Origin of the sequence: Streptomyces sp. NPDC006711, assembly GCF_042869775.1 — a bacterium.
In the GTDB taxonomy this organism is placed as follows: Bacteria; Actinomycetota; Actinomycetes; order Streptomycetales; family Streptomycetaceae; genus Streptomyces.
The window spans coordinates 109,724-150,981 of the sequence record NZ_JBIAGO010000013.1 but is presented as its reverse complement, the minus strand read 5'-3'; the positions used below and the strand labels follow the sequence as shown (position 1 = coordinate 150,981).

The following is a 41,258-nucleotide window of genomic DNA, read 5'->3' as shown; positions in this document are numbered from 1 at the left end:
GGCCCCCGCCGCAGGCGGGGGGTGGTCTTTCGGCGGCGCCCCCCCCCCGGGGGGGGGGGCGCCCCCCCCCCCGGCCCCCCCCGCCACCGGCATCGCCCTTACGTTCTTCCCGCTGCGAGTCGCCGTTGCCAACGGTGGCCGCCCACAAGGGAGATCGGGGGTGCGCACATGCGGATCGGACTGCTGACCGACGGCGGACATCCGTACCCGACCGGCGAGACCGGGCGGTGGTGCGACCGGCTCGTGCGCGGGCTCGCGCGGCACGAGTTCGACATATACGCGCTGGGCGGTGGCGCGAGCACCGAAGGGCAGGGCCTGCCCGCCCTGCCCCCGCAGGTGCGCCGGGTGCTCACCGCGACGCCCCAGGCCCCCGCCGGACGCCGCCCCCCGCGCCGGGAGCGCGGCGAGGGGCGCGGCTACGGACGGCGGGAACGCCAGGCGTTCGCCGCGCACTTCGGACGCCTGGCCGCCGCGATCTGCGCCGACGACCCGGCCGCCCCGGCCGCCCTCGGCGGCGAGTACTTCGCCGACGGCCTCTACGGACTCGCCGCCCTCGCCCGCGACCATGGCGGGCTCGCCGGTGAACTGCGCTCCGAGACGGCCGTCCGCATCCTGGAGGGCGCCTGCCGCGCGCCCGGCGCGAACCGCGCCGTGCGCGCCGCCCGGGTCCCCGACCACCTCGCCTTCGCGAGCGAGCTCGAACGCGCCCTGCGCCCGCTCTCCCTCGACTGGTACGGCGACGACACCCTCGGCTCCGTCGACCTCAGCCACGCCGCGTCCGGCGGCCGCGCGGCGCTGCCCGGGCTCCTGGCCAAACGCTTCTGCGGGGTGCCGCTCCTGGTCACCGAGTACGGCGTCCAGCTGCGCGCCCACTACCTCGCCGACGCCCGACTCGGCGCCCCCGCACGGGCGTTGCGGTACGGCTTCGAGCGTCGCCTCGCCGCCGAGGTGTACACCCAGGCCGAGCTGATCACCCCCGGCAACGCCCACACCAGGCGCTGGCAGGAGCGCTGCGGCGCCGACCGCGCCAAGCTGCGCACCGTCCACCCCGGCCTGCCGGCCGACCGGTTCCACGCGGTGGGGGAGGGCGCGTACTACGCGGACCCCGGCGCCCTGGTGTGGGTCGGCAGGGCCGAGCCCGCCAAGGACCTCATCGCCCTGCTGCACGCCTTCGCCGAGGTCCGCAAGGCCGAACCCGGCGCGCGCCTGCGGCTGTTCGCGGCGCCCGCGCGGGACGCGGAGAGCGCCGGCTACCTCGCCCACTGCCGCGCGCTCGCCGCCCACCTCTTCCCCGACGAGGCGGCGGGCGCCCACGCGGTCGGCGACAACCCCGTCTCGTTCGAGGAGATCGGCGGCCCCGAGGCACCCGGGCTCGCCGACGCGTACGCCACCGCGAGCGTTGTCGTCCTGTCCAGCGTCGTCGAGGGCTTCCCGCTCAGCCTCGTCGAAGCGATGTTCTGCGGCCGGGCCACCGTCTCCACCGACACCGGCGCGGTCGTCGAGGTCATCGGCGGCACGGGCCTCGTGGTGCCACCGCGCAACCCCCGCGCGCTCGCCGACGCCTGCCTCGCCCTGCTGCGCGACCCCGAACGGCGCGCGCGCCTGGGCGCCGCCGCCCGGGCCCGCGCGCTCGAACTGTTCACCGTCGAGCAGAATCTCGCGGCATTTCGCGGCATTTACCTGGAGCTCATGTCGCACAACCCGGTCCGTCGCGAGAGCGCCGACGGCACGACCGCGCCCCAGCCCTTCGCGCACCCCGCCGAAGCGCATGTGCCGGGCCGCTGGGCGGCGCCCGCCGCGACCCGGGGCCCGGTGGTCCGCGCCCGCCCGGCCGCCCTCCTGACGAGGGAGCGGCCCGCCGCGCGGGAAGCAGCAAAAGGGGCGGCGCATGAGTGACCTCACCTCCGCCGGGCCGGACGGCGCCCGGCCGGTCAAGAGCGCCGAGGCGCCGCGGCGCGGCGGCCCCGCCGACCCCGTCAAGGCGCTGCTGCACCGCCACCGTGAACTGTGCGAGCGGGCCGTCGACCCGCTGGAGATCGCGGCGGGCCTCGAAGCGCACGGCGTCACCGACCGCACCGCCGCGCGCTTTCGGCACCGCGACGTCTTCTCGCTCGCCGAAGAGCTCTACGCCCGCGTACCCCGCGAGACCACACAGGACGGACCCGAACAGGCCGCCCCCGCCCGGAAGTTGACGGCATCCATCGCCGGGTGGGCGCCGTGGGCGCCGCTGCCGGGCGTCGTCTGCGTCCTCACCGCCGTCGGCGCGCGGGCCGCGACCGGCGCGCTCCGCCCGGCGCTCGTCCTCATCGGGGCCTTGGCCTTCGTCGCGGCCCTCACCCTGGCGCTGCGGCGCGGCCCCCTGCGGGCGGCCCCGCGCGCCGGCCTGGCCGTCAGGCTCTGCGGCGGCTGGCTCATGGCGTACGCGATCGGCGGCGACGCGCTGCTCGCCGAGGCCGTGCGCGGCGGGCCCGACGGGGGCTGGCCACTCGACCCGGCGGCGGCCACCGGTCTGGCGTTCGCCGTCGTGCCCGGCCTGTGGTGCGCCCACCTCTTCTCCGTGCGGGCCCGCCGGGAGCTCGTGTCGAGCCGGGGACTCGCCGAGTTCTCCGGACGGTCCAGACCCCTCCTCCTGGCGACGGCGGCCCTGTTCGCCGCCGGTCTCGCGGCGAGTCTGACGCTCAGTCAACTCGCTTATGGCGGCGAATCGTTCGCCAAGTGCTTGGCGCTCGGCATGCTGCTCTGGCTCGCCCGGCTGCTCGCGGCGCACGGCTTCGCCCGCGCCGCGGCCAAGGTGCTGGCCGCGGCCGCGGGCGCCGAACTCCTCGCGCTGTGCGCCGTGTTCGCCGGGCGCCTGCCCGGCCTCTCCCTCGTCGGCCGTCCCGTCGAGACCGCCGTCCAGAACTGGGGCGCAGGGGCCCTGCCCGCCGCCGTGTGCGGCGCCGCCGCCCTCGCCCTGCTCGCCCGGGCCGCCGCGGTACTCGCCCGCGCCACGGCCCACCGTGACCAGTGAGGCGCCCGACGACCGACGCGCCCACCCCACCGAAGCGCCGGACCCGCCCGACCACGCCACACGGCGGGCGGCAAGGCATTGAAGGAGAACGACACATGACCGCCGCCCTGCCCCCGGCCTCCCGCCGCCCGCACGGAAGGACCGTGCGATGAGGGTGCTGCTGCTCGGAGCCAACGGATACCTCGGCCGGTTCGTCGCCGACCGCCTGCTCGCCGACCCCGCCGTCCAGCTCACCGCACTCGGGCGCGGTGACGACGCCGACGTACGGTTCGACCTCGCCACCGGCAGCCCGGGAGCCCTCACCCGCTTCCTCGACGCCGTGCATCCCGGGGTCGTCGTCAACTGCGCCGGCGCGATCCGTGGCGGCGCGCGCGAACTGACCCGGCACAACACCGTCGCCGTCGCCACCGTCTGCGAGGCCCTGCGCCGCAGCGGCTGCGGCGCCCGCCTCGTACAGATCGGCTGCGCGTCGGAGTACGGGCCGTCGCAGCCCGGCTCGTCGACCGCCGAGGACGCGGTGCCGCGCCCCGGGGGACCGTACGGCGTCTCCAAGCTCGCCGCGACCGAACTCGTCCTCGGCTCCGGGCTCGACGCGATCGTGCTGCGCGTCTTCTCACCCGTCGGTCCCGGCACCCCGGCCGGCTCCCCGCTCGGCCGGCTCGCCGAGGCGATGCGCCGCGCCATGCAGTCCGGCGACGGCGAGCTGAAGCTCGGCGGGCTCGGGGTGCAGCGGGACTTCGTGGACGTACGCGATGTGGCGCGGGCCGTGCACGCCGCCTCGCTCTCGGCCGCCCAGGGCGTGGTCAACATCGGCACCGGCCGCTCGGTGAAGCTGCGCGACGCGGCCGCCGTGCTCGCCCGGGTCGCCGGATACGCGGGCGCCCTGCACGAACTGGACGGCCCGCCCGGCATGCGGCCCGGACACATCGGCGCCCCGCGCTCCGGCGAGGCCGCGCTCGACCACCTGGCCACGCCCTCGCCCTACCCCGACGGCTGCGGCAGCTGGCAGCAGGCCGACGTGCGCACCGCGCGCGACCGGCTCGGCTGGCGGCCCCGGATCAATCTGGAGGAGTCGCTGGCCGACATCTGGATGGAGGCGGCATGCCGCATCTGACCAGGACCGCGCGGCAGCGCGCGGCGACCGGCGCCGGCCGGCTCGGCCTCGGGGTCCCCGGCTACGCCCACCCGCTCGTGGCCCCCGTCGAATGGGCCGAACTGACGCGCCCGGGAACACCGTTGCACTGGGCCGTGCTCAATGTGTCCGGCGGCGGCGCGGGCGGCCCGGGCACACGGCCCGACCCGCACTGCCTGGAAGCGGCCGGAAAACTGCGCAACGCCGGGATCCGGGTGCTCGGCCACCTCGACACGGAGTACGGGCACCGCCCCTTCGGCGAGCAGATCGCCGAGGCGCACCGCTACCTCGACTGGTACCGGGTCGACGGCTTCCTCCTGGACCGCTGTCCCACAGGGCGAGACGAGCTTCCCGCCATGCGGCGCACGACGGAGACCCTGCGGGCGCTGCGCGAGGGCGCCCACCTGGTCCTCGGGCACGGCACCCACCCGTGTCCCGGATACGTCGAGATCGCCGACCAGCTGATCACCTACACCGGCCCCTGGCACGACTACCGGTGGTCGCAGGTGGCCGAATGGACCGCCGAGTACCCGCCGGAGCGCTTCTGCCACCTGGTGCACGGGGTGCCGAGGAGTCATCTGGAGGAGGCGCTGCGGATCGCCCGCTGGCAGGGCGCGGGCACGGTCTACTTCACGGACCGCGCCGACCGGGCCCCCCGGGGAAGGGGCGCCGCGGACCCCTTCGAGACGCTGCCCGGGTACTGGGACGAAATTGTCTCGCGGATCGGACCTGGTATCTCGGAATGAGAGGGGGCGTGGCAGTGTTGCGGAGAGAACAACCGTACTGACATACCGACCGACTGCGTAAATTGAGGTTCACGTGTCGCTGCCACCCCTGGTCGAGCCAGCAGCTGAGCTCACCGTAGACGAGGTCCGCAGGTACTCGCGCCACCTGATCATTCCCGACGTCGGGATGGACGGCCAGAAGCGCCTGAAGAACGCGAAGGTGCTCGCGGTGGGCGCCGGCGGTCTCGGCTCGCCGGCCCTGATGTACCTGGCCGCCGCCGGTGTCGGCACGCTCGGCATCGTGGAGTTCGACGAGGTCGACGAGTCGAACCTCCAGCGCCAGATCATCCACAGCCAGGCCGACATCGGCCGCTCCAAGGCGCAGTCCGCGCGGGACTCCGTCCTAGGCATCAACCCGTACGTGAACGTGGTCCTGCACGAAGAACGGCTCGAGGCCGAGAACGTGATGGACATCTTCAGCCAGTACGACCTGATCGTCGACGGCACGGACAACTTCGCGACCCGCTACCTGGTCAACGACGCGTGCGTGCTGCTCAACAAGCCGTACGTGTGGGGTTCGATCTACCGCTTCGACGGCCAGGCCTCGGTCTTCTGGTCCGAGCACGGTCCCTGCTACCGCTGCCTCTACCCCGAGCCCCCGCCGCCGGGCATGGTGCCCAGCTGCGCCGAGGGCGGCGTGCTCGGCGTGCTGTGCGCGTCCATCGGTTCCATCCAGGTCAACGAGGCCATCAAGCTCCTCGCGGGCATCGGCGAGCCGCTGGTCGGCCGCCTGATGATCTACGACGCCCTGGAGATGCAGTACCGCCAGGTGAAGGTCCGCAAGGACCCCGACTGCGCGGTCTGCGGCGAGAACCCGACCGTCACCGAGCTCATCGACTACGAGGCCTTCTGCGGCGTCGTGTCCGAGGAGGCCCAGGAAGCGGCGATGGGTTCGACGATCACTCCCCGGCAGCTCAAGGAGTGGATCGACGCGGACGAGAAGATCGAGATCATCGACGTCCGCGAGCCGAACGAGTACGAGATCGTCTCCATCCCGGGCGCGAAGCTGATCCCGAAGAACGAGTTCCTGATGGGCTCGGCCCTGGAATCGCTTCCTCAGGACAAGCGCATCGTCCTGCACTGCAAGACGGGCGTCCGCTCGGCGGAGGTCCTCGCGGTCCTCAAGTCCGCCGGGTTCTCCGACGCGGTCCACGTGGGCGGCGGCGTGATCGGCTGGGTCAACCAGATCGAACCGGAGAAGCCGATCTATTAGGCGCGGGTTTCGATCCGCCGGCCGTCTGTGGCCGGCCGCGCAGTTCCCCGCGCCCCTGATCGGGGGCGCGGGGAACTGCCATGTGTGCGGCTCCGCCGCGTGGGCGCGAACGGCCCCCACCGGCCCGCAGGTGAAGAGCGACCCGTTACTGGCACACCGCCCCGGCGGCCGGCACCTTCCCGTCAAGCAAATACGCGTTCACCGCGCCCTGCACGCACTTGTCACCGCTGTCGTACGCCCCGTGTCCCTGCCCCTTGTACGTCAGCTCCACGCCGACACCCGGGCCCAGCTTGTCCACCATGTTCTTGGCGCCCTGGTAGGGCGTGGCCGGGTCGCCGGTGTTGCCGACGACCACGATCGGCGGCGCGCCCGGCGCGCTCACATCGGGCGTGGTCCACTGCCCGGCGACCGGCCACTCGGAGCAGCCGAGCAGGCCCCAGGCCATGAAGTCGCCGAAGACGGGCGACGCCTTACGGAACGCGGGCACCTTGGCTTTGGCCTGGCCGACGGTGTAACGCTGTTTGAAATCGGCGCAGTTGACGGCCGCGTTGGCCGCCTGGATGTTGCTGTACGTGCCGTCCTTGTTCCGCCCGTTCATGGAGTCCGACAGGACCAGGAGCAGGGCCCCGTCGCCGCCCTCCGCGTCGTCCACCCCCTGTTCGAGCAGCTGCCAGTACTCCTTGGAGTACAGGGCCTGCGCGATGCCGTTGGTGGCCTGGGTCCGGCCGAGGGTGCGCCCGCTGTTGCCGGCCGGGATGGGCTTGGTGGCGAGCTGGGCGAGCAGCTTGACGATGACGTCCTCGACCTCCTTGACGTTCGCGCCGCGCAGCAGGCACTTGTCGCCTCGGTTCACACAGTCCTGGGCGAAGTTGTCCAGGGCGAGCTGGAAGCCCTTGGCCTGGGCGAGCGCGCCCTGTTCGACGTCGTTGGTGGGGTCGACCACTCCGTCGAAGACGGCCCGCCCGACGTTCTTGGGGAACAGATGGGCGTAGACGCCGCCGAGCTCGGTCCCGTACGAGATCCCCATGTAGTTCAGCTTCTGATCGCCGAGCACCTGGCGCAGCAGGTCCATGTCGCGGGCCGCGCTGGTGGTGCCGACGTGGGGCAGGACCTTGCCGGAGTTGTCCTGGCAGGCGGTGGCGAAGGACTTCAGGCTTTCGAGGTACGTCTTCTCCTGCGCCGCGTTGTCCGGGGTGGCGTTCTGCGCGAAGTAGGCGTCGAGCTGGGTGTCGTTCTCGCAGCGCACGGGCGCGCTGGCACCCACGCCGCGCGGGTCGAAGCTGACCAGGTCGTAGCGGGCGCGCAGGGCCTTGTAGTCGCCGGCGGCGGCGGGCAGGGTGGTGATGCCGGAGCCGCCGGGGCCGCCGAAGTTGAAGACGAGCGAGCCGACGCGGTGGGCCCGGTCGGTGGCCTCGGTGCGGATGAGGGCGAGGTCCAGGGTGCCGGCCTTGGCGTCGGCGTAGTCGAGCGGCACCTTCATGGTGGCGCACTTCCATGCGCCCCCGCCGGGCGGCGCCGAGGGCGCGGAGCCCGTGCCCTGCGCCGGGGTGGGCGCCGCGCACGGCTTCCAGCTGAGCTTCTGCGAGGCGAGCTTGGCCGGGTCGGCGCTGGTGGGGGTGAGCCCGTTGTCGTCCTTGCCCCCGCTGGAACAGCCGACGACGGTGAGCAGGAGGGCGGCGGCGGCGAACGCGGTGGCCCGGGTCCGCTTGCGTGGGGCACGGTGGTGTTCCATCTCCCCATCCTGCGGCGCGGGCACGGGGGGTGCGCGAGCGGGGCGGCCCATGCGGGTGGCGCCGTCGCGGGCCGGACCGGCCGCGCCGGCGCGCGGGGGCGGGCCCGGCCCGGGTGGTCTCTGGCCGCCTGGATCTACAACTGACCTTTGCGCGTGAGGTAGTTGAAGCACAGCCAGCCCGGCAGCACCGGCAGCCAGAAGGTCAGCAGCCGGTACAGGAGCACCGCCGACGTCGCGGTCTCGGCGGTCATGCCCGCGATCGTCAGCGCCGTGGACAGCGCGAGCTCGACCGCGCCCACACCGCCCGGAGTGGGCGCCGCCGATCCCAGCGCGTTGGCGGTCAGGAAGACCACGGCGACGCTCGCGTAACTCAGAGTGTGGTCGCTGCCGGTGCCGAACGCGCGGATCGAGGCGTCGAGACACATCACGAAAACGCCGGTCAGCAGCAGCATGCCGCCGATCCCGGTGACCAGTTTCTGCGGCCGTTGCAGCACGTCGAGCATGCGCGGCACCACACCCGCGAACAGCGAGCGGACCCGGCTGACCACGAACTTGCGCAGGAACGGGACCGCCGTGACGACCAGGATCAGCACGGCCGCCGTGAGCAGGCCCGCGATCACCGTGCGGGACGGCGAGAGCTCCGAGGTCTGCTCGGTGCCGGTCACATAACCGAAGACCAGCAGCAGCGAGATGTGCGAGGCGAGCCCGAACAGCTGGGAGGCGCCCACGCTCGCCACCGCGAGGCCCGGACGCACCCCGGCGCGCTGGAGGAAGCGGGTGTTGAGGGCGACGCCGCCCACCGCGGCGGGGGCCACCAGCTTCACGAACGAGCCCGCGACCTGGGCCACGACCGCCCGCCAGAACGGCACCCGCTCGGGTACGAAGCCGAGCAGGCTGGCCGCCGCCGCCGGGTAGGACAGCGCCGAGAACAGCGCGGCCGCCGCGACCCAGCCCCACTGCGCGTTGGCGATCAGGTCGCCGAACTTGATGTTGGTGAGCTGCACGAGCAGGAAGTAGGCGGCGAAGGCTCCCGCCACGAAGCTGATCAGCGTCTTGACCTTGATGCGCTCCAGGCGCACCGGCTCGACCGGGGCCAGCGGGCGGATCAGCAGCACCTGACGGCGGATCTGGGTGAGCAGGTCGTCCTCGTGTGCCTGCTCAAGGGCCTCGTCGATGGCCAGCTTCTCGGCCTTCTTCTCCGCCTTCACCGCCTTGCGGTCGTCCGGCGCGGCCGCCGCATCGGGGCGGGCCGCCGCTTCCTTGGCCGCCGCCGCCTCGGCGGCCTTCGCCTCCCGCGCCGCGTCCGACGCCTCAAGGACCGCCTCGCGCTCGCGCTGGGCCTGCTCGCGGCCGAGCCTGCGCAGCGTCGCGCGGGTGGACCGGCTCAGGGCGATGGGCTGGAGCAGCGGAAGGCTGTCGGCGACCGCGTCGGGGCCGAGCACGTCGAGCGCGGCGGCCACCGAACGCTCGGCGCCGACGCGCAGTCCGAACGTGGTGAGCAACTGGGCGACGTCCATCCTGAGCACGATGTCGCCCGCCGCGATCTCGCCGCCGCGCAGATCGGTCACGATGACTTTGCCGAAACGATCCACCAGGATCGCGTCCCCCGCGAGCCTGCGGTGCGCGATCCGCCGCGACTGCAACGCCCGCACCTGCCGCCACGTCTCGCGCATCAGCTCGTCGGTGATCTCCTTGTCCTCCAGGGAGTCGAGGGTGCGGCCGCCGGTGTGCTCGTACACCAGCATCACGGCGTCCGGGCCGAGCTCGGAGGTGGCGATCAGCTTGGGCGCGTTCGCCCCCGCCGCGATCGCCGCGTACGCGAGCAGCGCCTCCTGCTCAAGGGCCTGCCTGAGCGACTGGATCGAGCGGCGGGTGGTGATGGAACGCAGCGTCAGGCGGCGCCACACCCGGTAGAAGAAGCCCTGCGCCTGCTGTTCGCGGTCCACGACGGTGACGTCGAGCGGCGGGCCGTCCTCCAGGGTGACCAGATAGCGCCGGCCCCGTTCGCCCTGCTCGAGCGAGTCCGGCACGTCCTCGGCGCGCAGCGCCGTCACCGGGTTGAAGCCGACGTGGCGCAGGCCCGCGAGCAGGGTCTGCCCGGTGGGGCGCACATTGGGCGAGCCGACCGCGTAGAGGGCGCCGTACGCGACGGTCCAGCCGATCAGGATCGTCACGATGATCGAGAACGGTGTGGTCTGGCCGCCGACGAGCACCGCGAAGGAGTTGAGCAGCAGGACCGCCCACAGGGCCACCCGCCAGCGCGGTCTGCGGGCCATCCCCACCGCCGTCATATAGGCGATGACGGGGGCGAGATAGCCGTGTACGGGGTCGGTGAGGGCGCCGGACGCGGACTGCTGGGTCAGCGCCTCGGTGATCGAACCGGGCGCCGACTTCGACACCCACAGGTCGGTGGCGAGCGCCACGCCGTGCGCGAGCACGGCGGCGAGCACGCCGTCCGCGATCCGCAGGCCGTCGCGTTTGATCAGCCGCTCGATGGCGAAGGCGACGGGCAGCACGAGGACGGCGATGCTGGAGGCGAGGCCGGCGAGGCGGATCAGGACGTCGGGGGTGCCGGTCGTGCCCTTGGTGATGTCGTCTTCCAGGCCCGAGGTGGTGCCGTGCGCGAACGCGGCGACGGCCAGCACGACGGCGATCGCCAGCACGCCGGTGAGCAGCCGGAGCAGATCGGACGGGCGGTGCACGCGGGCGGGCAGCAGCGGCTCGTCCACGGAGACCCGCTCAATGGACCCGGAGTCCTCACACACGCCGCGGGAGCCGTTGGGTTTGGCGGCGTCGGGGGTTGCGGGGTGGCCGGGGGTGTCGGGGCCGTCGGGGGACGCGGGGTGGCCGGGGGCCTTGGGGGCGTCGGCGTCCCCGGCGTCGGCGGGTCCGGGGCGGACGGGTCCGGGGTCGGATGAGTCCGAACCGGTGGTGTCCGGGCCGGTCGTCGTGGGTCCGGTGGTGTCCCGGCCGGTCGTGGTGGGTCCGGTGGTGTCCGGGGCGGTGGTGCAGGGTCCGTTCGTGTCCGGGCCGGTGGTGCAGGGTCCGTTCGTGTCCGGGCTGGTCGTGTCGGGTCCGCTCGTGTTCGACCCGGTCGAGCTCGGGCCGGTCGTGTCTGAGCCGGCGGCGTCCGGGCCGGTCGCGCCGAGGCCGGTGTTGTCGCCCGGATGGGCCGGGTTTTGGGGTGCGGCGGGCCGGCGCCGCGCGTCGGGGCTGCCGCTTGCCGCCGCCTCGGGTGGCTGCACGCCCCGCTCCTTCGCCGACTTGTCCGTCTTGTCGCTGTCTCGTATCACCGCTCACCGCCCGCACGATGGTGGCATGTCCCGAGATCCCGGAGGGGCAGCAGGGTGCGTTGCCGGGGCGTACGCGGTGTGAGTTGCGCCCCTTTGCCGCTCCGCGCACCGGCTGCGACCGGAAATGACCGGGACCGGCGCGACTGTCGGTGGCGTACGGCAGGATGGAGCGGATGAGCGAGCAGCGCAGCGACCGGGCGGGCGAGGCACCCCGGGAATCCGGGGCGCCCGAGGCGCCGGCGTACCCGGAGTACGCGGAACGGGTGCTCGACCTCGCCGAGCGCATCCCGCCCGGCCGGGTGATGACGTACGGGGACGTCGCGGAATGGCTCGGCGAGGGCGGCCCCCGCCAGGTCGGCCGGGTCATGTCGCTCTACGGCGCCGCGGTGCCGTGGTGGCGCGTGGTCCGCTCGGACGGCGTGCTGCTGCCGGGCCACGAACTGCGCGCGCTCGGCCACTACCGTGACGAGAGCACACCGCTGCGCGGGGCGAGCCGGTCCGCCGACGACCACACGCCGAGGCTCGACATGAAGCGGGCGCGCTGGGACGGCTCCGGCGGCGAGGCGGCACATACCTGACAGCTTGTGCCATCCGGCGTCCGTCCGGGCGGCGTGAGGACCGTAAGGATGACTCGCTGCGTCGCGGGCACGGTTCGGCGTACCGTCGAGGGTCCGCGCCGTGCGCGCGGGCCCCGTAAGCACCATCACGACCAGCACACCCACCAGGACCGGCGATCCACGTGAGCTCCTCCTCCTCCACCGGGCGTACCGCGTACCAGCAGGTACGCCGGGCGGCCCCCGGCGCGTACCGGCTGGTGCGCACACCGCCGGATCCGGTGGAGCCCCCTCTCCTTGACGCACCCCAGCGCAGGGTGGTTGACCACCGCTCGGGTCCGCTTCTGGTGCTCGCGGGGCCCGGCACCGGCAAGACCACCACGCTGGTCGAGGCGGTCGCGGCCAGGGTCGCGGAGGGCGCCGACCCCGAGCGGATCCTGGTCCTCACCTTCAGCCGCAAGGCCGCCGTCGAACTGCGCGACCGCATGGCGCTGCGGCTCGGCGCGGGCGCCAAGAGCCCGCAGGCCACCACGTTCCACTCCTACTGCTACGCCCTGGTGCGCGCGCACCGGGCCCCCAGGGACACGGAGCCGTTCGGCGAGCCCCCGCGCCTGCTGTCCGGTCCCGAGCAGGACGTGGCCGTACGCGACCTCCTGGCCGGCCAGATCGACCTCCAGCGCGGCGGCCTCGCGCACGTGAGCTGGCCCGACGAACTGCGGGCCTGCCTGACCACGCGGGGCTTCGCCGACGAGGTCCGCGCGGTGCTCGCCCGCAGCCGCGAACTGGGACTCGGGCCCGACGAGCTGGCCCGCTTCGCCGCGCGGGCCGGCCGCCCCGACTGGAAGGCCGCCTCCGCCTTCCTCGCCGAATACCTCGACGTCCTCGACCTCCAGGGCGTCCTCGACTACGCGGAACTGGTGCACCGCGCGGTGCTGCTCGCCGAACGCACCCCGCCGCCGTCCTACGACGCGGTGTTCGTCGACGAGTACCAGGACACCGACCCCGCGCAGGTCAGGCTGCTGAAGGCGCTCGCGGGCGGGGGGCGCACGCTGGTCGCGTTCGGCGACCCGGACCAGTCGATCTACACCTTCCGCGGCGCCGACATCAACGGCATCCTCGGCTTCCCCGACGCCTTCGCGCGCGCCGACGGCACCCCGGCACCCGTGGAAGTCCTCACCACCTCGCGCCGCTCGGGCACCGCGCTCCTTGCGGCGACCCGGCTCCTCACCCGCCGCATGCCGCTGCCGCGGCTGCCCGCCGAGCAGGTCCGCGCCCACCGCGACCTGCGCCCCACCCGCACCGGCGGCCGCGTGGAGACGTACACCTATCCCACGGCCTCCACCGAGCTGGACAACATCGCCGACCTGCTGCGCCGCGCCCACCTCGAAGAGGGCGTCCCCTGGCAGGAGATGGCGGTCCTGGTCCGCGCCGGCACCCGCGCCATCCCCGCGCTGCGCCGCGCCCTCACCTCGGCCGGCGTCCCCGTGGACACCTCGGGTGCCGACATCGCGCTGCGCGACGAGCCGGCGGTCGCGCCGCTCCTCACGGCGCTCGGGGTGGTGGCGCGGGCCGCCGTCGGGCGCGCCGCCGCGCCCCCCGGGCCTCCGCCGGTCAGCCTCGTCCACCCCCGCCGCACCCCTCCGGTCCCGGCCGAGGCGCCGGCCGGGCTCGACACCGAGACCGCGCACACCCTGCTCACCTCGCCGCTCGGCGGCATGGACACCGCCGACCTGCGCCGCCTCGGCCGGGCCCTGCGCGACGAGGAGCGGGCCGGGGGAGTGCGCGTCCCGGCCCCCTCGGACGTGCTGCTCGCCCGCGCCCTCGCCGAACCCGAACGGCTGGTCGCGCACGACCCCGCCTACGCCAGGGGCGCCCAGCGCCTCGCCACCCTCCTGCGCAAGGCCCGCGAGCTCCTTGAGGGCGGTGGCACGGCCGCAGAGGCGCTGTGGGAGCTGTGGAACGGCACCCCCTGGCCCCAGCGCCTGGAACGCGCGGCGCTGCGCGGCGGCGCGGGCGGCCGGGCGGCCGACCGCGACCTCGACGCCGTCTGCGCGCTGTTCGACACGGCGGCCCGCGCCGAGGAGCGCACCGGCGGCCGGGGCGCGCTCAACTTCATCGAAGAGGTCGACGCGCAGGACATAGCGGCCGACACCCTCACCCGCAGGGCCGCCCGTCCCGACGCGGTACGCCTGATGACCGCCCACCGCTCCAAGGGCCTCGAATGGAGCCTGGTCGTGGTCTCCGGGGTCCAGGAAGGGCTCTGGCCCGACCTGCGCAGGCGCGGCTCGCTCCTGGAGGCCGACCGGATCGGACGCGACGGCCTGGCCGAACCGCTCACCCCGGGCGCGCTGCTCGCCGAGGAACGACGCCTCTTCTATGTCGCCGCCACCCGCGCGCGCGAGCGCCTGATCGTGACCGCCGTGAAGGCGCCGGCCGACGACGGCGACCAGCCCTCCCGCTTCCTCACCGAGCTCGGCGTCGAGCCCCGCGACACCACGGGCCGCCCGCGCCGCCCCCTCGCGGTCGCGGCCCTCGTCGCCGAGCTGCGCGCCACCACGGTCGATCCGGCGGCGTCCGACGCGCTGCGCGAGGCCGCCGCCGAACGCCTGGGCCGGCTCGCCGCGCTCACCGACGACGAGGGCCAGCCGCTGGTCCCCGCCGCGCACCCGCACCGCTGGTGGGGCCTGTACGAACCGACCCGCTCCGAGGTCCCGCTGCGCGACCGCGCGCTGCCGCTCGCCCTGTCCGGCAGCGCGCTCGACCAGCTCGCCAACACCTGCTCGCTGCAATGGTTCCTGGGCCGCGAGGTGAAGGCGGACGCGCCCGCGACGGCCGCCCAGGGCTTCGGCAACGTGGTGCACGTACTGGCCGACGAGGTGGCGTCGGGCCGTACGCCCGCCGATCTCGCGGTCCTGATGGAACGCCTCGACTCGGTCTGGGACGCGCTGGCCTTCGACGCGCCCTGGAAATCGCTCCAAGAGAAGCAGAACGCGCGCGCCGCCCTGGAACGCTTCCTGCGCTGGCACACCCTGGACCGCGCCGGACGCACCCCCGTGGCCACGGAGCACGGCTTCGACGTGACCCTGGAGGCGGGGGAGTACGAGGTGCGCATCCGGGGCTCCATGGACCGGGTGGAGAAGGACGTCGAAGGCCGGGCCTACGTGGTCGACTTCAAGACCGGCAAACAGGCGCCCACCGCCGCCGAGGTGGCCGCCCATCCCCAGCTGGCCGTCTACCAGCTCGCGGTCCGCGAGGGCGCCCTGGACGAGGCCTTCGAGGGCCGCCGGCCCGACGCCGGGGGGGCCGAACTGGTCCACCTGCGCCAGGCCGCGCCCCAGCGCGAGGGCGGCGAGGCGTTCCCCAAGGTGCAGGCGCAGGAGCCGCTGGCGGGGGAGTGGGTGTCGGACCTGCTGGCCACGGCGGCGGGCAAGGTCCTGGACGAACGCTTTGCTCCGACGCCGGGGACGCACTGTGCGCACTGCGCGTTCAGAGCGTCGTGCACGGCCCAGCCGGAGGGCCGCCAGGTCGTGGAGTGACCGGCCCCGCGCAGTTCCCCGCGCCCCTTGGGGGGTGCGTCTTCGGCTGCGGGCCGTCGTGGGCCGTTCGCGCAGTTCCCCGCGCCCCTTAAGAGGTGCGTCTTCGGCTGCGGGTTGTCGTGGGCCGTTCGCGCAGTTCCCCGCGCCCCTTGAGGGGTGCGGGTTGTCGTGGGGCGTTCGCGCGGTTTCTCGCGTCCCTTGGGCGGGGTCGAGGGGCGCAGCCCCCGTGGGGGCCCGGGGGCGGAGCCCCCGGAGAACCCCCCTTCCCCTCTGCCCCCGGCGGGTTTCGGGGAGGGGCGGGGTGGGGGAACACCCGCCGCAGGCGCCCCCACCTGCACAAAACCCCCATTGTCGGCACCCCCCACTACCCTTCCTGACGTGCCCACCCACCTCACCCACCCCGACCAGCTCATAGAGCTGCTAGGCATCCCCTTCACCCCGGAGCAGACGGCCTGCATCACCGCCCCGCCCGCCCCGCAGGTCATCGTGGCCGGAGCCGGCTCGGGCAAGACGACCGTCATGGCCGCCAGGGTCGTCTGGCTGGTGGGCACCGGCCAGGTCGCGCCCGAGCAGGTCCTGGGCCTGACCTTCACCAACAAGGCGGCCGGCGAGCTCGCCGAACGCGTACGCACCGCCCTGACCAGGGCCGGCATCACCGACCCCGACGCACTCGACCCGGAGCGGGGCGAGCCCGGCATCTCCACCTACCACGCCTTCGCGGGCCGCCTCCTCACCGACCACGGCCTGCGCATGGGCCTGGAGCCCACCTCGCGCCTCCTCGCCGACGCCACCCGCTTCCAGCTCGCCGCCCGGGTGCTGCGCGAGGCCCCCGGCCCCTACCCCGCGCTGACCAAGTCGTTCGCGACCCTGGTCAGCGACCTGCTGGCGCTGGACGCGGAGCTCGCGGAACACCTCGTACGCCCGGAGCGTCTGGCCGCGTACGACCAGGACCTGCTGCGTACCCTCGCGGACGCCAAGCTCAGCAACGCGGAGCTGCGCAAGGTGCCGGAGGCGGCCACCGCCCGCCTCGAACTGCTCGACCTCGCCGTGCGCTACCGGGCCGCCAAGAAGAGCCGGGACCTGCTGGACTTCGGCGACCAGATGGCGCTGTCCGCCGAGCTCGCCCTCACCCACCCCGAGGTCGGCCGGCTGCTGCGCGAGGAGTTCAAGGTGGTGCTCCTGGACGAGTACCAGGACACCTCGGTGGCCCAGCGCCGGCTGCTGGCCGCGCTCTTCGGCGGCGGCACCGGCCACGCCGTGACCGCCGTCGGCGACCCCTGTCAGGCCATCTACGGCTGGCGCGGCGCGTCGGTCGCCAACCTCGACGACTTCCCGCGCCACTTCCCGTACGCCGACGGCCGCCCCGCCACCCGCCAGGCGCTCTCCGAGAACCGCCGCAGCGGCGGCCGCCTCCTGGGCCTCGCCAACTCCCTTGCCGCGCCGCTGCGTTCGATGCACGCGGGAGTGGAGGCGCTGCGCCCGGCACCGGGCGCCGAGCGGGACGGAAGCGTGCGGATCGCCCTGCTCGACACCCACGAGCAGGAGATCGACTGGCTCGCCGACTCGATCGCCCACCTGGTGCGCACCGGCAAGGCGCCCGGCGAGATCGCCGTCCTGTGCCGCACCGCTGGTGACTTCCCGGCGATCCAGGGCGCGCTGGTGGCCCGAGACATCCCCGTCGAGGTCGTCGGGCTCTCCGGGCTGCTTCACCTGCCCGAGGTCGCCGACCTGGTCGCGGTCTGCGAAGTCCTCCAGGACCCCGGCGCCAACGCCTCCCTGGTACGGATCCTGACCGGCCCGCGCTGGCGTGTCGGCCCCCGAGACCTCGCCCTGCTCGGCCGCCGCGCGCGCGATCTCGTCCGGCGCGTCACGGGCGAGCCCGGCGACCCCGACCAGCGCCTCGCCGACGCCGTCGAGGGGGTCGACCCGGCCGAGGTGATCTCGCTCGCCGACGCCCTCGACACCTTCCTCGAAGGCGCCGAGGACGACGGGCTGCCCTTCTCCGCCGAGGCCCGCGTCCGCTTCGCGCGCCTCGCCGCCGAACTGCGCGACCTGCGCCGCTCGCTCGCCGATCCGCTCATGGACGTCCTGCACCGCGTCCTGAGCGTCACCGGCCTCGAAGTCGAACTGTCGGCGTCCCCGCACGCCCTGGCCGCCCGCCGCCGCGAGACGCTGTCCGGCTTCCTCGACACGGCGGCGGGTTTCGCCGCGCTCGACGGCGAGGCGTCCCTGCTCGCCTTCCTCGGCTTCCTGCGGACCGCGGCCCAGTACGAGAAGGGCCTGGACAACGCGCTGCCCGGCGGCGAGAACACGGTCAAGGTGCTCACCGCGCACAAGTCCAAGGGCCTGGAGTGGGACGTGGTGGCCGTGCCCGGCCTGGTCACCGGCGCGTTCCCGTCCACGAGGGCGAGGGAGGCGTGGACGTCCCAGGCGAAGGTCCTGCCGCACGCGCTGCGCGGCGACGCCCCGACGCTGCCGGCCGTCGAGACGTGGGACGCGAAGGGGCTCAAGTCCTTCAAGGAGGCGATGAAGGACCACCAGCACACCGAGGAACTGCGCCTGGGATACGTCACGTTCACCCGTCCCCGCACCCTGTTGCTCGGCTCGGGCCACTGGTGGGGCCCGAACCAGAAGAAGCCCCGGGGCCCCTCCGCCTTCCTGCACGCGCTGTACGAGCACTGCGCGGCCGGCCACGGCGAGATCGAGGCGTGGGCCGACGAGCCGGCCGACGACGCGGAGAACCCCGCGCTGCGGGAGTCCGCGACGGGCCACGCCTGGCCGCTGCCGCTCGACCCGGAATCCCTGGCCCGCCGCCGCGCCGCGGCGCAGCGGGTCCTGGCCCACATCGAGGCGGCGCCGACGCGCGAGGACGGGACGCCCTCCTCCTACGAGGACGAGGCGGAGCTGGCGGCGCCCTTCGACGACGGGGCCGAGCCGTACGGGGCCGAGCCCTACGGGGATGAGCTCTACCAGGGCGGGCCTTACGTGCCTGAGGAGTTCGGCGTCCCCGGGGGCGAGGACGAGGGCGAGAGCCTGCCCCTCGACGACTGGGACCTGCTCACCACGGAGCGCCCGACCCAGTCCGCGCCCCTCACCGGCGCGGACGCCACCCCCGCCGAGCCGACCGACCCCGCCGCACCCGCCGAGCACACTCGCACCCCGGCCCCCACCGACTCCGGCGCCCGCGACCACACCCGCGACGGGTCCCCCCGCGATGGGACCCCCCGCGATGGGACCCCCCGCGATGGGACCCCCCGCGATGGGACCCCCCGCGATGGGACCCCCCGCGATGGGACCCCCCGCACCGGGCCCCCCCTCGCCATCCCCGCCCCCCGCCTCACCCCCGAGGACCGCCGCGTCCTGCACTCCTGGGACCGCGACCTCGAAGCGCTCACCACCGAGCTGCGCAGGGCCCGCGCCACCACCCGTGAGGTCGCCGTGCCGGCCTCGCTCACCGCGTCCGAGCTGCTGCGCCTCGCCGCCGACCCGGACGGCTTCGCCCGGGAGCTGGCCCGGCCCATGCCGAGCCGCCCCCAGCCCGCCGCGCGGCGCGGCACCCGCTTCCACGCCTGGGTGGAGTCCCGCTTCGAGGAGCTTCCGCTGCCCATGCTCGGGCCCGATGAGCTGCCCGGCATGGACGACACCGATGCCGACATCGCGGACGAGCGCGACCTGGCCGCGCTCAAGGAGGCCTTCGAGCGCACCCCGTACGCGACCCGTACCCCCTTCCGTACCGAGGCCCCCATCCAGCTGACGCTGGCGGGCCGGGTGATCAGGGGCCGGATCGACGCCGTCTACAAGGAGGGCGAGGGCACGCGGGCCGCGTACGAAATCGTCGACTGGAAGACCGGACGGCAGGCCACCGCCGACCCCCTCCAGCTGGCGGTCTACCGGGTCGCCTGGGCCGAGGAGACGGGCGTGCCGCTGGAGTCGGTCACGGCCGCGTTCGTGTACGTACGCACAGGTGAGACGGTACGGCCGAGCCGGCTGCCGGGCCGCGCCGAGCTGGAGGCGATCCTGCTCGGTGACCGTCCGCAGGGCGCACCGCCCGGCCCGCGTCCGCAGGGCGGACCGGGGGACGGGCCACCGCCCCCGGCCGGATAGGCTCAAGGGCATGAGCGAGACCCCGGACAGCGCCGTCCAGCCCGCCGCCGCGGCGGTGCGCGCGTACATCGAGCAGCACCGCGCCGCCTTCCTCGACGACCTCGCGCAGTGGCTGCGCATCCCGTCCATGTCGGCCCAGCCCGACCACGCCGCGGACGTACGGCGCAGCGCCGACTGGCTCGCCGCCAAACTGCGCGAGACCGGCTTCCCGACCGTCGAGATCCTGGACACCCCGGGCGCCCCCGCTGTCTGCGCCGAGTGGCCCTCGGGCGATCCGGGCGCGCCCACCGTCCTGGTCTACGGCCACCACGACGTGCAGCCCGCGGCCCGCGAGGACGGCTGGCACACCGACCCCTTCGAGCCGGTGATCGCGGACGGCCGGATGTACGGGCGCGGCGCCGCCGACGACAAGGGGCAGGTGTTCTTCCACACCCTGGGCGTGCGCGCGCACCTCGCCACCACCGGGCGCACCGCCCCCGCCGTCAACCTGAAGCTTTTGATCGAGGGTGAGGAGGAGTCCGGTTCGCCGCACTTCCGCGCCCTGGTGGAGCGGCACGCCGAGCGCCTGGCGGCGGACGCCGTGATCGTCTCGGACACCGGCATGTGGTCCGAGGACACCCCCACCGTGTGCACGGGCATGCGGGGCCTGGCCGAGTGCGAGATCCGGCTGTACGGGCCCGCCCAGGACATCCACTCCGGCTCCTTCGGCGGCGCCGTCCCCAACCCGGCGACGGCCGCGGCCCGCCTGGTCGCGGCCCTGCACGACGCGGAAGGACACGTCACCGTGCCCGGCTTCTACGACGGCGTCGCCGAGCTGAGCGACGCCGAGCGCGAGCTCTTCGCCGAGCTGCCCTTCGACGAGGCCGAGTGGCTGACCACCGCCAAGTCGCGGGCGGCGGCGGGCGAGGCCGGTTTCTCCACCCTGGAACGCGTATGGGCCCGCCCGACCGCCGAGGTCAACGGCATCGGCGGCGGCTACCAGGGCCCCGGCGGCAAGACGGTCATTCCGGCGTCGGCGATGGTCAAGCTGTCCTTCCGGCTGGTCGCGGGGCAGGATCCCGAGCGGATCGAGAAGCTGGTCACCGCGTGGGCCGGCAGCCGCGTTCCCGACGGGATCCGGCACGAGATCAGCTGGAGCGCGGGCACCCGCCCCTGCCTGACCCCGCTGGACCACCCGGCGCTCCAGGCCGTCGTGCGGGCGATGGGCACGGCCTTCGGCACGAAGGTCCGCTTCACCCGGGAGGGCGGCTCCGGGCCCGCCGCCGACCTCCAGGACGTCCTGGGAGCGCCCGTCCTGTTCCTCGGGATCTCCGTCCCCTCGGACGGCTGGCACGCGCCGAACGAGAAGGTCGAGCTCGACCTCCTGTTCAAGGGCGTCGAGACGGCGGCCCACCTGTGGAGCGACCTCGCCGCCACCACCGCATGATCCACCAGCCCGCGGCTGCGCCGGCCCGCGTCACCGGCTGACAGATATCGCTGAACACACCGTCCATCAGGGGGAGTTGGAAGCACCTGTGAGCACCACCAGCAGTGAAGTCCGCACGGACCGGCCGCTCGGCCCGTCCACGCCCATCAGCCTGACCGAGCCGGGCGGCATCGACCGTGCCGCCCACCACCGCCTCGACGAGGCGTGGCTCGCGGCCGCCTGGAGCCACCCCACGACCCGGGTCTTCGTGGTCTCCGGCGGCCAGGTCCTCATCGACGAGACCGTCGCCGGGGCGGCCGGCGCGGACGGCGAGCCGGTGCGCACCGAGATCGTCATGACGCCCGCCTTCGAGGCGCCGGTCACCGAGACCCACCGCTACTTCCTCGGCACCGACGAGGAGGGTGTGAGCTACTTCGCCCTGCAAAAGGACGCCCTGCCCGGCCGCATGGACCAGTCGGCCAGGCCGGCCGGACTGCGCGAGGCGGGCCTGCTGCTGTCACCGCGCGACGCGAGCCTGATGGCCCACGCGGTGGCCCTGGAGAACTGGCAGCGTCTGCACCGCTTCTGCTCGCGCTGCGGCGAGCGTACGGTCATCGCCGCGGCCGGCCACATCCGCCGCTGCCAGGCGTGCGGCGCCGAGCACTACCCGCGCACCGACCCCGCCGTGATCATGCTGGTCACCGACGGGCAGGACCGGGCGCTGCTCGGCCGCCAGGTGCACTGGCCCGAGGGCCGTTTCTCGACCCTGGCGGGGTTCGTGGAACCGGGCGAGTCCATCGAGCAGTCGGTGCGCCGCGAGGTGTTCGAGGAGGCGGGTGTCACGGTCGGCCCGGTCGAGTACGTGGCGAGTCAGCCCTGGCCCTTCCCGTCGAGCCTGATGCTCGGCTTCATGGCCAAGGCCACGTCGTCCGAGATCAACGTGGACGGCGAGGAGATCCACGAGGCCCGCTGGTTCTCCCGTGAGGACCTGGCCGCCGCCTTCGCGTCCGGCGAGGTGCTGCCCCCGTACGGCATCTCGATCGCGGCCCGGCTCATCGAGCTCTGGTACGGTCGCCCGCTGCCGAAGGCGACGCACTGACCCGAGCGGGCGTACCGGGCGGTGATCCGGGCGTACCGGGCGGGGGCCCGTGCGGGCCGGGCGGGTGCGGGCCGGGCCCGTGCGGGCCGGGCGCGTGCGGGCCGGGCGCGTGCGGGCCGGGCGCGTGCGCGCACGCGAAAGGCCCCCGCCCAGGACTCCAGGGGTCCGGGCGGGGGCCTTTCGTACGAGGGCCGGGGCCCCGGTGGCGCAGAAGCGGTGGGCGTCAGACGCCGATCTTCTGCTTGACCTGCGCGAGCGAGGGGTTGGTGAGCGTCGAGCCGTCGTCGAACAGGACGGTCGGCACCGTCTGGTTGCCACCGTTGGCCTTCTCCACGAACGTGGCCGACTCCGGGTCGTGCTCGATGTTGACCTCGGTGTACGCGATGCCTTCGCGGTCCATCTGCTTCTTCAGCCGCGTGCAGTAGCCGCACCACGTGGTGCTGTACATCGTCACAGTGCCCGGCATGTCTCTCGCGCTCCTCTTGATGGCTGACTGGCGTGCGCGCCCCGCCGAATGCGGTTCCGCAGGGAGTGGAACGTACCGGAACCGGCCACCATTCCCGCGCCACCCCCGTATGTGACCCAATCGCCATGACGGGCCCTTCGGCCGGGTTCGGCACGGGCGGGAAGCGCCGGAGCCGGTGCCGCGGCGGGCGACGGGCGCGCGGTCTGCGTGCCAGGCACGAAGCCTAGGCCCCGGATTAGTACGACCGCGGCCGCCTCCTGTGGACAACGCGGCGCAACCGTCCCGGACGACCTGGCAGCATGGCGGGGTGACAGCAGCAACGCACTCCACTCCCTTCCCGCAGGTCCCCGAGACGGCCGACGCGGTGCTCGACGGGCTCGACCCCGAGCAGCGCGAGGCCGCGACGGCCCTGAACGGTCCGGTGTGCGTGCTGGCCGGCGCGGGCACGGGCAAGACCCGCGCGATCACCCACCGGATCGCCTACGGGGTGCGGGCCGGCATCCTCCAGCCCTCCAGCGTGCTGGCCGTCACCTTCACCAACCGGGCGGCCGGCGAGATGCGGGGCCGGCTGCGCCAGCTCGGCGCGGGCGGCGTCCAGGCCCGCACCTTCCACTCGGCGGCGCTGCGCCAGCTCCAGTACTTCTGGCCCAAGGCCGTCGGCGGCCAGCTGCCCCGCCTTGTCGAGCGCAAGGTCCAGCTGGTCGCCGAGGCGGCGGCCCGCTGCCGGCTCCGGCTCGACCGCAACGAGCTGCGCGACGTCACGGGCGAGATCGAGTGGGCCAAGGTCACCCAGACCGTCCCCGGCGACTATCCGGCGGCGGTCGCCAAGTCCCACCGCGACGCCCCGCGCGACCCGGCCGAGATCGCCCAGGTCTACCGGATGTACGAGCAGCTGAAGCAGGACCGAGGCGTGATCGACTTCGAGGACGTGCTGCTCCTCACGGTCGGCGTCCTCCAGGACCGGCACGACATCGCCGACCAGGTCCGCCGCCAGTACCAGCACTTCGTGGTCGACGAGTACCAGGACGTCAGCCCCCTCCAGCAGCGCCTGCTCGACCTGTGGCTCGGCGACCGCGACAGCCTGTGCGTGGTCGGCGACGCCAGCCAGACCATCTACTCCTTCACCGGCGCCACCCCCGAGCATCTGCTGAACTTCCGCACCCGCCATCCGAACGCGACGGTGGTCAAGCTGGTCCGTGACTACCGCTCGACGCCGCAGGTCGTGCACCTGGCCAACGGGCTGCTCGCCCAGGCCACCGGCCGCGCCGCCGAGCACCGCCTGGAGCTGGTCTCCCAGCGCCAGGCGGGCCCCGAGCCCGTCTACACCGAGTACGGGGACGAGCCGGCCGAGGCCGAGGGCGTCGCCCGGCGCATCCGCGACCTGATCGCCTCGGGCGTATCGGCCGGCGAGATCGCCGTGCTCTACCGCATCAACGCCCAGTCCGAGATCTATGAGCAGGCCCTGGCCGACGCGGGCGTGCCCTATCTGCTGCGCGGCGCCGAGCGGTTCTTCGAGCGCCCCGAGGTCCGCGAGGCGGTCGTGGCCCTCGGCGGCGCCGCCCGGGCCGGCGGCAACGACTCGCTGCTCGACGACGCGGTGGACCTGCCGTCCCAGGTGCGCGCCGTGCTCGGCACCAAGGGCTGGACGGCGCAGCCCCCGGCGGGCTCCGGCGCGGTCCGCGACCGCTGGGAGTCGCTGGCCGCCCTGGTCAGGCTCGGCGAGGACTTCGAGCGGGCGAAGCCCGGCGCGACGCTGTCCGACCTGGTGACCGAGTTGCGCGAACGCGAGGCCGCCCAGCACGCGCCGACCGTCGAGGGCGTCACCCTGGCCTCGCTGCACGCGGCCAAGGGCCTGGAGTGGGACGCCGTGTTCCTGGTCGGCCTCACCGAGGGCATGATGCCGATCACCTACGCCAAGACGGACGAGCAGATCGAGGAGGAGCGCCGGCTGCTGTACGTCGGCGTCACCCGGGCCCGCGTCCACCTCGGGCTCTCCTGGTCGCTCGCGCGCTCTCCCGGCGGCCGGGCCTCGCGCCGCCCCAGCCGCTTCCTGAACGGCCTGCGCCCCGGATCCGGCTCGCGGGCGGCGCGCGCGGCGACCGGCGGCGTGGCGGGCGCGGCGGGCACGGAGCGCGGCCCGGCCGCCCGCAAGCGCACCCGGGGCCCGGTGCTGTGCCGGGTGTGCGGGAAGACACTCACCGAGGCCGGCGAGATGAAGCTGATGCGCTGCGAGGACTGCCCGTCGGACATGGACGAGGCGCTGTACGAGCGGCTGCGCGACTGGCGCTCGCACCAGGCGCGGGACCTGGGCATGCCGCCGTATGTGGTCTTCACCGACAAGACGCTCATGGCGATCGCGGAGGCCGTGCCGTCCAACGGCCACGAGCTCGCGGTGATCTCCGGCGTCGGCGCCCGCAAGCTGGACCGGTTCGGCACCGATGTCCTGGCCATTTGCGCAGGTGGTGAGCCTGGGGGAGCCGACGAGGAGGGTTCCTGAAAACTCGTCGAAAAAATAGTTTGCGCCCGCCCCGGGGATCCCCATAGGTTCTTAACCACGGAAACGAGAGCTTCTCCGAAGCCGGGTCTCCGTGCTGTACTTAGCTGTACTTATCCGAATACGCATGGGACCAGGCCTTCGCGGGCCGAAGTCCCCGAGACGCCGAGAGGAGGCGAGACCAGTGGCCAGCTACATCAAGACCGACACCAGCTTCATCACCACCAAAGTGACCGTCCGCTCGGTCGTCGCCACCTGCACGCTCGGCTCTTCGTTCCAGGGCACCGGTATGTCCACCGGCGTCTTTGGTCTGCTCGGCCTCAGCGCTCCGGTTCCGGCTCCGATGGCCAGCCTTCCCGTGCGTGATGAGCGCAATGAGCGACCGATTTCGGCGTCGGCGGCAGCAGTAGCGAAGGGCAGGGCGAAGGCCCACGCCTTCGCGGCGGCCGGCGCGGGAGCGGGACAGCAGACGAAGCAGTACCAGCACCACACGATGTGGGCCTTCCGTGGGCTCGAACCCTGGAGTGATCCAGCCTGATTCGGATCAGGCAGGCGCCTTCAGGGCCGCGGAACCCCACCCGGGATCCGCGGCCCTTCTGTTTGTCCCGAACGGGACGGACGGAGTGAAGGGGGCCTCGGTACCAGCCGAAACCCGGCCGACCGGCCGGACCGACACAGCCGAACACAGCCGACAAGACGAGGTTGACATCACCGTGCAACTCGAAGCGCACGCCCCGTCCGTACCGCCCGCCCCGACTCTTCCCCCGCCCGGTCTCACGGAGGACCCCGCCTTGACTCCCCTCACCGCGCTCACCGCGCTCGACGACGCCATCGAGAACCTGGGCGTACCCGTCCCCTGCCGTTCCTTCGACCCGGAGGTCTTCTTCGCCGAGTCGCCGGCCGACGTCGAGTACGCCAAGTCCCTCTGCCAGACCTGCCCCCTGATGGCCGCCTGCCTCGCGGGCGCCAAGGAGCGGCGTGAGCCGTGGGGCGTCTGGGGCGGAGAGCTCTTCGTCCAGGGTGTGGTCGTCGCCCGCAAGCGGCCGCGTGGCCGCCCGCGCAAGAACCCGGTCGCCGCATGAACCGCCCGGGAACCATCGACCAGCCCCGAACGAACGACCCCCAGAAGCAGGCCCCGATGACGACGTCCGCCAGCGAGCCCACCGGCTCCGCGACCCCAGACTTCACCACCACCGGCGCGAACGAGTCGCGCCAGAACAGGACCCTCGAAATGCAACTCATGCCAGAAGCGCTGGCCCGTGCGCATATGCATCAGCGCCTGCGGGAAGCCGAGGCGGAGCGCCAGGCACTGCGCCTGGTGGCCGCCCGGCGACTGCAACGGCGCGCCGAGCGCGCATCGATGCGTGCCCGCCGCGCGCTGGCGATGGCCGTCATGCACTGACAGCCCTCGCCCGGCCCGGCGGGGCCAGGAATCACCGAGCTGAAAACAGCGAGCGACAAACAGCGTGACGCGGGGGCCGGTCCGAACGGACCGGCCCCCGCGGTGCGTTGTGCCCCCGGGGACCCGGGCGCGGCGGTATCGTCACGAGGTGGACGACCAGAATCGGCCCATGGCCGAAACCATCGTGTGCTCCCACTGCGGGACCCCGGCTCCGGCCGAGGGCCCACCGGCGACCTGGGTCTACTCGGTCGAGAACGGCAGCGGCCGCTACTACTGCGACGCCTGCGCCCGCGCCAACATCAGAGCCATCGAAGGCAGGCTCGACGCCGACTGGTGGTAGCGCCCGGCCCCGCGAGCACAGCCGGCCCCGGACCGCCGCCCCTCACGCCTCCTCGGCCACCCCCGCCTCCCCGGCCACCACCGTCTCCCCGGCCGCCGCCCCTTCGGGTGCGGGATCCGCCGGGTGGGGCAGCTGCGCCACGAATCCGGGCAGCCACTCCTCCAGCTCGTCCCGCATACGGACCGTGGCCTCCAGCTGGCACAGCACGCCGATGGTGGACAGCGTCACGCGATGGATCAGGAGATAGGAGGGCGGCAGATTGAGCCGCTTGCCCAATTGGTGGGCGGGGGAGCGGGGATCGGCGATCCGGGCCGCCTGCCGGCGCATCCAGCCCCGGCTGAAGGTGAACTCCTCGGCCTGGGCCGGTTCGATGATCGGCAGCAGATAATCGAGGACCGCGTCCGGGTCGAGGTCGATGGACTCCTTCACGAAGCCCTCCTCGCGCAGCATCGCGTAGACCGCCTCCGCGTCGCCCTCGATCGTCATGCGCAGCGCCGCGCCGATGGTCGCCGGGAGCCCGCCGGGCAGCCGGTCCACGGTGCCGAAGTCCAGGACACCGAGCCGCCAGGGCCCGCCGGCCTTCTCGGGTGCCAGGAGCCGGAAGTTGCCGGGATGCGGATCGGCGTGCAGCAGCCCCGTCCTGGCCGGGCCCGAGAACAGGAACCGCATCAGCAACTGCCCGGCCCTGTCGCGCTGTTCGGGCGTGCCGTCGCTGATCACCTCCGAGAGCGGTATGCCTTCCATCCACTCGGTCACCAGGACCTGGTCGCTCTGGTGCACCACATCGGGCACCAGCACGCCCTCGTCCCCCGCGAACTCCGCCGCGTGCTCCCGCTGCGCCCGCGCCTCCAGGCCGTAGTCCAGCTCCTCCGAGACCCGGTCGCGCAGCTCGGCGATGAGCGGCTTGATGTCCATCCCCGGGATCAGCGGCCCCAGCAACCGGGCGAACCGGCTCAGCTGGGTCAGATCCGACAGCAGCGCCTCGCCTGCCCCCGGGTACTGCACCTTGACGGCCACCTCGCGCCCGTCGTGCCAGATCGCCCGGTGGACCTGCCCGATCGAGGCGGCGGCCGCCGGCTTCTCGTCGAACTCCAGGAACAGCTCGCGCCAGTCGGGGCCCATCCGTTCCGCGAGGACGGCATGGACCGTGCGCGTCGGCATCGGAGGCGCGGCCTCCTGGAGCTTGGTCAGGGCGGCCCGATAGGGGCCCGCGACCTCCTCGGGCAGGGCCGACTCGAAGACGGACAGTGCCTGCCCGAACTTCATCGCGCCCCCCTTGAGCTCGCCCAGGACCTTGAAGAGCTGGTCGGCGGTGCGCTGCTGGAGCTCGCGGGCCACCAGCTCCGCGGACTTCCCGCCGATCCGCTTACCCAGGCCCCAGGTCGCCCGGCCCGCGAAGCCAAGTGGCAGTGCGGCCAGCTTGGCGGTCCGGGTGACCGCCTTCCGGGGAAGATCAGACATGCGCCCCTCCAAGTCCCAGACAGCCACGCCCTCGCAGGCGCTACCCGGCCATTGTGTCGTGTGAGCCCGCCACCCCCGAGGCCTGCACCCCCCGAGTCTTTCCGGCGGCGCCGCAGAAGCAGCCGCTGTGCGGCCCCACCGGGGCGGACCGCCAGTCGAGGTGGGGCAGCGACGTCTCCCACCGGCTGCCGGTGCTCGCCGGAAGATCACCGTCGAGGAAGGTCAGGGCGTGCGCCGCCGCGAGCCCCGCGACGGCGGTCGCCAGTGCCAGGTCACAGGCCGGCACGGCGGCCCGGTGCCGCCCCGAGCGCCACTGCGCGAGCAGCCGGGGCCAGCCCGGATCGCGCTCGGCCCGGGAAAGCGCCAGGCATCCCGCGCACCCGGTGCCACCCGGCAGGACCAGCGGGCCCACCATCCCCGTCGTCTCCACAACTCCCGCGTACAGATGGGGAATTCCGGCCCGGACCCAGTCCTGCGCGTCCACCGCGTTCGGCGCGTGGACATCGAGGGGTTCGCGCGGGGCCACCACGATCAGGGAGAGCGACGTCCGCTCCGGGTCCCGCCCCTGACGCGGCGTGGGACCCGGCGCGGCGCGCCGCACCAGCCGGCCGGCCGCCGCCGCGCGCCGCTCGCCGACCGCCTGCTCCGCGAGCCCGCCCGGCGCCACGTCACCCGGCTGTACGGTGCCCCCGTCCAGCACGTCGACCCGGCCCACCCCTGAGCCCGAGAGCACGGCGGCGATCATCGCGCCGACCCGCCCGGCCCCGCGCACCTGGACGCGTATGGCGCCGCGCGCCGCGAGGCGTGCTGTCGCGGCGCCCGGCTCCGCGTGCAGGAGGGAGAGGGACGCCAGATCCGGCCGTAGTCGCTCCAGCGCCTGCGTCCGGGCGCGCAACGACTCGGCCTCGGGGCCGCCGGCCGCCGCGTCGTCCACCACGCCGGCCGCCGTCAACCGCTCGATAAGTTCGTCCACTTGGGCCCGTGGCAGATCTAGGACGCGCGCCCGCTCGTACAGGAGGGCCAGGCCCTGGGTGCCGTCGAGCAGGTCGAGGAAATGCCCCGTCGCCGGATCCACCGGCGACAGCACCACCGCCTGCGCGGGAGTGATCCCGAACTGTACGGTCGCCCGGTCGCGCCAGGCCCGGCGCAGCGCCGGCTTGATCACCGGATGCATGGTCCCACCCCCGTCGTCGTGTCCGCGTGAGCCGCCTCGGCACCCGCCCGTCCACGGGCCGTCGTGCGGCATGAGGCCAGCGTGCACGGTCGCGCCGAGCGGCGTGAAAAGTTGTCCACAGGCAGGGGGTATTAGTCATTCAAATGGTGCGGCTCAGCGGATGGATCATGGCTCAACCGCCCCGGAGGCGGGACTTCCCCCACTGACAGCGGGTAACGTCGGGGCGTGCCCGCCGACCCGCTGCAGAGTGCCGGAAGCCCGCCGCGCCGCCCGACCGGCCTGCCGCCACGCGGCCCGGTGACGAGCGCGGTCGAGGTGCGCCGCAGCGCCCGGCGCAGCAGGACCGTCTCCGCCTACCGCGAGGGCGACCGCACGATCGTGCTGATCCCGGCCCGGATGTCCGAGGCCGAGGAGCAGCGCTGGGTGACGGTGATGCTGGACAAGCTGGCCGCCCAGGAGTCCAAGCGCATGCTGGGCGACGCCGAGCTGACCGAGCGCGCCGAGCGTCTGTCCGCGCAGTACTTCCAGGGCCGTGCCCGCCCCGCCTCGGTGCGCTGGGTGACCAATCAGAACACCCGCTGGGGCTCGTGCACCCCGGCCGAGGGCAGCATCCGGCTCTCGCACCGGTTGCAGGGCATGCCCGAGTACGTCGTCGACTATGTGCTCGTCCACGAGCTCGCGCACCTCCTCGTGCCCGGTCACGGGCCCCGGTTCTGGCAGCTGCTCGACGCCTATCCGCGCACCGAGCGGGCCCGTGGCTACCTCGAGGGCGTGGTGGCCGCCGCCCGCCTCCCGCACCTGCCCGCCGCGCGCGAGGAGTAGGTGTCGGCGGTTGTGTACCGAATGTGCCGCGGCTTGGCCGATTGTCCGGGGCAGCCGTTAGCCTGGCGCGACGCAATCACCTCGGGATGGGGGACGGTCGGTACATGGCCAGGGAATTCCAGCGCGGCCACAAGGCCAAGGTCAGTGATCTCACGGCGGGGACGGATCTGTACGTCGGCGTACAGATCGGCGGACCCGGACTGACCTTCGACATCAGCTGCTTCGGTCTCGACGCCCGTGAGCAGCTGTCCGACGACCGTTACTTCGTCTTCTTCAACCAGCCCGAGTCCCCCGAGGGTTCACTCCGGCTCCTCGGCGCGCAGTCCGGTGACACCGAATCGTTCCGTGTCACCCTCGACCGCCTCCCGGCGCACATCCAACGGCTCTCCTTCACCGCGACCCTGGACGGTCCGGGCCAGATGTCGCAGGTGGGCCCCGGTTACATCCGGGTCGTGGCCGGCGGCGAGGAAGTGGCGCGCTACTCCTTCACGGGAGCGGAGTTCAGCACCGAGCGCGCCGTCATGCTCGGTGACTTCTACCTGAAGGACGTCTGGCGCTTCGCCGCCGTGGGCCAGGGCTTCGACGGGGGACTCGAGGCGCTGCTGAAGAACTTCGGCGGCGAGGTCCTTGAGGAGGAGCCCGCCCCGGCCCCGGCACCGCGGGAGCCGCAGCCCCAGCCGCACCCTCAGGGCGCGGCCCCCGGGTTCGCCCCGCCGCCCCAGGCCGCCGCGCCCGCCCCGCAGTTCGCCGCCCCCGCGCCTGCCCCGGGGCCCGCGCCGTCCTTCGGCGCGCCCGCACCCGCCGCCCCGCAGCACTACACGCCCCCGGCAGCGCAGGGCGGCCCGCCGCCCCCGCCTCCGGCGCCGAGTCCGCAGATCCACGCGGCGCCGACCATCGCCGCGCCGATGCACCTGGCGCCGGGCACCGTGCCGCCGCCCGCACCGGCACCGTACGGCGGGCCCCAGCCCGCGTACGGACAGCCGCCGGGGCAGCCGCAGTTCGGGCAGGGCCCCGGTCCCATCCCGGGCCAGACCCCGCCCGCGCCCGCTCCGTACGGCCAGCCCGCCCCCTACAGCCAGCCCGCGCCTTACGGCCAGCCCGCCCCCTATGGGCAGCCGGCTCCCTATGGTCAACCCGCGCCCTACGGTCAGCCGCAGGGCATGCCCCAGGGCGGCGGCGGACTGCACGCCGCGATCCAGATGTACAAGGAAGTCCCCACCGGCGCGCGCTGGACGGCGCAGAACAAGCAGCTGGTCCGGGTCGACCTCGGGGCCGACGGCCAGCCCGTCCTCGCCCGCCAGGGCAGCATGGTCATGTACCAGGGCAAGGTCGACTTCGGCTACAAGGGCGCCGGGTTCGCCGGCCGGATCGTCGGCAACGCGACCGGCCAGGAAATGCAGCTGATGCGCTGCACCGGCCGCGGCCAGGTCTTCCTCGCCGAGAACAGTGCCTATCTGCACCCCATCGAGCTCCAGGGCGACGGCATCTGCGTCTCCGCCGAGCACGTCCTCGCCTTCGACGAGTCGCTGCACTACGAGGTGCGCCGCATCGAGGGGCACGGCATCCCCGGCGGTGCCCTGTTCACCATGCTGTTCCAGGGCGCGGGCACCGTCGTCGTGATGACCCACGGCACCCCCGTGGTGCTGCCCGTCACCCCGACCACGTTCGCCGACAGCGACGCCATCGTCGCCTGGTCCGCCGCGTCCCAGGTCATCGTCTCCAGCCAGGTCAGGCTGCGCCGCAACGCCTATCCCGGCCACAGCGGCGAGTCCGTCAATCTCCAGTTCCGGGGCGCCCCCGGCAACTTCATCGTCGTCCAGCCGTACGAGGTCTGAGGGAGCCCGAAGAAATGAACCAGCAACTCGCGGGCTACGCCCCCACACCCGTCGCGGCCCGGATGGAGAACCACGGCAGCGCCATGCTCAAGGTGGCCATGGCCGCCGGCCAGGACCTGTTCGCGCGGGTCGGCTCGATGGTCGCCTACGAGGGCTTCATCCAATACGAACCCAACCCGCCGGCCGTGCGCCAGATGGCCAGGGACTGGATCACCGGTGAGGGCGCGCCCCTCATGAAGTGCACCGGCGACGGACAGCTCTACCTCGCCGACTACGGCGCCAACGTCGTGATCGTCCACCTCGACAACGACGCGCTCTCCGTCAACGGCACCAATGTGCTCGCCTTCGACGCGAGCTTGCAGTGGGGTGTCGAACGGGTCAAGGGGCTCGCCAAGTTCGCGGGCCAGGGCCTGTTCAACGTCAAGATCTCCGGCACCGGCTGGGTCGCCCTCACCTCGCGCGGCACGCCCGTCGTCGTCGACTGCGGCAGCGGCGAGGACGAGACGTACGTCGATCCGGACGCGCTCGTTGCCTGGTCGCCGAACCTGAAGGTGAAGGGCAAGCGCAGCTTCAAGGCGTCGTCGCTGATCGGCCGGGGCAGCGGCGAGGCGTACCAGATGGCGTTCTCCGGCAAGGGCATCGTGGTCGTACAGCCGAGTGAGGACAGCACGGACCGCCTGCGGGCCCGGGGCTGAGGGGGAGTAGACACCAATGCAGAGCTCGCTTTTCAGCTACACCGAGCAGCAGTCCCAGGAGCGTTACACGGCGCAGAATCCACAGCTCCTGCGCGCCGTGCTCACCGGCCACGACGACCTCCTCGCCCGCAAGGGCTCGATGGTCGCCTATCAGGGGCTGCTGGAGTTCGACGGGGAGTACCGGTCCAACGGCCAACAGCAGGCCCGCGCCCGCACCGGCGAAGGGCTCGACCTGATGCGCGTCTCGGGGCAGGGCACGGTCTACCTGGCCAACCTGGCCCAGCATGTCCACGTCGTGGACGTCGACCGGGACGGACTGACGGTCGACAGCGGTTACGTCCTCGCGATGGACTCCTCGCTGCACCACGAAGTCATCGCCGTGGACAGCCAGTACGGCGTCTCCGGCACCGGCAAGTACCAGCTCAACATCACCGGCACCGGCAAGGTCGTCCTGATGACCTCGGGCCAGCCGCTGATGCTCCAGGTGACGCCGGACAAGTACGTCAACGCCGACGCGGACGCGATCGTGGCCTGGTCGACGTCCCTGCGCGTCCAGATGCAGGCGCAGACGCACTCCACGGGCGTGTGGCGGCGCCGCGGGAACACCGGTGAGGGCTGGGAGCTCAGCTTCCTCGGCCAGGGCTTCGCGCTGGTCCAGCCGAGCGAGGTGCTGCCGCCGCAGAACGCGGTGATCGGACAGGGCCTGCGGGCCCAGTACGGCATGGGCCAGCAGGGCGCCCACGCGCAGAACCAGGGCAACGCCTGGAGCTGAGCGCCGAGGTCTCCGCCCGCGGCCCGGCACCGCGCGGCCCGGCTTGGCACGGTACAGGTAAGGGGCGGTCGCTATGGCGACCGCCCCTTACCCGTGAACGACCTTGCCCCGTACGCCAGTTGAGGACCGGGGCGCCCTCGGTTACAGCCGCGCGCGGGTCGCCTCCACGAGGTTGACCACCGAGGTGTCGGCCACGTCGGCCACCTCGTCGTAGGCGAACCAGCGCAGGTCGAGGGATTCGTCGCTGATCGCCTCGACAGCGCCGGCCGGGGCGAGCGCCGCGTACTGGACGTCCAGGTGCCAGTGGCAGGGCGCCGGGATGGGGTGGCGGTCGAGCCGGACGGGGCCGCCGGCGAGCAGCGTGAGGCCGCCCACCCCGGACTCCTCCTCGGCCTCGCGTAGCGCGGCGGCCGCCACCGTGGCGTCACCGGGCTCGCAGTGGCCGCCCATCTGGAGCCACATGTTCAGCTTCTTGTGCAGCGTCAAAAGGACCCGGCCCCGCTCGGGGTCGATCACCAGCGCGCTCGCCGTGAGGTGGCCGGCCTCGCAGGCCTTCCACATCCCGTCGGGGTGCGCCGACAGATGGTCCAGATAGTCCTGGCGCAGCTCGGGCTGGTCCTCGTACGCCTTCAGTACGAGGACCGCGTCGTCATGCAGGCTCACTGGTCCGCTTCGCCCTTGCTGTCGTCGGTGTCGTCGCCGGCGTCCTTGCCGGACGCGCTCTCGCCGTCCGCCTTCTTCTCGCCCGCGTCGGCCTTGTCCTTCTTCAGGGACGGGCTGTTCTGCTCGGCGGCTTCGCCCAGCATCTTGTCCAGCTCCGAGAAGTCCAGGTGCTCGCGGTGCACGAAGCCGTCCGGGTCGTCCAGGTCGGATGCCGTCGGCAGCATGTCCGGGTGCTCCCACAGGTCGTCCCTGCCGTCCACCCCGCGCGCGTCGGTGAGCGAGGCCCACAGGCGCGAGGCGTCCCGCAGCCGGCGCGGACGCAGTTCAAGACCGATCAGCGTGGCGAACGTCTGCTCGGCCGGGCCGCCGGTCGCCCGGCGCCTGCGCAGCGTCTCGCGCAGCGCGTCCGCCGAGGTGAGCCGGGGCTTGGCGGCGGCGTGGACCACCGCGTCCACCCAGCCCTCGACCAGGGCGAGCGCCGTCTCGAGACGGGCCAGGGCCGCCTTCTGCTGCGGGGTGTCCTCCGGCTGGAAAAGGCCCTGCTGAAGGGCTTCCTGAAGCTGCTCCGGGTTGGACACGTCCAGCTGGCCGACGGCGTCCTCCAGCTTCGCCGTGTCGACGGTGATGCCGCGCGCGTACCCCTCGACCGCGCCGAACAGATGCGAGCGCAGCCACGGGACGTGCGCGAAGAGCCGCTGGTGGGCGGCCTCGCGCAGGGCCAGATAGAGCCGGACCTCGTCCTGCGGGACGCCCAGGTCCTTGCCGAACGCCGCGATGTTCAGCGGAAGCAGCGCGGCCTTGCCGGCCGGGCCGAGCGGCAGCCCGATGTCGGTCGAGCCGACGACCTCGCCCGCGAGCGTGCCGACCGCCTGCCCGATCTGCTGGCCGAACATGGCGCCGCCCATGGAGCGCATCATGCCGATCAGCGGGCCGGCCATGGCCTGCATCTCCTCGGGCAGCACGCCGCCCATGGCCGCGCCGACACGCTCGGCGACCGGGTCGACCAGTTCCTTCCAGGCCGGCTGGGTGGCCTCGACCCACTCCGCGCGGCTCCAGGCCACCGCGGTGGTGGAGCCCGAGGGCAGCGACGTCGCGTCGTCGAGCCACAGGTCGGCCAGGCGCACGGCCTCCTGGACGGCGGCGCGCTCGGCCGGGCCGACGCTCTCGTCCTTGGTGCCGTCCGCCGTGCCCTGGGCGACCGTCTGGCGGGCGATCTGCTTGGCCATGTCCCAGTTCACGGGACCGCCCTCGTAGCTCAGCATCTGCCCGAGCTGCTGGAAGGCGGCGCCCAGATCGTTCGGGTTCATCGAACCGAACATCGCGGCGAACGGATTGTCCGCGCCGCCCGGGCCGCCGAAGCCGAAGGGGTTGCCGCCCTGGCCGCCGGCACCCTGACCGCCTCCGGCAGGGTCCTTCTTCTTGCCGTCGCCGCCTTCCGGCTCCTCCGGCGGAAGACCGAATCCGAATGGGGTGTCACTCACGGGTTTCCTCGGCTCGTTAGGCCGCCGGCTTCTGCCGACGGCGGGCTGGCCCACAACACCACCAGCGTAGACATCCGAGCCGGATCGGGGCTCGGTGCTCCGCCTCCGCGCGGCCTGCGGCAGGATGGACGCCACCTGGTACGCACGCGTCCTTAACGTACGTACTGAAGACAACCGCTGGAGACGCCCGGTGAGTTCCCCAGATCCGCAGGTTCGCGCAGCGCGAAACCACTCAACCTCGACCTCACGGGGCCCCGTGGTCGCCGTGACCGGTGCCGCCTCCGGGATCGGCGCCCTGCTGACCGCGCGGCTCGCCGCGTCCGACGAGGTCAAGCAGGTCGTCGCCATCGACGAGCGCCGGGGTGAGGTCTCCGAGGCGACCTGGCACATCCTGGACGTACGGGACCCGGCGATCGCCGAGAAACTGCGCGGCGCCGACGTCGTCGTGCACCTCGCGCTCGACCTCGATCTGGAGACGGACGCGGCGGCCCGCACGGCCTACAACGTGCGCGGAACCCAGACCGTCCTGACCGCAGCGGCCGCCGCGGGGGTGCACCGGGTCGTCCTGTGCACCTCGGCGATGGTCTACGGGGCGCTGCCCGACAACGACATCCCGCTCTCCGAGGACGCCGAGCTGCGGGCGACCGCCGAGGCCACCGGCGTCGGCGACCTCCTGGAGATCGAGCGGCTGGGGCGCCGCGCCCCGCGCGCCCACCCCGGCCTGAACGTCACAGTGGTCAGGCCCGCCGTCCTGGTGGGCGGCACCGATACCGCTCTCACCCGCTACTTCGAGTCGCCGCGCCTCCTGGTCGTCGCCGGATCCCGGCCCACCTGGCAGTTCTGCCACGTCGAGGACCTGTGCAGCGCGCTGGAGTACGCGGCGCTCGAGAAGGCCGACGGGGAGTTCGCGGTCGGCTGCGACGGCTGGCTCGAACAGGAGGAGGTCGAAGAGCTCAGTGGCATCCGCCGGATGGAGCTGCCCTCCGCGGTGGCGCTCGGCGCGGCCGCCCGGCTGCACCGGATCGGACTCACCCCCTCGCCGGCCGGTGACCTGGCATACACGATGCACCCGTGGGTGGTCAGTGTCGGGCGGCTGCACGACGCGGGCTGGCGGCCGCGCTGGACCAACGAGGAAGTCCTCGCCGAACTCCTCGAAGAGGTCGCGGGCCGGCACACCGTCGCAGGCCGCAGGCTCGGCCGCAAGGACGCCACGGCCGCCGGAGCCGCCGGAGCCACCGTCGCGCTGCTCGGCGCCGCCGCCGTGGTGCGCAGGGCCCGCAAGCGCCGCGGCCTGTAGGACCCTCCTAGGGACGGGGGCGGCGCCCGGTCGAAAGAGCCATTTCGGGATGTCGGTGGCGTGCGGCACGATGGGGCCATGGCACGCACGTACCCCGAGCACCCCGGTGAGCAGCCGGCACAGGACCCCATCCGGCTCCTGGCGATCCGTGACACCCCGCTGTCCGTGGACGAGGTCTTCGCCGCCGCCGGGGACGCGGCGGCGGGCGGCACCACGCTCTTCGTCGGCACGGTGCGTGATCACGACGGCGGCGCGGACGTGGACGGCCTCGGATACTCCTGCCATCCCTCCGCCGAGGACGAGATGCGCCGGGTCGCCGAGAAGGTGATCGCCGAGTACCCGGTCCGCGCGCTGGCCGCCGTCCACCGTGTGGGCGAATTGGCGGTCGGCGATATCGCGGTCGTCGTGGCGGTGTCCTGCCCGCACCGCGCGGAGGCCTTCGAGGCCAGCCGCCGCCTGATCGACGCCCTCAAGCACGAGGTGCCGATCTGGAAGCACCAGAGGTTTTCCGACGGTACAGAGGAGTGGGTGGGCGCGGGCGCGTAGCGCCGTCGTTGTGGGGGCAGTTGAAACCCCTGTGGGGGCAGGGCGCCCCGATTTGCGTAACCGCCCCCCGGGCACGAGCGTTGAAGCGGTGGACGACTAGTCTGCCGATCTGTCAGTTTTCATCGCTCTAGTGGGGACGGGAGGTCGGAAATGGCCGCACTCGCCTGGCTGCTCATTCCGCTCTTCGCTGCTGTCGGCGCGGCGATATGGGCGCGTTGGGCCGCTCGAAACCGTACGACCGGCGATGTGTCCGAACTCGCCGGTTACAGCAGGTTCCGTGAAGCGATGGAGAAATCCCGCTCCGGACACGACGCCGTCGAGGCGGCGCCCGCCGAGTGTGCTCCCTCGGCCGGGGCCGCGGTCCGTTCGTAGCCGTTCGCGGCCGTCCGTCAGGGACGCGCGGGCACCGGCCCGAGGCCCCGTACGGACCGGCCCCAGGGGTGGGCGCACAGGACGGTCCCGTACTGTCGTTCCATGCCACGCCGCACCGCGACGATGCTCGCCTCCACCCTCGTGCTGATCGCGCTGCTCTGCGCCGGGGTACTCATCAAAGTGCCGTACGCCGAGATGTCCCCCGGGCCCACCGTGAACACGCTCGGCGACTCCGGTGGCGAGCCGGTGCTGCGGATCACCGGTCACAAGACGTACCCGACGAGCGGGCACCTCAACATGACGACGGTCAGGGTCACCGGCGCGGACTACCGGATGAACCTCGTGGAGGCGGTCTACGGCTGGCTCGCGCACGACAGCGTGGTCGTTCCGCACGACACGCTCTACCCGGACGGCAAGACCGACGAGCAGTCCAACCAGGAGAACGCCGAGGAGTTCAGCCAGTCCCAGGAGAGCGCCAAGGTGGCGGCCCTGAACGAGGTGGGCGTTCCGGTGAAGAGCTGGGTGATCGTTTCCTCGGTCGTCAAGGGCACCCCGGCGGAGGGCAAGCTGCACGCCGGTGACGCCATTGGGGCGGTCGACGGCACGCCGGTCACCAAGCCGGCCGATGTCGCGACGCTGGTGACCAAGCACAAGCCCGGTCAGAACGTGGTCTTCACGATCGTCCCCGCCAAGCAGGCGGAGGCCGCCAAGAAGGCGGGGAAGGCGCCCGAGGGCGCCGAGAAGATCACCATCACCACGGAGAAGGCGCAGGACGGTGACCGGGCCATCGTCGGCATCCAGGCCGGGACCGACCACGCGTTCCCGTTCACCGTCGACATCAAGCTCGCCGACGTGGGCGGGCCGAGCGCGGGCCTGATGTTCTCGCTCGGCATCGTCGACAAGCTGACGCCCGATGACCTGACCGGCGGGAAGTTCGTCGCGGGCACCGGCACGATCGACGACGCAGGCAAGGTCGGCCCGATCGGCGGCATCGAGATGAAGCTGATCGGCGCCCGGCAGGCGGGCGCCCGCTACTTCCTGACGCCCAAGGACAACTGCGCAGCCGCCGCGTCCGACATCCCCTCGGGTCTGACCCTGGTGAAGGTCGACTCCCTGCACGACGCGCGGCAGGCGCTGGACAAGATCCGTACGGGGGACACGGCCGGGCTGCCCAGCTGCTCGGCCAAGTGAGGTAGGCCGCGCCCCCGTCGGGCGGCTAGGGGGTGTCTGGTGGACCATGGCCGGGGGCCGACCCTGATCCACCAGACACCCCCTAGGCGAACGTCGCGGCCAGCGCCTCGGCGAGGCCCGGCACCAGGTCGGGGCCGGTCAGGACCTCGGTCGCGGAGTCCTTCTCGCGCAGCCGGATGGCGGACTCACGGGCGCCGCCGCGCAGCACCGCCACCGTCATCCGCACCTCCTGGCGGTCGGGGTGGGAGGCCACCCATGTGGCGAGCTCCTTGTCGCTCAGTCCTTCGGGCACCGACGCCTCGGCGGACGGCGGCAGCATCAGGCGCTCCACGGTGAGCGCGCAGCCGGCCACCGAGTCGGGCCAGGCGATCGTGCCGAGGAACTTGTCCAGCGGCTTGTTGCGCGGGATCTCCTCCTGCTCGATCGGGGTCAGCCCGGAGACGGCCGCGTCGTCGGCGGTGGAGACCAGGTTCGGCGCCTTGGCCCGGAGCTTCGCGGTGTCGACGAGCGCGAACAGGCGGGCCGGCTTGTCCCAGCCGAGGCCGGAGGCGTACTCGTCGATTTCGAGCACCGCGCGGGTGAGCGGGCTCGCGGCCATCGGGGGACCTGAGGGGGAAACGTTGGACATGGACAACATCCTGCCCTCTTTCACCCCCCGATCGGGAACTGAGTAAAGCCTCAGTAAGTTGCATGAGTGGGCTCTACGATCGCGGGGCCCGCTCATACGACAGCGAACTTCGAGGTGCGCACGTTGGCTTTCCAGATGCCGGACCGCGGCTCAGGCCCGTCCGGGCCACGGATCAGAGTCGGCCGGCCGTCCCGCCGGGTCCGCACCCTGCTCATGACACTGGGCATTCTGGCCGTGCTTGCCATGGCCTTCGTCATGTTCGCGGGGTTCTGGACCGACTGGCTCTGGTACCGCTCGGTCCACTACTCGTCGGTGTTCACCACTCAGCTGTGGACCAAGATCGGACTGTTCGCCGTCTTCGGGCTGCTGATGGCGGTTGCCGTCGGCCTGAACATCTGGCTGGCGCACCGGCTGCGGCCGCCGCTCAGCGCGATGTCCCTCGAACAGCAGAGCCTCGACCGCTACCGGATGGGCATCGCGCCGTACAAGAAGTGGATGCTGCTCGGGATCGCCGCGCTCATCGGGCTCATCGCCGGTGCCTCGGCGTCCGGCCAGTGGCGGACCTGGCTGATGTGGGTCAACGGGGTGCCGTTCGGCCAGAAGGACCCCCAGTTCAAGCTGGACGTGTCGTTCTACGCCTTCGACCTGCCCTGGTACCGCTTCCTGCTCGGCTTCGGCTTCGCGGCCGCCGTCCTGTCGCTGATCGCCGCCGCCCTCACGCACTATCTGTACGGCGGCCTGCGCATCACCAGCCCCGGCGCGCGCGCCACGGGCGCGGCCACCGGGCACCTTTCGGTGCTGCTGGGGGTCTTCGTGCTCCTGAAGGCCGTGGCGTACTGGCTCGACCGGTACGGCCTCGCGGTCAAGTCCAGTGACTTCAAGGCGGCCAGCAACTGGACGGGCCTGCGGTACGTCGACGCCAACGCCTATCTGCCGGCGAAGACCATCCTGTTCTGCATCGCGGTCATCTGCGCCGTGCTGTTCTTCGCCACGCTGTGGCGCCGCACCTGGCAGCTGCCCGTCATCGGCTTCGGCCTGATGGTGCTCTCGGCGGTCCTCATCGGCGGGCTCTACCCCGCGATCGTGCAGAAGTTCCAGGTCCAGCCCAACGAGCAGGCCAAGGAAGCGCCGTACATCCAGAAGAACATCGACGCCACCCGCAAGGCGTACGGCATCGACAGCGCGCAGGTGTCGGACTACAAGGGCACGACGGATGCCACGGCCAACCCCAAGCTCCGCTCGGACGCGGACTCGGCGGCCAGCTACCGGATCATCGACCCCAATGTGGTCCCGCCCGCCTTCCAGCAGCTCCAGCAGGAGCGCAAGTACTACCAGTTCCCCTCGACGCTGGATGTGGACCGCTACCAGGACAAGGACGGCAAGGAGCAGGACACCGTCATCGGTCTGCGCGAGCTCGACCTCAAGGGCATCAAGCGCAACTGGATCAACGACCACTTCACCTACACCCACGGCTTCGGCGCGATCGCGGCCAAGGGCACGAGCGTGGACGTGAACGGCGCGCCGGACTTCACCGAGTCGAGCCTGCCCACCACCGGCCAGCTCCCCTCGGGCTACGAGCAGCGCGTCTACTACGGCGAGAAGACCGACCAGTACTCGATCGTCGGCGGGCCCCAGAAGGAGCTCGACTACGAGAGCGAGGGCAAGGGCCAGGTCACCACGAGCTTCCAGGGCAAGGGCGGCGTGAGCCTGGCCAACCCCTTCACGCGGGCCGCGTACGCCGTGACGCTCAACGAGC

The 41,258-nt window shown here is 73.0% G+C and carries 32 protein-coding genes (1 of these 32 cut by a window edge); 24 read left to right on the top strand and 8 right to left on the bottom strand.

What is annotated here, in order from left to right; translation table 11 throughout:
* The first annotated feature begins 168 nt into the window (after positions 1-168).
* From ACFYM2_RS24390 to moeZ, 5 genes are all read left to right on the top strand, one after another.
* Entirely contained in the window at positions 169-1,896 is a 1,728-nt protein-coding gene (locus ACFYM2_RS24390) for a glycosyltransferase (RefSeq protein ID WP_388839021.1), read from the top strand.
* The gene (locus tag ACFYM2_RS24385) at positions 1,889-3,010 is read left to right on the top strand and encodes a hypothetical protein (RefSeq protein WP_388839018.1); all 1,122 of its coding nucleotides are present in this window, start codon (positions 1,889-1,891) and stop codon (positions 3,008-3,010) included. Before ACFYM2_RS24390 ends, ACFYM2_RS24385 begins: the two co-directional genes overlap by 8 nt.
* 148 nt (positions 3,011-3,158) lie before the next feature.
* Positions 3,159-4,124, top strand: a complete 966-nt coding sequence (locus ACFYM2_RS24380; protein ID WP_388456479.1) for an NAD-dependent epimerase/dehydratase family protein — start codon at positions 3,159-3,161, stop codon at positions 4,122-4,124.
* Positions 4,112-4,888 (top strand): spherulation-specific family 4 protein, encoded by a 777-nt coding sequence (locus ACFYM2_RS24375; protein ID WP_388839015.1) that lies wholly within the window; start codon positions 4,112-4,114, stop codon positions 4,886-4,888. The genes ACFYM2_RS24380 and ACFYM2_RS24375 overlap by 13 nt, the downstream gene beginning before the upstream one ends.
* A gap of 73 nt (positions 4,889-4,961) precedes the next feature.
* A complete protein-coding gene (moeZ, locus tag ACFYM2_RS24370) occupies positions 4,962-6,140 on the top strand; it encodes an adenylyltransferase/sulfurtransferase MoeZ (protein ID WP_358998594.1) in 1,179 nt (392 codons plus the stop codon).
* A gap of 145 nt (positions 6,141-6,285) precedes the next feature.
* Here moeZ and ACFYM2_RS24365 read toward each other — a convergent pair whose 3' ends face one another.
* Both ACFYM2_RS24365 and ACFYM2_RS24360 read right to left on the bottom strand, forming a co-directional pair.
* A complete protein-coding gene (locus tag ACFYM2_RS24365; RefSeq protein WP_388456475.1) occupies positions 6,286-7,872 on the bottom strand; it encodes an alpha/beta hydrolase in 1,587 nt (528 codons plus the stop codon).
* A gap of 134 nt (positions 7,873-8,006) precedes the next feature.
* Complete coding sequence (locus ACFYM2_RS24360; protein ID WP_388839013.1) at positions 8,007-11,117, bottom strand: lysylphosphatidylglycerol synthase domain-containing protein; 3,111 nt, start codon at positions 11,115-11,117, stop codon at positions 8,007-8,009.
* 212 nt (positions 11,118-11,329) lie between these two features.
* On the opposite strand from ACFYM2_RS24360, the gene ACFYM2_RS24355 reads away from it, so the two are divergent.
* From ACFYM2_RS24355 to nudC, 5 genes are all read left to right on the top strand, one after another.
* Positions 11,330-11,743: an MGMT family protein gene (locus ACFYM2_RS24355; RefSeq protein WP_388839010.1), complete on the top strand. Its 414-nt coding sequence runs from the start codon at positions 11,330-11,332 to the stop codon at positions 11,741-11,743.
* Between the two features lie 161 nt (positions 11,744-11,904).
* The gene (locus tag ACFYM2_RS24350; protein WP_388456471.1) at positions 11,905-15,255 is read left to right on the top strand and encodes an ATP-dependent helicase; all 3,351 of its coding nucleotides are present in this window, start codon (positions 11,905-11,907) and stop codon (positions 15,253-15,255) included.
* 378 nt (positions 15,256-15,633) lie between these two features.
* Positions 15,634-19,359: a UvrD-helicase domain-containing protein gene (locus tag ACFYM2_RS24345; protein ID WP_388839007.1), complete on the top strand. Its 3,726-nt coding sequence runs from the start codon at positions 15,634-15,636 to the stop codon at positions 19,357-19,359.
* Positions 19,360-19,369: 10 nt separating this feature from the next.
* The gene (locus ACFYM2_RS24340) at positions 19,370-20,785 is read left to right on the top strand and encodes a dipeptidase (RefSeq protein WP_388839004.1); all 1,416 of its coding nucleotides are present in this window, start codon (positions 19,370-19,372) and stop codon (positions 20,783-20,785) included.
* Positions 20,786-20,873: 88 nt separating this feature from the next.
* Positions 20,874-21,863, top strand: a complete 990-nt coding sequence (gene nudC / locus ACFYM2_RS24335; protein WP_388456467.1) for an NAD(+) diphosphatase — start codon at positions 20,874-20,876, stop codon at positions 21,861-21,863.
* Positions 21,864-22,086: 223 nt separating this feature from the next.
* Here the strand turns inward: nudC and ACFYM2_RS24330 are convergent, their stop codons facing one another.
* Entirely contained in the window at positions 22,087-22,329 is a 243-nt protein-coding gene (locus ACFYM2_RS24330; protein WP_350232538.1) for a mycoredoxin, read from the bottom strand.
* A 307-nt stretch (positions 22,330-22,636) separates the two neighbouring features.
* On the opposite strand from ACFYM2_RS24330, the gene ACFYM2_RS24325 reads away from it, so the two are divergent.
* The 5 genes from ACFYM2_RS24325 to ACFYM2_RS24305 all read left to right on the top strand — a co-directional run bounded on the left by ACFYM2_RS24325 (position 22,637) and on the right by ACFYM2_RS24305 (position 26,565).
* Complete coding sequence (locus ACFYM2_RS24325) at positions 22,637-24,826, top strand: ATP-dependent DNA helicase UvrD2 (protein ID WP_358998574.1); 2,190 nt, start codon at positions 22,637-22,639, stop codon at positions 24,824-24,826.
* Positions 24,827-25,007: 181 nt separating this feature from the next.
* Complete coding sequence (locus ACFYM2_RS24320) at positions 25,008-25,361, top strand: hypothetical protein (protein WP_350232540.1); 354 nt, start codon at positions 25,008-25,010, stop codon at positions 25,359-25,361.
* A gap of 175 nt (positions 25,362-25,536) precedes the next feature.
* Positions 25,537-25,905 (top strand): WhiB family transcriptional regulator, encoded by a 369-nt coding sequence (locus ACFYM2_RS24315; RefSeq protein WP_053729898.1) that lies wholly within the window; start codon positions 25,537-25,539, stop codon positions 25,903-25,905.
* Positions 25,902-26,225 (top strand): hypothetical protein, encoded by a 324-nt coding sequence (locus ACFYM2_RS24310; protein ID WP_358998568.1) that lies wholly within the window; start codon positions 25,902-25,904, stop codon positions 26,223-26,225. The genes ACFYM2_RS24315 and ACFYM2_RS24310 overlap by 4 nt, the downstream gene beginning before the upstream one ends.
* A 169-nt stretch (positions 26,226-26,394) precedes the next feature.
* Entirely contained in the window at positions 26,395-26,565 is a 171-nt protein-coding gene (locus ACFYM2_RS24305) for a hypothetical protein (RefSeq protein ID WP_350232542.1), read from the top strand.
* A 42-nt stretch (positions 26,566-26,607) separates the two neighbouring features.
* On the opposite strand, the gene ACFYM2_RS24300 is transcribed toward ACFYM2_RS24305, so the two are convergent.
* Together ACFYM2_RS24300 and ACFYM2_RS24295 are read right to left on the bottom strand one after the other, a co-directional pair.
* Positions 26,608-28,026 carry an ABC1 kinase family protein gene (locus tag ACFYM2_RS24300; RefSeq protein WP_388839001.1) on the bottom strand — a complete coding sequence of 473 codons (1,419 nt, stop codon included), beginning with the start codon at positions 28,024-28,026 and terminating at the stop codon, positions 26,608-26,610.
* Between the two features lie 40 nt (positions 28,027-28,066).
* Positions 28,067-29,200: a ThiF family adenylyltransferase gene (locus ACFYM2_RS24295; protein WP_388838998.1), complete on the bottom strand. Its 1,134-nt coding sequence runs from the start codon at positions 29,198-29,200 to the stop codon at positions 28,067-28,069.
* 225 nt (positions 29,201-29,425) lie between these two features.
* Here ACFYM2_RS24295 and ACFYM2_RS24290 point away from each other — a divergent pair, with 225 nt between their 5' ends.
* The 4 genes from ACFYM2_RS24290 (at position 29,426) to ACFYM2_RS24275 (ending at position 33,324) form a co-directional block, all read left to right on the top strand.
* A complete protein-coding gene (locus ACFYM2_RS24290) occupies positions 29,426-30,022 on the top strand; it encodes a M48 family metallopeptidase (RefSeq protein ID WP_350232545.1) in 597 nt (198 codons plus the stop codon).
* A 104-nt stretch (positions 30,023-30,126) separates the two neighbouring features.
* Positions 30,127-31,857 carry a TerD family protein gene (locus ACFYM2_RS24285; protein WP_388838995.1) on the top strand — a complete coding sequence of 577 codons (1,731 nt, stop codon included), beginning with the start codon at positions 30,127-30,129 and terminating at the stop codon, positions 31,855-31,857.
* Positions 31,858-31,871: 14 nt separating this feature from the next.
* Positions 31,872-32,552 (top strand): AIM24 family protein, encoded by a 681-nt coding sequence (locus ACFYM2_RS24280; RefSeq protein WP_388838992.1) that lies wholly within the window; start codon positions 31,872-31,874, stop codon positions 32,550-32,552.
* A 16-nt stretch (positions 32,553-32,568) separates the two neighbouring features.
* Positions 32,569-33,324: an AIM24 family protein gene (locus ACFYM2_RS24275; RefSeq protein ID WP_358998552.1), complete on the top strand. Its 756-nt coding sequence runs from the start codon at positions 32,569-32,571 to the stop codon at positions 33,322-33,324.
* A 141-nt stretch (positions 33,325-33,465) separates the two neighbouring features.
* Here ACFYM2_RS24275 and ACFYM2_RS24270 read toward each other — a convergent pair whose 3' ends face one another.
* Together ACFYM2_RS24270 and ACFYM2_RS24265 are read right to left on the bottom strand one after the other, a co-directional pair.
* The gene (locus ACFYM2_RS24270) at positions 33,466-33,987 is read right to left on the bottom strand and encodes an NUDIX domain-containing protein (RefSeq protein ID WP_358998549.1); all 522 of its coding nucleotides are present in this window, start codon (positions 33,985-33,987) and stop codon (positions 33,466-33,468) included.
* A complete protein-coding gene (locus ACFYM2_RS24265; protein WP_358998546.1) occupies positions 33,984-35,468 on the bottom strand; it encodes a zinc-dependent metalloprotease in 1,485 nt (494 codons plus the stop codon). The genes ACFYM2_RS24270 and ACFYM2_RS24265 overlap by 4 nt, the downstream gene beginning before the upstream one ends.
* Before the next feature lie 190 nt (positions 35,469-35,658).
* Here ACFYM2_RS24265 and ACFYM2_RS24260 point away from each other — a divergent pair, with 190 nt between their 5' ends.
* The 4 genes from ACFYM2_RS24260 to ACFYM2_RS24245 all read left to right on the top strand — a co-directional run bounded on the left by ACFYM2_RS24260 (position 35,659) and on the right by ACFYM2_RS24245 (position 38,874).
* Positions 35,659-36,765, top strand: coding sequence for an SDR family oxidoreductase (locus ACFYM2_RS24260; RefSeq protein ID WP_350232552.1), 1,107 nt, complete (start codon positions 35,659-35,661; stop codon positions 36,763-36,765).
* Positions 36,766-36,843: 78 nt separating this feature from the next.
* Positions 36,844-37,311, top strand: a complete 468-nt coding sequence (locus ACFYM2_RS24255) for a molybdenum cofactor biosynthesis protein MoaE (RefSeq protein WP_358998542.1) — start codon at positions 36,844-36,846, stop codon at positions 37,309-37,311.
* Between the two features lie 150 nt (positions 37,312-37,461).
* Positions 37,462-37,683 carry a hypothetical protein gene (locus ACFYM2_RS24250; protein WP_358998539.1) on the top strand — a complete coding sequence of 74 codons (222 nt, stop codon included), beginning with the start codon at positions 37,462-37,464 and terminating at the stop codon, positions 37,681-37,683.
* Between the two features lie 102 nt (positions 37,684-37,785).
* A complete protein-coding gene (locus ACFYM2_RS24245) occupies positions 37,786-38,874 on the top strand; it encodes a PDZ domain-containing protein (RefSeq protein WP_358998536.1) in 1,089 nt (362 codons plus the stop codon).
* Between the two features lie 82 nt (positions 38,875-38,956).
* Here ACFYM2_RS24245 and ACFYM2_RS24240 read toward each other — a convergent pair whose 3' ends face one another.
* A complete protein-coding gene (locus tag ACFYM2_RS24240) occupies positions 38,957-39,502 on the bottom strand; it encodes a PPA1309 family protein (RefSeq protein WP_359005612.1) in 546 nt (181 codons plus the stop codon).
* 135 nt (positions 39,503-39,637) lie between these two features.
* On the opposite strand from ACFYM2_RS24240, the gene ACFYM2_RS24235 reads away from it, so the two are divergent.
* On the top strand, positions 39,638-41,258 hold the 5' portion of the coding sequence (locus ACFYM2_RS24235) for a UPF0182 family protein (protein WP_388839096.1). It continues 1,274 nt past the right edge of the window; 1,621 of the gene's 2,895 nt are visible here — the first part of the coding sequence; it begins with the start codon at positions 39,638-39,640; its stop codon lies beyond the right edge, outside the window.

Coding starts and splice junctions, on each gene's coding strand:
- ACFYM2_RS24275 (WP_358998552.1), top strand. CDS start 32,569: ATGCAGAGCTCGCTTTTCAGCTACACCGAGCAGCAGTCCCAGGAGCGT.
- ACFYM2_RS24295 (WP_388838998.1), bottom strand. CDS start 29,200: ATGCATCCGGTGATCAAGCCGGCGCTGCGCCGGGCCTGGCGCGACCGG.
- ACFYM2_RS24330 (WP_350232538.1), bottom strand. CDS start 22,329: ATGCCGGGCACTGTGACGATGTACAGCACCACGTGGTGCGGCTACTGC.
- ACFYM2_RS24280 (WP_388838992.1), top strand. CDS start 31,872: ATGAACCAGCAACTCGCGGGCTACGCCCCCACACCCGTCGCGGCCCGG.
- ACFYM2_RS24390 (WP_388839021.1), top strand. CDS start 169: ATGCGGATCGGACTGCTGACCGACGGCGGACATCCGTACCCGACCGGC.
- ACFYM2_RS24365 (WP_388456475.1), bottom strand. CDS start 7,872: ATGGAACACCACCGTGCCCCACGCAAGCGGACCCGGGCCACCGCGTTC.
- ACFYM2_RS24245 (WP_358998536.1), top strand. CDS start 37,786: ATGCCACGCCGCACCGCGACGATGCTCGCCTCCACCCTCGTGCTGATC.
- ACFYM2_RS24255 (WP_358998542.1), top strand. CDS start 36,844: ATGGCACGCACGTACCCCGAGCACCCCGGTGAGCAGCCGGCACAGGAC.
- ACFYM2_RS24285 (WP_388838995.1), top strand. CDS start 30,127: ATGGCCAGGGAATTCCAGCGCGGCCACAAGGCCAAGGTCAGTGATCTC.
- ACFYM2_RS24250 (WP_358998539.1), top strand. CDS start 37,462: ATGGCCGCACTCGCCTGGCTGCTCATTCCGCTCTTCGCTGCTGTCGGC.
- ACFYM2_RS24300 (WP_388839001.1), bottom strand. CDS start 28,026: ATGTCTGATCTTCCCCGGAAGGCGGTCACCCGGACCGCCAAGCTGGCC.
- ACFYM2_RS24355 (WP_388839010.1), top strand. CDS start 11,330: ATGGAGCGGATGAGCGAGCAGCGCAGCGACCGGGCGGGCGAGGCACCC.
- ACFYM2_RS24380 (WP_388456479.1), top strand. CDS start 3,159: ATGAGGGTGCTGCTGCTCGGAGCCAACGGATACCTCGGCCGGTTCGTC.
- ACFYM2_RS24375 (WP_388839015.1), top strand. CDS start 4,112: ATGCCGCATCTGACCAGGACCGCGCGGCAGCGCGCGGCGACCGGCGCC.
- ACFYM2_RS24240 (WP_359005612.1), bottom strand. CDS start 39,502: ATGTCCAACGTTTCCCCCTCAGGTCCCCCGATGGCCGCGAGCCCGCTC.
- ACFYM2_RS24385 (WP_388839018.1), top strand. CDS start 1,889: ATGAGTGACCTCACCTCCGCCGGGCCGGACGGCGCCCGGCCGGTCAAG.
- ACFYM2_RS24305 (WP_350232542.1), top strand. CDS start 26,395: ATGGCCGAAACCATCGTGTGCTCCCACTGCGGGACCCCGGCTCCGGCC.
- ACFYM2_RS24310 (WP_358998568.1), top strand. CDS start 25,902: ATGAACCGCCCGGGAACCATCGACCAGCCCCGAACGAACGACCCCCAG.
- ACFYM2_RS24340 (WP_388839004.1), top strand. CDS start 19,370: ATGAGCGAGACCCCGGACAGCGCCGTCCAGCCCGCCGCCGCGGCGGTG.